Annotated in this window: 51 protein-coding genes and 2 tRNA genes (2 of these 53 cut by a window edge); 26 read left to right on the top strand and 27 right to left on the bottom strand. The window is 68.1% G+C overall.

Going from position 1 to position 56,736, the window contains the following annotated elements:
- From ACR4XW_RS11155 to ilvC, 8 genes are all read left to right on the top strand, one after another.
- On the top strand, positions 1-1,288 hold the 3' portion of the coding sequence (locus ACR4XW_RS11155) for a DEAD/DEAH box helicase (protein ID WP_434760844.1). Its footprint begins 1,541 nt before the window's first position; only the last 1,288 of its 2,829 coding nucleotides appear in the window; the start codon falls outside the window, past its left edge; it ends in the stop codon at positions 1,286-1,288.
- Positions 1,289-1,407: 119 nt separating this feature from the next.
- Positions 1,408-2,595: an MFS transporter gene (locus ACR4XW_RS11150; RefSeq protein ID WP_434760632.1), complete on the top strand. Its 1,188-nt coding sequence runs from the start codon at positions 1,408-1,410 to the stop codon at positions 2,593-2,595.
- A gap of 42 nt (positions 2,596-2,637) precedes the next feature.
- Entirely contained in the window at positions 2,638-3,405 is a 768-nt protein-coding gene (gene hisF, locus ACR4XW_RS11145) for an imidazole glycerol phosphate synthase subunit HisF (RefSeq protein WP_434760631.1), read from the top strand.
- A complete protein-coding gene (locus ACR4XW_RS11140; protein WP_434760630.1) occupies positions 3,402-4,694 on the top strand; it encodes a glycosyltransferase 87 family protein in 1,293 nt (430 codons plus the stop codon). Before hisF ends, ACR4XW_RS11140 begins: the two co-directional genes overlap by 4 nt.
- Positions 4,675-6,369, top strand: coding sequence for a dihydroxy-acid dehydratase (gene ilvD, locus ACR4XW_RS11135; RefSeq protein WP_434760629.1), 1,695 nt, complete (start codon positions 4,675-4,677; stop codon positions 6,367-6,369). The genes ACR4XW_RS11140 and ilvD overlap by 20 nt, the downstream gene beginning before the upstream one ends.
- Before the next feature lie 213 nt (positions 6,370-6,582).
- Positions 6,583-8,337: an acetolactate synthase large subunit gene (locus ACR4XW_RS11130; protein WP_434760628.1), complete on the top strand. Its 1,755-nt coding sequence runs from the start codon at positions 6,583-6,585 to the stop codon at positions 8,335-8,337.
- Entirely contained in the window at positions 8,337-8,882 is a 546-nt protein-coding gene (gene ilvN, locus ACR4XW_RS11125; RefSeq protein ID WP_434760627.1) for an acetolactate synthase small subunit, read from the top strand. Before ACR4XW_RS11130 ends, ilvN begins: the two co-directional genes overlap by 1 nt.
- Before the next feature lie 44 nt (positions 8,883-8,926).
- Positions 8,927-9,946: a ketol-acid reductoisomerase gene (gene ilvC, locus ACR4XW_RS11120; protein WP_434760843.1), complete on the top strand. Its 1,020-nt coding sequence runs from the start codon at positions 8,927-8,929 to the stop codon at positions 9,944-9,946.
- A 58-nt stretch (positions 9,947-10,004) separates the two neighbouring features.
- Here ilvC and ACR4XW_RS11115 read toward each other — a convergent pair whose 3' ends face one another.
- The 3 genes from ACR4XW_RS11115 to ACR4XW_RS11105 all read right to left on the bottom strand — a co-directional run bounded on the left by ACR4XW_RS11115 (position 10,005) and on the right by ACR4XW_RS11105 (position 11,970).
- Positions 10,005-10,727 carry an alpha/beta fold hydrolase gene (locus ACR4XW_RS11115; RefSeq protein ID WP_434760626.1) on the bottom strand — a complete coding sequence of 241 codons (723 nt, stop codon included), beginning with the start codon at positions 10,725-10,727 and terminating at the stop codon, positions 10,005-10,007.
- Between the two features lie 4 nt (positions 10,728-10,731).
- On the bottom strand, positions 10,732-11,283 hold the full coding sequence (locus ACR4XW_RS11110) for a hypothetical protein (protein ID WP_434760625.1): 552 nt from the start codon (positions 11,281-11,283) through the stop codon (positions 10,732-10,734).
- Between the two features lie 123 nt (positions 11,284-11,406).
- Positions 11,407-11,970: an O-methyltransferase gene (locus ACR4XW_RS11105; RefSeq protein ID WP_434760624.1), complete on the bottom strand. Its 564-nt coding sequence runs from the start codon at positions 11,968-11,970 to the stop codon at positions 11,407-11,409.
- Positions 11,971-12,124: 154 nt separating this feature from the next.
- Here ACR4XW_RS11105 and ACR4XW_RS11100 point away from each other — a divergent pair, with 154 nt between their 5' ends.
- Complete coding sequence (locus ACR4XW_RS11100) at positions 12,125-12,274, top strand: hypothetical protein (protein ID WP_434760623.1); 150 nt, start codon at positions 12,125-12,127, stop codon at positions 12,272-12,274.
- Between the two features lie 268 nt (positions 12,275-12,542).
- Here ACR4XW_RS11100 and ACR4XW_RS11095 read toward each other — a convergent pair whose 3' ends face one another.
- Positions 12,543-13,610, bottom strand: a complete 1,068-nt coding sequence (locus ACR4XW_RS11095; protein WP_434760622.1) for a 3-isopropylmalate dehydrogenase — start codon at positions 13,608-13,610, stop codon at positions 12,543-12,545.
- Between the two features lie 123 nt (positions 13,611-13,733).
- Between ACR4XW_RS11095 and ACR4XW_RS11090 the strand changes: the two genes are divergently transcribed.
- Together ACR4XW_RS11090 and cimA are read left to right on the top strand one after the other, a co-directional pair.
- Positions 13,734-14,831, top strand: a complete 1,098-nt coding sequence (locus ACR4XW_RS11090) for a branched-chain amino acid aminotransferase (protein WP_434760621.1) — start codon at positions 13,734-13,736, stop codon at positions 14,829-14,831.
- 227 nt (positions 14,832-15,058) lie between these two features.
- The gene (gene cimA, locus ACR4XW_RS11085; RefSeq protein WP_434760620.1) at positions 15,059-16,678 is read left to right on the top strand and encodes a citramalate synthase; all 1,620 of its coding nucleotides are present in this window, start codon (positions 15,059-15,061) and stop codon (positions 16,676-16,678) included.
- A gap of 20 nt (positions 16,679-16,698) precedes the next feature.
- Here cimA and ACR4XW_RS11080 read toward each other — a convergent pair whose 3' ends face one another.
- From ACR4XW_RS11080 to ACR4XW_RS11070, 3 genes are all read right to left on the bottom strand, one after another.
- Positions 16,699-17,172 (bottom strand): tRNA (cytidine(34)-2'-O)-methyltransferase, encoded by a 474-nt coding sequence (locus ACR4XW_RS11080; RefSeq protein WP_434760619.1) that lies wholly within the window; start codon positions 17,170-17,172, stop codon positions 16,699-16,701.
- Positions 17,173-17,250: 78 nt separating this feature from the next.
- Complete coding sequence (locus ACR4XW_RS11075) at positions 17,251-18,168, bottom strand: pseudouridine synthase (protein ID WP_434760618.1); 918 nt, start codon at positions 18,166-18,168, stop codon at positions 17,251-17,253.
- Between the two features lie 36 nt (positions 18,169-18,204).
- The gene (locus tag ACR4XW_RS11070) at positions 18,205-18,855 is read right to left on the bottom strand and encodes a trimeric intracellular cation channel family protein (protein WP_434760617.1); all 651 of its coding nucleotides are present in this window, start codon (positions 18,853-18,855) and stop codon (positions 18,205-18,207) included.
- A gap of 35 nt (positions 18,856-18,890) precedes the next feature.
- Here ACR4XW_RS11070 and ACR4XW_RS11065 point away from each other — a divergent pair, with 35 nt between their 5' ends.
- The gene (locus ACR4XW_RS11065; RefSeq protein WP_434760616.1) at positions 18,891-21,044 is read left to right on the top strand and encodes an ATP-dependent DNA ligase; all 2,154 of its coding nucleotides are present in this window, start codon (positions 18,891-18,893) and stop codon (positions 21,042-21,044) included.
- Between the two features lie 6 nt (positions 21,045-21,050).
- On the opposite strand, the gene ACR4XW_RS11060 is transcribed toward ACR4XW_RS11065, so the two are convergent.
- Both ACR4XW_RS11060 and ACR4XW_RS11055 read right to left on the bottom strand, forming a co-directional pair.
- Positions 21,051-21,578 carry a gluconokinase gene (locus ACR4XW_RS11060; RefSeq protein ID WP_434760615.1) on the bottom strand — a complete coding sequence of 176 codons (528 nt, stop codon included), beginning with the start codon at positions 21,576-21,578 and terminating at the stop codon, positions 21,051-21,053.
- Position 21,579: 1 nt separating this feature from the next.
- Positions 21,580-22,944, bottom strand: coding sequence for a GntP family permease (locus tag ACR4XW_RS11055; protein WP_434760614.1), 1,365 nt, complete (start codon positions 22,942-22,944; stop codon positions 21,580-21,582).
- Between the two features lie 161 nt (positions 22,945-23,105).
- Between ACR4XW_RS11055 and ACR4XW_RS11050 the strand changes: the two genes are divergently transcribed.
- Positions 23,106-23,813 carry a FadR/GntR family transcriptional regulator gene (locus ACR4XW_RS11050; protein ID WP_434760613.1) on the top strand — a complete coding sequence of 236 codons (708 nt, stop codon included), beginning with the start codon at positions 23,106-23,108 and terminating at the stop codon, positions 23,811-23,813.
- Positions 23,814-23,832: 19 nt separating this feature from the next.
- Here ACR4XW_RS11050 and ACR4XW_RS11045 read toward each other — a convergent pair whose 3' ends face one another.
- Positions 23,833-25,143 (bottom strand): thymidine phosphorylase, encoded by a 1,311-nt coding sequence (locus ACR4XW_RS11045; RefSeq protein ID WP_434760612.1) that lies wholly within the window; start codon positions 25,141-25,143, stop codon positions 23,833-23,835.
- Between the two features lie 15 nt (positions 25,144-25,158).
- Positions 25,159-26,067, bottom strand: coding sequence for a pyridoxal 5'-phosphate synthase lyase subunit PdxS (gene pdxS / locus ACR4XW_RS11040; protein WP_434760611.1), 909 nt, complete (start codon positions 26,065-26,067; stop codon positions 25,159-25,161).
- Positions 26,068-26,256: 189 nt separating this feature from the next.
- On the opposite strand from pdxS, the gene ACR4XW_RS11035 reads away from it, so the two are divergent.
- Genes ACR4XW_RS11035 through ACR4XW_RS11025 form a run of 3 tightly spaced genes read left to right on the top strand, consistent with a single transcriptional unit; the run spans position 26,257 to position 29,680 of the window.
- On the top strand, positions 26,257-27,072 hold the full coding sequence (locus tag ACR4XW_RS11035) for a fumarylacetoacetate hydrolase family protein (protein WP_434760610.1): 816 nt from the start codon (positions 26,257-26,259) through the stop codon (positions 27,070-27,072).
- Positions 27,069-28,592, top strand: a complete 1,524-nt coding sequence (gltX, locus tag ACR4XW_RS11030; RefSeq protein WP_434760609.1) for a glutamate--tRNA ligase — start codon at positions 27,069-27,071, stop codon at positions 28,590-28,592. The genes ACR4XW_RS11035 and gltX overlap by 4 nt, the downstream gene beginning before the upstream one ends.
- Positions 28,592-29,680, top strand: a complete 1,089-nt coding sequence (locus tag ACR4XW_RS11025; protein WP_434760608.1) for a CPBP family intramembrane glutamic endopeptidase — start codon at positions 28,592-28,594, stop codon at positions 29,678-29,680. The genes gltX and ACR4XW_RS11025 overlap by 1 nt, the downstream gene beginning before the upstream one ends.
- A 21-nt stretch (positions 29,681-29,701) precedes the next feature.
- On the opposite strand, the gene ACR4XW_RS11020 is transcribed toward ACR4XW_RS11025, so the two are convergent.
- On the bottom strand, positions 29,702-30,565 hold the full coding sequence (locus ACR4XW_RS11020) for an aggregation-promoting factor C-terminal-like domain-containing protein (protein WP_434760607.1): 864 nt from the start codon (positions 30,563-30,565) through the stop codon (positions 29,702-29,704).
- A 318-nt stretch (positions 30,566-30,883) separates the two neighbouring features.
- On the opposite strand from ACR4XW_RS11020, the gene ACR4XW_RS11015 reads away from it, so the two are divergent.
- The 3 genes from ACR4XW_RS11015 to ACR4XW_RS11005 all read left to right on the top strand — a co-directional run bounded on the left by ACR4XW_RS11015 (position 30,884) and on the right by ACR4XW_RS11005 (position 31,947).
- Positions 30,884-30,955: transfer RNA gene (locus ACR4XW_RS11015), tRNA-Gln, on the top strand.
- A 74-nt stretch (positions 30,956-31,029) separates the two neighbouring features.
- A tRNA-Glu gene (locus ACR4XW_RS11010) sits at positions 31,030-31,105 on the top strand.
- Positions 31,106-31,248: 143 nt separating this feature from the next.
- Entirely contained in the window at positions 31,249-31,947 is a 699-nt protein-coding gene (locus tag ACR4XW_RS11005) for an AMIN-like domain-containing (lipo)protein (protein WP_434760606.1), read from the top strand.
- Positions 31,948-31,981: 34 nt separating this feature from the next.
- Here ACR4XW_RS11005 and ACR4XW_RS11000 read toward each other — a convergent pair whose 3' ends face one another.
- Complete coding sequence (locus ACR4XW_RS11000; protein ID WP_434760605.1) at positions 31,982-32,461, bottom strand: DUF2505 domain-containing protein; 480 nt, start codon at positions 32,459-32,461, stop codon at positions 31,982-31,984.
- A gap of 52 nt (positions 32,462-32,513) precedes the next feature.
- On the opposite strand from ACR4XW_RS11000, the gene ACR4XW_RS10995 reads away from it, so the two are divergent.
- Positions 32,514-33,344, top strand: coding sequence for a PHP domain-containing protein (locus tag ACR4XW_RS10995; RefSeq protein ID WP_434760604.1), 831 nt, complete (start codon positions 32,514-32,516; stop codon positions 33,342-33,344).
- A gap of 14 nt (positions 33,345-33,358) precedes the next feature.
- On the opposite strand, the gene ACR4XW_RS10990 is transcribed toward ACR4XW_RS10995, so the two are convergent.
- The 9 genes from ACR4XW_RS10990 to ACR4XW_RS10950 form a co-directional block, all read right to left on the bottom strand.
- Positions 33,359-34,000, bottom strand: coding sequence for a class I SAM-dependent methyltransferase (locus ACR4XW_RS10990; protein WP_434760603.1), 642 nt, complete (start codon positions 33,998-34,000; stop codon positions 33,359-33,361).
- Positions 33,985-35,052 carry a prenyltransferase/squalene oxidase repeat-containing protein gene (locus tag ACR4XW_RS10985; RefSeq protein WP_434760602.1) on the bottom strand — a complete coding sequence of 356 codons (1,068 nt, stop codon included), beginning with the start codon at positions 35,050-35,052 and terminating at the stop codon, positions 33,985-33,987. The genes ACR4XW_RS10990 and ACR4XW_RS10985 overlap by 16 nt, the downstream gene beginning before the upstream one ends.
- Complete coding sequence (locus ACR4XW_RS10980; protein WP_434760601.1) at positions 35,052-35,765, bottom strand: class I SAM-dependent methyltransferase; 714 nt, start codon at positions 35,763-35,765, stop codon at positions 35,052-35,054. The genes ACR4XW_RS10985 and ACR4XW_RS10980 overlap by 1 nt, the downstream gene beginning before the upstream one ends.
- Positions 35,752-37,080 (bottom strand): glycosyltransferase family 4 protein, encoded by a 1,329-nt coding sequence (locus ACR4XW_RS10975; protein ID WP_434760600.1) that lies wholly within the window; start codon positions 37,078-37,080, stop codon positions 35,752-35,754. Before ACR4XW_RS10975 ends, ACR4XW_RS10980 begins: the two co-directional genes overlap by 14 nt.
- 115 nt (positions 37,081-37,195) lie before the next feature.
- A complete protein-coding gene (locus ACR4XW_RS10970; protein WP_434760599.1) occupies positions 37,196-38,014 on the bottom strand; it encodes an alpha/beta fold hydrolase in 819 nt (272 codons plus the stop codon).
- Positions 38,015-38,052: 38 nt separating this feature from the next.
- Positions 38,053-39,603, bottom strand: coding sequence for a DEAD/DEAH box helicase (locus tag ACR4XW_RS10965; RefSeq protein WP_434760598.1), 1,551 nt, complete (start codon positions 39,601-39,603; stop codon positions 38,053-38,055).
- 119 nt (positions 39,604-39,722) lie between these two features.
- Positions 39,723-39,986, bottom strand: a complete 264-nt coding sequence (locus ACR4XW_RS10960) for a DUF3107 domain-containing protein (RefSeq protein WP_434760597.1) — start codon at positions 39,984-39,986, stop codon at positions 39,723-39,725.
- A 169-nt stretch (positions 39,987-40,155) separates the two neighbouring features.
- On the bottom strand, positions 40,156-41,025 hold the full coding sequence (locus ACR4XW_RS10955) for a PP2C family protein-serine/threonine phosphatase (protein WP_434760596.1): 870 nt from the start codon (positions 41,023-41,025) through the stop codon (positions 40,156-40,158).
- A complete protein-coding gene (locus tag ACR4XW_RS10950; RefSeq protein WP_434760595.1) occupies positions 41,022-41,630 on the bottom strand; it encodes a TetR/AcrR family transcriptional regulator in 609 nt (202 codons plus the stop codon). The genes ACR4XW_RS10955 and ACR4XW_RS10950 overlap by 4 nt, the downstream gene beginning before the upstream one ends.
- Before the next feature lie 112 nt (positions 41,631-41,742).
- Here ACR4XW_RS10950 and moeB point away from each other — a divergent pair, with 112 nt between their 5' ends.
- Positions 41,743-42,855, top strand: coding sequence for a molybdopterin-synthase adenylyltransferase MoeB (gene moeB, locus ACR4XW_RS10945; RefSeq protein ID WP_434760594.1), 1,113 nt, complete (start codon positions 41,743-41,745; stop codon positions 42,853-42,855).
- Positions 42,856-42,975: 120 nt separating this feature from the next.
- On the opposite strand, the gene ACR4XW_RS10940 is transcribed toward moeB, so the two are convergent.
- Complete coding sequence (locus tag ACR4XW_RS10940) at positions 42,976-43,179, bottom strand: cold-shock protein (RefSeq protein ID WP_434760593.1); 204 nt, start codon at positions 43,177-43,179, stop codon at positions 42,976-42,978.
- Positions 43,180-43,420: 241 nt separating this feature from the next.
- Between ACR4XW_RS10940 and ACR4XW_RS10935 the strand changes: the two genes are divergently transcribed.
- Positions 43,421-43,687, top strand: coding sequence for a metal-sensitive transcriptional regulator (locus ACR4XW_RS10935; protein ID WP_434760592.1), 267 nt, complete (start codon positions 43,421-43,423; stop codon positions 43,685-43,687).
- Positions 43,688-43,747: 60 nt separating this feature from the next.
- Here the strand turns inward: ACR4XW_RS10935 and ACR4XW_RS10930 are convergent, their stop codons facing one another.
- A complete protein-coding gene (locus ACR4XW_RS10930; protein WP_434760591.1) occupies positions 43,748-45,370 on the bottom strand; it encodes an FAD-dependent oxidoreductase in 1,623 nt (540 codons plus the stop codon).
- 34 nt (positions 45,371-45,404) lie between these two features.
- Complete coding sequence (locus ACR4XW_RS10925) at positions 45,405-45,569, bottom strand: DUF8730 family Cys-rich protein (RefSeq protein ID WP_434760590.1); 165 nt, start codon at positions 45,567-45,569, stop codon at positions 45,405-45,407.
- A gap of 105 nt (positions 45,570-45,674) precedes the next feature.
- Between ACR4XW_RS10925 and ACR4XW_RS10920 the strand changes: the two genes are divergently transcribed.
- The 4 genes from ACR4XW_RS10920 to ACR4XW_RS10905 are packed head-to-tail and all read left to right on the top strand — an operon-like array spanning position 45,675 to position 53,674.
- Entirely contained in the window at positions 45,675-48,884 is a 3,210-nt protein-coding gene (locus ACR4XW_RS10920; RefSeq protein ID WP_434760589.1) for an ATP-dependent helicase, read from the top strand.
- Entirely contained in the window at positions 48,881-52,156 is a 3,276-nt protein-coding gene (locus tag ACR4XW_RS10915) for an ATP-dependent helicase (RefSeq protein ID WP_434760588.1), read from the top strand. Before ACR4XW_RS10920 ends, ACR4XW_RS10915 begins: the two co-directional genes overlap by 4 nt.
- A gap of 24 nt (positions 52,157-52,180) precedes the next feature.
- A complete protein-coding gene (gene nudC / locus ACR4XW_RS10910) occupies positions 52,181-53,047 on the top strand; it encodes an NAD(+) diphosphatase (protein WP_434760587.1) in 867 nt (288 codons plus the stop codon).
- Between the two features lie 27 nt (positions 53,048-53,074).
- Positions 53,075-53,674 (top strand): hypothetical protein, encoded by a 600-nt coding sequence (locus ACR4XW_RS10905; protein ID WP_434760586.1) that lies wholly within the window; start codon positions 53,075-53,077, stop codon positions 53,672-53,674.
- A 296-nt stretch (positions 53,675-53,970) separates the two neighbouring features.
- Here ACR4XW_RS10905 and recD read toward each other — a convergent pair whose 3' ends face one another.
- Entirely contained in the window at positions 53,971-55,863 is a 1,893-nt protein-coding gene (recD, locus tag ACR4XW_RS10900; protein ID WP_434760585.1) for an exodeoxyribonuclease V subunit alpha, read from the bottom strand.
- Positions 55,851-56,736, bottom strand: partial view of a UvrD-helicase domain-containing protein gene (locus ACR4XW_RS10895; RefSeq protein ID WP_434760584.1) — the 3' portion only. 2,447 nt of this gene lie beyond the right edge of the window; 886 of the gene's 3,333 nt are visible here — the last part of the coding sequence; its start codon lies off the right edge, out of view; its stop codon occupies positions 55,851-55,853. The genes recD and ACR4XW_RS10895 overlap by 13 nt, the downstream gene beginning before the upstream one ends.

Below are 56,736 nucleotides of genomic sequence, written 5' to 3'. Positions count from 1 at the left end.
CTTCGCCCAGTTCCAGACCGACGGTTCGGTGGTCGGCCTGGCCCGGCAGGTGGCCCGCAATCAGCAGGCGATCGGCGATCATCTGGCCGCCCTGGAATGCGACCGTGGCGACTTCATGAGCTACGCCCGGTTGCGCGAAGCGATCTCCGAGGCCGAGACCGAGGCGGCCCGGGCCCGCCGCAGTGACTCCCGCGCGGTGGCCCTGGACACCCTCGCCGGCCTGCAGGTCGGCGACATCATCGGGGTGCCGTCGGGCAAACACGCCGGCTGGGCGCTGGTGGTCGACACCTCCGCCGACAACCGCGAGGGCCCCCGACCCCAGGTGCTCACCGCCGCCCATCACATCCGCCGGCTGTCCCCGGCCGACTTCCCGACCGCGCCGGTGATCCTGGGCCGGATGAAGGTGCCGAAGCGGTTCAACCCCCGCGAGCGCACCAGTCGCCGGGCGATGGCCGCGGCCTTCGACGCCAAGCTCAAGGATCTGGACACCGCCAAGCCGATTCGTCGTCGGGCCGGTGAGATGGACGAGGAGACCCGGCAGCGGATTGCCGAACTGCGCGCCGAACTGGCCAGCCACCCGTGCCACACCTGCCCCGACCGGGAGGCCCATGCCCGCCGGGCCGAGAAGGTGCTGCGCCTGGAGTCGGAGAACGCCGCCATCGAACAGAAGGTGAAACGGCGCACCAGCACGATCGCGGCTCAGTTCGATCGGATCTGCCTGGTGCTGCAATCGCTCGGCTACCTGGCCGAGGGCGAGACCGAGCAGGAACTCGTGGTCACCGATGCCGGCCGGCTGCTGTCGCGGATCTATGCCGAACTCGACCTGGTCGCCGCCGAGGCGATCCGGGACGGGATCTTCGACGGCCTGAGCCACCCGCAACTGGCTGCGGTGTTGTCGACGCTGATCTTCGAATCCCGCCGCGACGACGGTGACCGCTATGCCCGCATGCCCGACCGGGAAACCAACCGGGTGGTCGACGATCTGCGCCGGATCCGGCACCGGATCGACCTGCTGGAACGTGATGCCCGGATCGAACGCGGCCGAGATCTCGACATCGGCTTCGCCGCCACGGTGTTCGCCTGGGCCGCCGGTGAATCCCTGGCCCAGGTGCTGGTGGAATCGAAGATGACCGCCGGCGACTTCGTCCGGTGGGTGCGGCAGGTGATCGACTTCGCCGACCAGGTCGCCGATGCCGCCGGCCCCGGCGACCTGCGCCGCACCGCCCGCGAAGCGGTACATGCGATGCGACGCGGCATCGTCGACCTGGAACAGGACCCCGGCGCCTGAATACACAGCTCGGCCACGGTCGAGCGCCCAAATCCACAGCTCGGCCATGACCGAGCGACCGAGAACACAGCGCGGCTAAGGTCGAGCCGCACGAGAATGTCTCCCAAGCGAGGACGAGTTTGTCGCAGCTTCGACGCGCCCGGTGGGCGGTGGCCGCCACCTTCTTCACCAATGGTTTCGCGATCGCGAACCTGGTGCCGCGCTACCCCGAGATCAAGGCCGCCCTGGAACTGACCAACACCGGCTTCGGTACCGCGATCGCTTTTCTGCCGATCGGGTCGATCGTCGCCGGACTGGCCGCGGGGCATCTGGTGGCCCGCTTCACCTCCGCCCGGGTGGCCACCATCGGGATGGTGCTGCTCAGTGCCGCCGTGTTGGGTGCCGGGATCGCCGGCCACGGCGTGTTGTTGGCCGCGATGTTGTTTCTGGTCGGGGCCTGCGATGCGATCGCCGATGTCGCCCAGAACGCCCACGGGCTGCGGGTGGAACGGGCGATGGGCCGGGCGATCCTGAACTCCCTGCACGCTTCCTGGAGTGCCGGGGCGGTGACCGGTGGGCTGTTCGGTGCGGCCGCGGCCGGGTTCGCGATTCCGCTGCCGGTGCATCTGGTGGCGGCGACCGTGCTCGTCGCGGTGGCGATGTTCTGGGCGCTGCGGTTCATGCTCGCCGGGGCCGACACCAAGCCCGAGGAGGCCGGTGCCGGCGGACGCGAGCGGCCGGGTAGGGGCGGCACGATGCGGTTGGTGGTGGCCCTCGGGCTGGTGGCCGGTGCCTCGCTGTTGATCGAGGACGTCTCGGCGGCCTGGAGCACGATCTGGCTGGCCGACTGGCTCGGTGCGGCTCCGGGTCTGGCCGGGATGGGCTTCGTGGCCGGGGCCGGGATGCAGTTCGTCGGCCGCTTGGTGGCCGACCGGGCGGTGGACCGTTTCGGTGACCGCGCCGTGGCCCGGGCCGGGGGCGCGCTGGTGCTGGCCGGCGGTGTGTTGGTGCTGGGGGTGGCCACGGTTCCGGCGAGCATCATCGGGTTCGGGCTGGCCGGCTTCGGAGTTGCCTCCCTGGTGCCGGCGGCCTACCGGGAGGCCGACCTGATCCCCGGACTGCCTCCCGGTCGGGGCCTGACCATGGTCAGTTGGTTGCTGCGTTTCGCCTCGATGGTTGCCCCACCGGTGATCGGGATGGTCGCCGACCTGTGGAGCCTGCGGGCCGGTCTGCTGGTGATCGTGCTGGCCGGGGTGCTGGCGGTGCTGTTCTCCCGGGCGTTGCCCGGCCGCGCCGGCGCTGCCGGACCAACGGGCACCGCCGGGTGATCGTGGCCCGTCCGATGCCCGGTGCCGACTACAGTGATGCCCATGACTCTTGCTGTCCGGGTGATTCCCTGCCTCGACGTCCACGACGGACGCGTGGTCAAGGGAGTCAACTTCACCAACCTGCGCGACGCCGGTGATCCGGTCGAACTGGCTGCGGCCTACGGTGCCGCGGGGGCCGACGAACTCACCTTCCTGGACATCTCGGCCTCCAAGGACGGCCGGGCCACGACCCGCGACATGGTCAGCCGCACCGCCGAGACGGTCTTCATTCCGTTGACCGTGGGCGGGGGAGTGAGCAGCGTCGAGGACGTGGACGCGCTGTTGCGCTGCGGCGCCGACAAGGTCGGGGTGAACACCGCGGCGCTGCGCCGTCCGGAACTGATCAGCGAGATCACCCAACGCTTCGGCAGCCAGGTACTGGTGCTGTCGGTGGACGCCCGCCGCGAGGAATCGATGCCCTCGGGGTATGGCGTCACCACCCACGGTGGCACCACCTCGGCCGGGGTGGACGCGGTCGAATGGGCCCGCCGGGCGGCCGAACTCGGGGTCGGGGAGATTCTGTTGAACTCGATGGACGCCGACGGCACCACCAACGGTTTCGACCTGGAGATGCTCCGTGACGTCCGGGCCGCGGTCAATGTGCCGCTGATCGCCTCCGGTGGGGCCGGTACCGTCCAGCACTTCGTCGAGGCCGTCGAAGCCGGTGCCGACGCGGTACTGGCCGCCAGCGTGTTCCACTACGGCACCCTGAGCATCGAGCAGGTCAAGGACGGGTTGCGGGCCGCCGGCCACCCGGTTCGCTCCGCATGAGTGACCAGATGACCGAGGAGTCCGGCCCGAGCCCCGGCTCGAACGCACAGTCCGGTACCCGCAGCCTGCCGGTGCGCCTGGGCCTGTGGACCCTCGAAGTACTGCCGGCCACGATCCTGGCCTGCCTGTTGCTGCCCTGGATCATCTCCGGCGGCACCACCGACCCGTGGAACCCGGCCACCACCGACCTGGAGGTCTACCGGCTGGCCGCCCAAGACCTGTTGGCCGGCAAGGACTTCTACGCCACCCGCACCCCCTTCTGGGGCCTGTACTACATCTACCCACCGATCGCCCTGCTGCTGATGCTCCCGGTGGCCTTCGGGCCGTATGCGATGTGGCAGGTGCTGTGGACCTTCGGGCTGGTCGTCGCCCAACAATCGGTGCTGCGCCGGGTCGGCGTGCCACGCGGTTGGCGGCTGGCCCTGGTCGGGCTGCTGATCGTGGTGGCGGTCGAACCGATCCGCACCACCCTGGGCTACGGCCAGGTGAACACCTTCCTGATGGCCTTCGTGGTGTTCGCGCTGCTGCCCGACCCACCCGGCTCGGTACCGCGCTGGCTGCGGCCTCGCGGCCTGCTGATCGGCCTGGCCACCGCGATCAAACTGACCCCCGCCTATCTGGCGGTGCTGGCCTTCTTCAGCCGCCGGATGGCCGTGGCCTGGTGGGCCTTCGCCGGATTCCTGTTCTGCACCGGCATCGGCTTCGCCCTGCAACCCGGCCAGAGCATGCGCTTTTGGCGCAACGACCTGCCGGCCGAAACCTCCGGGGCGATGTACGTCGGCAACCAGGCGATCAGCGGCATGGTCACCCGCTGGTTGCCGATGTCGGTCTGGACCATCACCGGCGTGATCATCGCCGGGATCGTGGCGGTCGCCGGCCTCTACGCCGCCCGGCACTGGTGGCTGCGCGGCCAGGCCGGGTTCGCGATCGGCCTGGCCGGTCTGGTCACCTGCCTGGTCAGCCCACTGTCGTGGACCCACCATTACGTCTGGGTGCTGCCCTTCGGTGCCGCCCTGGCCCTCGGCAGTGCGCTGCCGCTGTGGATCCGGGCCGCCGGCGGTGCCTGGGCACTGTGGATCGCGGTGCAGGCCCCACTGGCGGTGCTGCCCTACCGCCACAACGCCGCCGGTACCTACACCTTCGCCCAAGACCTGGTCGCGAACCTCGGGCCGCTGCTCGGCACCCTGTTCGTGCTGGCCCTGGCCGGGTTCGCTGTCCGCGAGCGACGCCGCGTCCCGGCAACCCGGGCCCGGGGGTTAGATTTGCCCCATGGCCGAGCAGAATCCTGATATCAAGCCCCGCTCCCGCGCCGTCACCGACGGCCTCGAAGCCAGTGCCGCGCGCGGCATGCTGCGGGCGGTCGGGATGGGCGACGACGACTTCGCCAAACCGCAGATCGGCGTAGCGTCCAGTTGGAACGAGATCACGCCCTGCAACCTGAGCCTGGACCGGCTTGCCAAGGCCGCGAAGAACGGCGTCCACGCCGGTGGTGGCTACCCGCTGGAGTTCGGCACCATCTCGGTCTCCGACGGCATCTCGATGGGCCACGAGGGCATGCACTACTCGCTGGTGTCGCGCGAGGTGATCGCCGACTCGGTCGAGGTCGTGATGAGCGCCGAACGTCTGGACGGTGCGGTGCTGCTGGCCGGCTGTGACAAGTCGCTGCCCGGCATGCTGATGGCCGCCGCCCGACTCGATCTGGCCTCGGTCTTCCTCTACGCCGGCTCGACCATGCCCGGCTCGGTCGACGGCCGCAATGTCACCATCATCGACGCCTTCGAAGCGGTCGGCGCCTGCGCCCGCGGCCTGATGTCGGAGGCCGAGGTGAAGGAGATCGAGCGCAATATCTGCCCCGGTGAGGGCGCCTGCGGTGGCATGTACACCGCCAACACGATGGCCTCGATCGCCGAAGCTCTCGGCCTGTCCCTGCCCGGCTCGGCCGCCCCGCCCGCGGTCGACAGCCGCCGCGACGGCTTCGCCCGACGCAGCGGTGAGGCCGTGGTGACCATGCTGAAGCAGGGCATCACCGCCCGGCAGATCCTCACCAAGACCGCCTTCGAGAACGCCATCGCCCTGCTGATGTCGCTCGGCGGCTCCACCAACGCGGTACTGCACCTGCTCGCGATCGCCCACGAGGCCGAGGTCGACCTGACCCTGGGCGACTTCGAGCGGATCGGCCGCAAGGTGCCGCACCTGGCCGATGTGAAGCCCTTCGGCCGCTACGTGATGACCGACGTCGACAAGGTCGGCGGTATCCCGGTGGTGATGCGCGCCCTGTTGGAGGCCGGCTTCATCGACCCCGACGCGATGACCGTCACCGGACGCACCATGGGCGAGAACCTGCAGGACCTCGCCCCGAAGGATCTCGACGGCGACGTCCTGCGCGCCCTCAGCGCACCGCTGCACCCCACCGGTGGGCTCACCATCCTGAGCGGCTCGCTCGCCCCCGACGGCGCGGTGGTCAAGTCGGCCGGTTTCGAGAAGGCCGTCTACGAGGGCACCGCCCGGGTCTTCGACGGCGAACGCGCCGCGATGGACGCCCTGGAGGACGGGACGATCACCTCGGGTGATGTCGTGGTGATCCGCTACGAGGGCCCCCGCGGTGGACCCGGGATGCGCGAGATGCTCGCGATCACCGGCGCGATCAAGGGCGCCGGACTGGGCAAGGACGTCATGCTGATCACCGACGGACGATTCTCCGGTGGCACCACCGGTCTGTGTGTCGGCCACATCGCCCCAGAGGCCACCGAGGGTGGCCCGATCGCCCTGGTGCGCGATGGGGACCCGATCACCCTGAACGTCTCCGAGGGCACCCTCGACCTGGGCGTGGACGAGGCCGAACTGGAACGTCGCCGTGCCGAATGGACCAAGCCGGCCCCGCCGGAACGGGCCACCCGAGGGGTGCTGAAGAAGTACGCCGCTCTGGTCGGCTCGGCCAGCAAGGGAGCGATTCTCGACGCATGATCTCGCGATCCGATACCCCGGGCGGTCCGGTTGACACGCCCGGGGTGGGGGAGAGAAGGTGAGCAGGTGTTCCGCAGCGTCGTAGTAATCACACAGCGTGTCGCCTGAGTCGAAAACTCACCGACACGCTCCCTCGCCTGCCGCCGGCAGCGGGGGTTTTTCGTTTCAGCGGCAAGCCGTGTAACACCGCCACACACAACAGGAGGAATGGCGATGAGCGACACCGACGCGTCGACGACCATGACGGGGGCCCAGGCCCTGGTCACGTCCTTGGAGAAGTTGGGCGTTGAGGTCGTATTCGGCATTCCCGGTGGCGCGGTCCTTCCGGCCTACGATCCGCTCTACGACTCCGAGGTGCGCCACATCCTGGTGCGCCACGAGCAGGGCGCCGGCCACGCCGCCGAAGGCTATGCGATGGCCACCGGCAAGGTCGGGGTGTGCATGGCCACCTCCGGCCCCGGCGCCACCAACCTGGTCACCCCGATCATGGACGCCTACATGGACTCCGTCCCGATCGTGGCGATCACCGGCCAGGTCGGCAGCTCCTCGATCGGTACCGACGCCTTCCAGGAAGCCGACATCTCCGGCATCACGATGCCGATCACCAAGCACAACTTCCTGATCAAGCGTGCCGAGGACATCCCCGGTGCGATCAAGGAGGCCTTCCACATCGCCGCCACGGGGCGTCCCGGCCCGGTGCTGGTCGACATCACCAAGGATGCGCTGCAGTCCAGCGTCCCCTTCGAATGGCCCAAGAAGCTGAACCTGCCCGGCTACAACCCGGTCACCCGTCCGCATCTGAAGCAGATCCGCGAAGCCGCCCGCCTGATCGGTGAGGCGATCCGTCCGGTGCTGTACGTCGGCGGTGGCGTGATCAAGGCCCGGGCCTGGGACAAACTGCGCGAGTTGGTCGACCTGACCGGCATCCCGGTGGTCACCACCTTGATGGCCCGCGGCGCGATCCCCGACTCCCACCCGCTGAACTACGGAATGCCGGGCATGCACGGCACCGTCGCCGCGGTCGGCGCCCTGCAGCGCTCCGACCTGCTGATCTCGCTCGGCGCCCGCTTCGACGACCGGGTCACCGGCCAGCTCGACAGCTTCGCCCCCGACGCCAAGATCGTCCACGCCGACATCGACCCGGCCGAGATCTCGAAGAACCGGCTCGCCGATGTGCCGATCGTCGGTGACCTGGCCGAAGTGCTCAACGAACTCACCGAGGTGCTGCGCGGTCAGGAGGTGAACCCGCCGACGGCCTGGATCACCTATCTGGACACCCTGCAGGAGCGGTACCCGACCGACCGGGGTGAACCGCTCAGCGAGGAGGGGCTGCTGTCGCCGTCCTATGTGATCCGCCGACTCGGTGAGGTCGCCGGACCCGACGCGATCTACGCCGCCGGTGTCGGCCAGCACCAGATGTGGGCCGCCCACCTGCTGCCCTTCGAGACCCCGGCCACCTGGCTGAACTCCGGTGGCGCCGGCACGATGGGCTACTGCGTTCCCGCGGCGATGGGTGCCAAGGTCGCCCAGCCCGACACCGTGGTCTGGGGCATCGATGGTGACGGCTGCTTCCAGATGACCAACCAGGAACTGGTCACCTGCGCCCTGGAGGGCATCCCGGTCAAGATCGCGGTGATCAACAACGAGTCCCTGGGCATGGTGCGTCAGTGGCAGACCCTGTTCTACGACCAGCGTTACTCCAACACCGATCTGCGCTCCACCTCGTGGCCCGATGTGCCGAAACTGGCTGAGGCGATGGGCTGTGTCGGCCTGCGCGCCACCACCCCCGAGGACGTCGACCGGGTGCTGGCCGAGGCGATGGCGATCAACGACCGGCCGGTCGTGGTCGAGTTCCGGGTGTCGAAGGACGCCATGGTGTTCCCGATGGTGCCGGCCGGCACCAGCAACGACGCGATCCAAGTCGCGCGTGACCTCGCACCGGACTGGACAGACGAGGAGACCCTGTGATGACGACCCTGCGAGCCACCTCCAACGAGCGCACCCTGAGCGTGCTGGTGAACGACAAGCCGGGCGTCCTGACCCGGGTAGCCGCACTGTTCTCGCGGCGAGGATTCAACATCAGGTCCCTGGCCGTCGGGCCCACCGAACACCGGGGCATCTCCCGGATCACCCTGGTCGCCGATGTCGACGACGGGGTGCTGGAGCAGTTGACCAAGCAGCTCAACAAGCTGCTCGACGTGCTCAAGATCGTCGAGTTGGAATCCCACGCCGTGCGCCGAGAACTGATCCTGGTCAAGGTGCGCGCCGATCAGAGCACCCGCGGACAGCTCACCGAGATCGTCGAACTGTTCCGGGCCAAGGCCGTCGATGTCACCCCCGACTCGATGACCATCGAGGCCACCGGCAGCGAATCCAAACTGGATGCGCTGCTGACCATGCTCGAACCGTATGGTGTTCGAGAACTCGTCCAGTCGGGCCTGGTCGCGCTGGGGCGCGGCTCGCGCTCGCTCACGGACCGCCCAGGACGCGAGCGCTCCCGCTCGAGCCGTTGAACCGCCACCACAACAACAAGGAGTTACCCGCCGTGGCAGCACAGATGTTTTACGACGACGACGCAGACCTGTCGATCATCCAGGGTCGCAATGTGGCCATCATCGGCTACGGCAGCCAGGGGCACGCCCATGCCCTGTCGCTGCGCGATTCCGGTGTCGACGTGCGCGTCGGCCTGCAAGAGGGCAGCTCCTCGCGAGCCAAGGCCGAGGCCGAGGGCCTGCGGGTCGTCACCCCGGCGGAGGCCTGTGAGGAAGCCGACCTGATCATGGTGCTGGTTCCCGACCAGCACCAGCGCAAGCTGTACAAGGAAGAGATCGAGCCGAACCTGGTGCCCGGCGATGCGCTGTTCTTCGCCCACGGCTTCAACATCCGCTTCGGCTACATCACCCCGCCCGAGGGCGTCGATGTGGCCATGGTCGCCCCGAAGGGCCCCGGCCACCTGGTGCGTCGTGAGTACGCCGAGGGCCGTGGCGTCCCGGTGCTGGTCGCGGTGGAGAAGGACGCCAGCGGCAACGCCTGGCCGTTGGCCCTGTCGTACGCCAAGGCGATCGGTGGCCTGCGCGCCGGTGGCATCAAGACCACCTTCCCCGAAGAGACCGAGACCGACCTGTTCGGTGAGCAGGCCGTGCTCTGCGGCGGCATGAGCGCCCTGGTGATGGCCGGCTTCGAAACCCTCACCGAGGCCGGATACCAGCCCGAGGTCGCCTACTTCGAGTGCCTGCACGAGCTGAAGCTGATCGTCGACCTGATGTACGAGGGCGGCATCGCCAAGCAGCGCTGGAGCGTCTCGGACACCGCCGAGTACGGCGACTACGTTTCCGGCCCCCGGGTGGTCAACGATGCGGTGAAGACCGAGATGAAGGCCATTCTGGACGACATCACCTCCGGTGCCTTCGCCAAGCGCTTCGTCGACGACCAGGACGCCGGCCGTCCGGAGTTCCTCGAGCTGCGCAAGCAGGGTGAACAGCACCCGATCGAGGAGACCGGCCGCCAGTTGCGCGGGCTGATGGCCTGGGTCAAGGGCCACGACGACGACTACGTCGAGGGCACCGCGGCTCGCTGAGCGCGCTGACCTGAGTCGAGGGCGGCATCTCCCGGGTGGAGGTGCCGCCCTCGGTGTATTACCGGGCCGGTTGTTCCGCGGCCGAATCGAGCGCGGCACGCAGGATCATGGCCATCGTGCCCGGGTGGGTGTTGGGAAGCAGGTGGGTGGCTCCGGGCACGGTCACCACCTGCACGTCATGGGCCGCGGCGGCGAACCGGCCGACATGGGCCCGCATCTGATCGAACCGACCGTTGACCAGCACCACCGGGCAGGTCACCGCACGCAGCGTTTCGGGGCCGACCTCGTCGAGTACGTACTGCCAGGCGGCCGGCAGGGCGGCATAGCCGGTACTGTCCGGGAGCGGCCCGCGGGCGCCGAGCCACCGCATCAACCGGCTCGTCCACAGGGCCAACCGTTCGGGGTCGGCACCGGTGCTGAATCGTTCGAAGGCCCGGTAGGTCCACGCGAGGCGGCTGCCCGGGTCACCGGTCGCACTGATCGGCACCAGCCCCGACAACGCGTGCGGGTGTCGGGCGGCCCAAGCCATCGCCAGGTAGCCACCCAGGCTGTGTCCGGCCAGTACCGGCCGCGGGCCGGCTTCGGCCACCGCCTCGGAGATCACCGCCAGGGCGGCCTCGCCGGTGAAGGGCTCCCCGGCGCGCCGGCCATGGCCGGGCAGATCGGGGGTGATGATGCGGACGCCGGGCAACAGTGCGTGGTAGGCGTCCCATTGGGAGGCAGCCCAACGGGTGCCGGGCAGCAGCACCAGGGCCGGGTAGAACTCGGGAGGGGCGCTCATCGGGTCAGCGCCACAGGAAATCCATCCCCAGGACGGGATCCTGCTCACCCTCCCGAACCCCGAGCACCAGGACATACCGGATGCTCATCGACTCGGAAGCGAACCGATCGTTGCCCATCACGCAGGGCTTCTGCATACCCTCGGCCATTGCCGGGGGAGGGAGGTCGTTGCGGCAGTGACCGTACTTCTCGGCCAGGGCGGCCTGGAACTTGCCGGCATCGGCCTGGGGGAACCGGATCTTGGCCCGCAAGGTGGTGTTGGAACCCTCCTCCAGCGTGCTTTCGAGCACTTCGGTCTGCTCGGGGAAGGGCACCTCCAACCGGGCGCCGAGTTCCTCGCGGGTCAGTTCGGTGCAGGTGTTGGTGACGAACCCGTTCTCACAGGTGCTGCCGTATTCATTGGTGTAGGTGAAGCCCGGCACACCCCATTCCCCGGCCTTGGACAGCACGAACCACAACGCGGCCCCGGTGATCAGGATCATCAGGGTGAGTCCGATCAGCACTTCGCGCAGCTTGCGTCGGGCGCGCTGCTTGCTGTGAGTGGTCGTGGTGGCCATGGCCTCAAGAATGCCATGCCGCAGGAAGAGTCGACATCGTTCACCGGTAGCCGGTGGGGTCATCCTCCGGGTGGATATTGGCTGCCCCCGTCCACCGGCGTCAACGCCGGGAGCGTCCGAAGGTCAACTGCGCACGCAGATGAGTACGGCCGCGTCGTCGGCCACCCGCACCTCGGTACTGGTCAGGCGGTCATCGCCCAGCCAGGCCTGTCGCAGGGTGTCGACCCGGCCGTCCACCATCGGCGGCCAGGACCCGGCCGGCACGAAGTCGTCCAGCACGATGATGCCGCCCCGGTCGACCAGGGCCAGCACATCGTCGATGCCGACCTCGGCGGCGATCTCGCCGTCCATGAACACCAGCGAGAAGGGGCCGTGGGTGCCCAGTCTCGCCCAGTCGGCATTGATCACGTCGATCGCGTCGTCGGCGAAGAGTTCCTGCACGCCCTGGGCCAGGTCGGGGTTCTCCTCGGCGGTGACCACCTTGGTGCTGTCCGGAGCGCCGGTGCGCAACCACGCCGCACCCACCCCGCAACCGGATCCGCACTCGGCGATGGTGCCGGCGCTGGCCGCGGCCAGGGTCGCCAACAGTCGCCCGGTCTCACTGCGGGTGACCTGCAGGTAGCCCTGTTTCAGCGAGTGCTTCAGTGCCCGGGTGACGATCTCGGGCGTGTCCAGCGGGGTGGTCATGGCGGTCAGTCTGGCAGCCGGGCGTGCCGTTCGAGCGCTTGTCCACAGGTCGGCCCGAGCAGGTGGGTGGCTCAGATGCTGGGACAGCCCGTATCACTATTTACTCGGGCGCCCTACTATTTCGTTAGGACATCCTAGTAATTCGGAAGGCGCCATGTACGACATGTACCCGCGAGTGTGGATCGAACGCATCGCCGAGCGCGAGGCCATCGCGCCGAAGCGTCGCGCCCGCAAGCCGCGCGACCTGACCCCGCCGTCGCTGCGCCGGGCCAAGGCCGCCGCGGTGGCCCACGATGCTGCCTGAACTGCGCCGCCCGAAACAACGCCGCCTGAACAAGGCCGACTGAGCGCAGTACCACCGAGCCCGCCCTCCGGGGCGGGTTTTTTGGTGCCCCCGTCTTTGGTGCCTCTCGTGGATACAAACGCACCCGAACCGGCCCGAATCGGCCGTTTCGTGCCGGATGCCCCCCGTAAGGGTGCGTTTTCAGCCACGCCCAACGGCAACGGCCCCCGCATCCGGTTCCCGAGGAAGCCGGATGCGGGGGCCGCAGGTGGTGCTGTCAGCCAGGTGGTCAGCTCAGCGCGGAGGCAATCGCGTCGCCGATCTCGCCGGTACGACGCTCGCCTTGACGCCGGGCGAGGTCTTCCTCGACCACGGTGTTGATCCGCTCGGCATCCTCGCTGCGGCCCAGGTGGTCCAGCAGCAGGCCCATCGACAGGATCGCCGCGGTCGGGTCGGCCTTCTGCTGACCGGCGATATCGGGCGCCGAGCCGTGTACCGGCTCGAACATCGACGGGAAGGCACCCGAGGGGTTGATATTGCCCGAGGCGGCCAGGCCGATGCCACCGGTGACCGCGGCAGCCAGGTCCGTGATGATGTCGCCGAACAGGTTGTCGGTGACGATCACGTCGAAGCGGTCGGGGTTGGTGGCGAAGAAGATCGTCGCCGCGTCGATGTGCAGGTAGTCGGTCTCGACCTGCGGGTACTCCTCGGCGACGGCCTCGAAGATCCGGCGCCACAGGCCACCGGCGTTCACCAACACATTGTGTTTGTGCACCAGGGTGAGGTGGTTGCGGCGGCGGGTGGCCCGCTCGAAGGCATCACGCACCACCCGCTCGACACCGAAGGCGGTGTTCACGCTGACCTCGGTGGCCACCTCGTGCTCGGTTCCGGCGCGCAGCACGCCACCGTTGCCGGCGTACAGGCCCTCGGTGCCCTCACGCACCACCACGAAGTCGATGTTCTTGCCCTCGGTGACGTGCGGGGCGAGCGGGGTGGGCACCCCGGGGAACAACTTGCCCGGGCGCAGGTTGACGTGGTGGTCGAACAGGAACCGCAGCTTCAGCAACAACCCGCGCTCCAGGATGCCCGACGGCACCCGGGTGTCACCGGGGGCGGCGCCGACCGCGCCCAGCACGATCGCGTCGGCCTTGGCGAGTTCGTCGGTGACCGACTCCGGCAACAGCTCGCCGGTGCGCAACCAGCGCTCGGCGCCCAGGTCGTAATGCACCAGCTCGAAAGCGTTCGGGGCGACCGCATCGAGAACCTTGAGGCCCTCGGCGACCACCTCGGGGCCGATGCCGTCGCCACCGATGATGGCGAGGGTCTTGCGTTCGTTGGCAGAAGTATCAGTGCTCACCCGGCCGACTGTAGTCAGCACCGACCGCTACCGGGATCCGATCTCACCAATGCGGCGGCCGACACCGACGTTCGCAGGGTGTTCGACTGCCGCGACGAGGTGTCGGCACGCTAATCTGCGCGCATGAGTTTGCACTTCGACGTGATCCCCACCGCTACGCCGGTGACTGCCGAGGATCGGGCGAAGATGCTGGCCGACCCCGGGTTCGGGCAGTACTTCACCGACCACATGGCCCGGGCAACCTGGACGGTTGCCGACGGGTGGCATGACGGGGCCGTCGTAGGGCTGGAGCCGGTGAAGATGCACCCGGCCACGGCCGTCCTGCACTACGGACAGGAGATCTTCGAGGGCCTCAAGGCCTACCGTCACGCCGACGGTTCGGTCTGGTTGTTCCGTCCGGAGATCAATGCCGCCCGCTTCGCCCAGTCGGCGCACCGGTTGTCGCTGCCCGAAATGTCGGTGGACGACTTCATCACCAGCCTGGAGCAACTCATCGAGGCCGACCGCGACTGGGTTCCCGAACCCAGCGGTGAGGGGGGAGAGGAGTCGCTCTACCTGCGGCCGTTCATGTTCGCCGACGAGGTCTTCCTCGGGGTGCGGGCCGCCCAGCGGGTGACCTATCTCTGTCTGGCCAGCCCGGCCGGCTCCTACTTCGCCTCCGGCCTGGAGCCGGTGTCGATCTGGATCAGCCGCACCTACGCCCGGTCTGGCCCGGGTGGTACCGGTGACGCCAAGTGCGGCGGCAACTATGCCGCCAGCCTGCTGGCCCAGACCGAGGCCGGTCAACGGGGTTGCTCGCAGGTGTTGTTCCTGGACGCCGCCGAGCACGCCTACATCGAAGAACTCGGCGGCATGAACGTCTTCTTCGTGACCTCCGACGGCGAACTGCTCACCCCACCGCTGACCGGCACGATCCTGGAAGGGGTCACCCGCTCGTCGCTGCTGCAACTGGCCGAAGACCACGGGCTGACCGCCGTGGAACGTCAGTTGCCCCTGGTCGAGATCCTCGAGGGTATCGCCGCCGGCACCATCGTCGAGGGCTTCGCCTGTGGCACCGCCGCGGTGATCACCCCGATCAAGTCGCTCGCCGACGAAACCGGTACCTGGACGATCGGTGACGGCGGGCCGGGCCGGCTGACCGGCGAATTGCGCCAGCAGATCCTGGACATCCAGTTCGGCCGGGCCGAGGACGTGCACGGCTGGCTGCGTCGCGCCGGCTGATCCCGACCACCCACGCGACCGTCGCCACCACGGTTACGGTCGCGTAGGTATTTTTTGTTTGAACAGTGAGACGGGGTAGCCAAATGGCGGTCGGTCGGGGCACGATGGTTTTCATGCACGCTGTGGAGATTATTCGCTAGCGCGCCGACCAGATATCGGCGCGCTGACCTCTCGTCCCCGACGGGAGGTTTTTTCGTTGCCGATACCCCCAACCGGAAGAGTTCACGATGTTGCCTGTGGCACCCGAACAGATGCACCTGTACGACACCACGCTGCGTGATGGATCGCAGCAGGAAGGCCTGCGCCTGACCGTCGCCGACAAGCTGCGGATTGCCGGGTACCTGGACGACCTGGGGATGACCCACATCGAGGGCGGCTGGCCGGGGGCCAACCCGAACGACACCACTTTCTTCGCCCGAGCGGCGAAGGAACTCAACCTGCGTAACGCCCAGCTGGTGGCCTTCGGGGCCACCCGCAAGGCGGACAAGAAGGTTGAGGACGATCCGCAGGTACGGGGGCTGCTCGACGCCGGAACATCGGTCGTCACCCTGGTGGCCAAAAGCCACGATGCCCACGTACAGCACGCCCTGCGCACCTCGCTGACCGAGAATCTGGACATGGTGCGTGACACCGTCCGGTTCCTGGTCGCCGAGGGACGCGAGGTGATCCTGGACTGCGAGCACTTCTTCGACGGATATCGGGCCAACCCCGGTTATTCCCTCGAGGTGGTGCACACCGCCGCCGAAGCCGGCGCGTCGGTGGTGGTGTTGTGTGACACCAACGGCGGCATGTTGCCCAGTTGGATGGGTGAGGTGGTCAGCGCTGCCGGCGAGATCGGGGTGAATCTCGGGATTCACTGCCACAACGACTCCGGCTGCGCGGTGGCGAACTCCATCGCCGCGGTGGAGGCCGGAGCGATGCATGTGCAGGGAACGGTGAACGGCTACGGTGAGCGAACCGGCAATGCCGACCTGCTCACCGTGGCCGCCAACCTGCAACTCAAGTTCGGCTGGGACCTGGTCAGCCCCGAGTCGATGGCCGAATACACCCGCCTCAGCCACGCGATCGCCGAGGTCACCAATGTCGGTGCCGGGCCGCGCCAGCCCTACGTCGGGGTCTCGGCCTTCGCCCACAAGGCCGGCCTGCACGCCAGCGCGATCAAGGTCGACCCGAACCTGTACCAACACATCGACCCGGCCCTGGTCGGCAATGACATGCGGATCCTGGTCTCCGACATGGCCGGACGCGCCAGCATCCAGATCAAGGGCGAGCAGATGGGCTTCGACCTGTCGGACATGGAACTGGCCGGACGGGTGATGGACCGGGTCAAACAGCGCGAGGCCGAGGGCTACACCTACGAGGCCGCCGATGCGAGCTTCGAACTGTTGCTGCGCGACGAACTCGGCGCGCTCACCAACGACCCCTTCACCGTCATCCAGTGGCGCACCGGCAGCACCGGTGACACCAACGGCAACAGCATTGCCGAGGCCACCGTGAAGCTGGTCGCCGACGATCAACAGCAGTACGAGGTCGGTGACGGCAACGGCCCGGTGAACGCCCTGGACCACGCCCTGCGCCGGGCACTCACCCCGGTCTACCCGGTGGTGGCCGATTACCGGTTGACCGACTACCGGGTGCGCATCCTGGATCAGGGCCGCGGCACCGACGCGGTGGTGCGGGTGTTGATCGACACCTCCGACGGTGAGCGGCAGTGGACCACCGTCGGGGTCGGTACCGACGTGATCGAGGCCTCCTGGGAGGCCCTCACCGACGCCTACCGCTACGGCCTGCTGCACGCCCTGACCCCGGTCGAACCGGTGCCGACCGTCGAGGCCGCGCTGAGCTGAAAACTACTCGGCGCCGAGAATCAACCGGCGCCGACGAAGTCCAACTGCCGCCAGGCCTCGTACAACACGATCGCGGTGGCATTGGACAGATTCAACGACCGCCGATCGGCCAGCATCGGAATCCGCACCCGGTCGTTGAGCCGCTCGTCGGCCAACACGGCCGGGTCCAGCCCGGTCGGTTCGGGGCCGAACAACAGGACGTCGCCGGCCCGGTAGTCGATCTCGGTGTGGATGGTGGTGGCCTGGGCGGTGAACGCGAACACCCGGGCCGGCAGGAGTGCGGCGAAGGCGGCGTCCAGATCGTCGTGGACGTAGCACTTGGCCATGTCGTGGTAATCCAGCCCGGCCCGTTTCAGCTTGGTGTCCGACATGTCGAAACCCAGCGGCCCGGCCAGATGCAACTCGGCCCCGGTGACCGCCGACAGGCGCATGGTGGCGCCGGTGTTGTGCGGGATGCGGGGGGTGTGAAACAGAATTCGGACCGGGCAGGACATGGGAATCAGTGTCGCACGGGTTCGCCGAATGCCCGGGCTCGGGAAGGCCCGGGCCGGTGCGACTCGGGCCGGAGTAACTCAGGTTGGCAGCGACTCCGGCCACTGCAAATCGCGCCGACTGACGAACCTGTGTGCGGTGCCGTCCACAGGGTCGATGAAGGTGAGCTCGCGGGCCACCAACTGCAGCGGCTCGTCGGGTTGTTCCCCGTCGGCAAGCACCTCGGGATAGAGCGGGTCATGCAGAATCGGTGCCCCCAGCCGGTTGAGGTGAACCCGCAACTGGTGGGTGCGTCCGGTGGTCGGGGTGAGCCGGTAGCGAGCCAGCTCACCTCGTACCTCGAGGATCTCGATGCGGGTTTCGGCATTCGGGTCGCGACCCGGTAGCTCCCGGGCCTGCAGGCTGCCGCGTTCCTTGACCATGTGGCTGCGCACGGTGAGCGGAAACTCGGCGCCGGGCAGTGCCCGGGCCAGGGCCTCGTAGACCCGACTCACCTGCCTGGAGGCGAAGAGCTCCTGGTAGAGCTTTCGCCACCGCGCCTCGACGGTGAACACCAGCACCCCGGCGGTGAGCCGGTCGAGCCGGTGCGCCGGCGCGACATCGGGCCACCCGGCGGTGCGCAACTGCACCAGGGTGGTGTTGCGGGCGTGCGTGCCTTGCGGGGTGGTGGCCTGAAAATGGGGCTTGTCGACCACCACGATCCGGTCATCGGCGTGCAGCACCCGGACGGGCTCGTCCGGTTTGGGGTCGCGAGGTTCGGGCCCGGGGAACCAGAGCAGGGTGTTGGGCCGGTACGCGGCCCCGGGTTCGACCGGCTCACCGCGCTCGTCGACCACCTCGCCGCGGGCGAAGATGCCCGACACATCGACGTGAGCCGGTAACCGGTGGCGCAGAAACCCACCCATCGTCGTCCACCCGGCCGGACGGTCGGCGTCGGGGGTGCGCACCCAGCGCCAGTCCAACCCGGCACGGCGGGGCATCGGACTGGTGGGGGACACCGATTCAGAGTAGCGGGCGAGCCTCGACCGACGGGCTCAGTCGCGTTTGGGGTGATCGGTGGTGGCGTGCCGGGCCACCGGGGCCGTCCACCCCCGCCGCAGGGCCAGCAGCCGCCAGGTGATCGCCACCATCAGACCGAGAGCAGCAGATGCGAAGGTGTCGAGGCCGGTCTGCACCCCGACCCCGGTCACCACCGCACCGGCCAGCGCCGGAATCGCGTACAACTCGCCGCGGAACACGATCGGCACCCGGTGCGCCAGCAGGTCGCGCACCATGCCGCCGCCGGCTGCGGTGACCACCCCCATCAACACCGCGGGCAACAGGGCCAGGTCATGACCCAATGCCTTGATCGTGCCGACAGCACAGAACAACCCCAGGCCGAGGGCGTCGAAGAACAGCACCCACGGTTCCAACCGATCCACGATCCGATGGAAAACGAAGGTGATCAGCCCCGCGATGATCGGCACCAGCAGGTACCACCAGTCGCTCAGCGCGGCCGGCGGCACCGCACCGATCATCACGTCGCGCAGGATGCCGCCGCCCAGACCGGTCGCCCCGGCCAGGACCAACACCCCGAAGATGTCGAACTCCTTGCGCACCCCCACCAGCGCGCCCGACAGGGCGAACGCGAACACACCCAACAGGTCCAGAATCAGCACCACCAGCTGTGCCTGCGAGCCAAACATGGCCGTCAGGCTACCGCTGCGCTTAGGGTGACCTCATGGCGAAGGCCAATCTGCTGGAGATCTCCGGGCCGGACGGTACGCGTCAGGTCAAGCTCAGCAACCCCGACAAAGAGCTGTGGCCGGGTATCACCAAGGGTGATCTGGTCGATTATCTGTTGGCGGTGGCCGAACCTTTCCTGGCGATCAACGGCGATCGTCCGATGACCCTGCAGCGCTTTCCCGAGGGCATCGACGGGGAGGAGTTCTTCGCCAAACGTCCCCCGGCCGGGGCCCCGGAGTGGATGCGCCGGGTGATGTGCACCTACCCGTCCCGGCGCCGGCACGAACAACTCACCTTCGACGAACCGGCCGCCCTGGCCTGGGCCGCGCAAATGGCCACGATCACCTTCCACCCCTGGCCGGTGCGCACCGCGAACCCCGACCATCCCGACGAACTGCGCATCGACCTCGACCCCCAGCCGGGCCGCGATTTCGCCGACGCGGTCACCGCGGCGGTGGCGCTGCGCGAGTTGATGGCCGAGGTCGGGCTCACCGGATACGCCAAAACCTCCGGCAACCGTGGGGTGCACGTCTATGCCCCGATTCACCCCGACCACGAGTTCCAGGACGTGCGCCACGGCGTGATCGGCCTGGCCCGCGAACTGGAACGCCGGATGCCCGAGCTGGTCACCTCCTCGTGGTGGAAGGAAGAACGCGGGGAGCGGGTCTTCGTCGACTTCAACCAGGCCAACCGCGACCGCACCATCGCCGCGGCCTACAGCCCGCGCCCGCTGCCGGGTGCGCCGGTGTCCACCCCACTCACCTGGGACGAACTGCTCGAGGCCGACCCCGAGAAGCTGACCATCGCCACGGTGCCCGACCTGCTCGCGCAGCGGGAATGCCCCTGGGCCGACCGGGCCGCCCACGTCGCCGACATCAGCGGCGCCCTGGACCTGTGGCAGGCCGACCTGGACCGGGGGCTGGGCGAACTGAACTTTCCACCCGACTACCCGAAGATGCCGGGCGAACCACCGCGGGTGCCGCCGTCCAAGCGTCGCGCCGACCGCGAGGACGAGGACTATCTGGCCCCGAAGGCCGAGCGGGACGCGGTCTGGGGCACCGCGATCGTGCCCCCGTTCGGGCCGATGCTGGCCAAACCGGTGAAGAAGTTCCCCACCGGTGAGGTGCTCTTCGAGCCGAAGTGGGACGGGTTCCGCTCCATCATCTGGCGCAGCGGCGACGAGGTCGAGATCGGCAGCCGCAACAGTCGGCCGATGACCCGCTACTTTCCCGAACTGGTCGAAGCGGTGCGGAAGTGCTTTCCTGATCCGATCGTGATCGACGGCGAGATCATCATGATCGACCCCGAACACGGCGACCGGTTGAACTTCGACCTGCTGCAACAACGCATCCACCCAGCGGCCTCCCGGATCACCAAGCTCGCCGCCGAAACCCCGGCGAGCTTCGTCGCCTTCGATCTGCTCGCCGACGGGAAGACCAACTGGACCGAGCGTCCCTTCGCCGAACGCCGCGAGGCCCTGGTGCAGGCTTTGGCCGACGCCGTCCCGCCGATCTTCCTGACTCCTGCGACCACCGACCGTGAGCTGGCCGCCGAATGGTTCACCAGCTTCGAGGGTGCCGGACTGGACGGGGTGATGGCCAAGCGGCTCGACGAGCCGTATCAGGAGGACAAGCGCGTCCAGTACAAGATCAAGCACGAACGCACCGCCGACGTGGTGGTGGCCGGCTACCGGCTGTACAAGAACACCGACGACGCGATCGGCTCGCTACTGCTCGGGCTCTATACCGATCAGGGTGTGCTGAACAGTGTCGGGGTGGTCGGCGCCCTGCCGATGGAACGCCGCCGGGAGCTGTTCACCGAACTACAGGAGCTCGTCATCGATCTCGACGACCACCCCTGGGCCGGCGCCGATGAGGCCGGTCGCACGCCGACGTCGGGGGCGCATTCGCGCTGGAACGCGAACAAGGACCTGTCGTTCACCCCGCTGCGTCCCGAACGGGTGCTCGAGGTGCGCTACGACCACATGGAGGGGGACAGGTTTCGCCACACCGCCCAGTTCGGCAGGTGGCGACCCGACCGTGATCCGCGGAGCTGTACCTACGAGCAATTGGACGAGCCGGTCAGCTACGACCTGGCCGAGGTTCTCGGGCTCGACGCCACCGGGGCCGGACGGCAACCGACCCGGTGAGCCGGGTCACCGGCGGGTGACCCCGCCACCGTCGGGGCTGAAGATCCAGGCGATCCCGGCCTCGGTCAACTCCTCGGGAGTCCGGCCCAGATCGAGTTGGACGCCCCGCTCGTGGGGCCCCAACGGCTCGAGGGTGGCCAGTTGGCTCTGCAGCAGCTCGGGTGGCATGAAATGCGACCGGGCGGCCATCCGCTGAGCGATCAGGGACGCTTCCCCGTGCAGATGGAGGTACAGGCAGCCGCCCTCGACGCCGGAGTTCAACACCTCGCGGTACGAACGCTTGAGTGCCGAACACGCCAGTACGGTCGACTGTCCGGCGGCTGCCCGGCTGCGCATCCACTCGGCGAGGTCGGCCAGCCAGGGCCAGCGGTCGTCGTCGGTGAGCGGATGTCCGGCGGCCATCTTGTCCACGTTGGCCTGCGGGTGAAAGGTGTCCGCTTCGCCGAAGGTGTAGCCCAGCCGGGTGGCCAACATCGCGGCCACGGTGGTCTTGCCGCTGCCGGACACCCCCATCGCGACGATGTGGACGGTCATCTCAGGCCACCAGGCTCAGGGCCAGGGTGAGGATGAAGCCGATCCCGCCGAGCAGGGTCTCCATCACCGTCCAGGTCTTCAGCGTGGTTTTCACGTCCATGCCGAGGAAGCGGCCGACCAGCCAGAAGCCCGAGTCGTTGACATGCGAGAGCACCGTCGAACCGCAGGCGATCGCGATCACGATCAGCGCCAGGTGCAACTGTGACAGGTCACCGGTGGCGGCCACGGTCGGGGCGATCAGACCCGCGGTGGTGGTGAGGGCGACGGTGGCCGACCCCTGCGCGACCCGCAGTGCGGTCGCGACCACGAAGGCGGCGACGATGATCGGCAGGCCGGTGGCCTCGAGCGAGGAAGCCAGTGCGGTGCCGATTCCGGAAGCCCGCAGCACCCCACCGAACATGCCGCCGGCACCGGTGATCAGGATGATCGCGGCGACCGGGCCGATGGCGTCGTTGGCGATCTTCTCGACATCGGCTGCCGACCGGCGTCCGGTGCCCAGCACGATCATCGCGACGATGGTGGTGATCAGCAGCGCGATCGGGGTCTGGCCGATCAGGATCAGCGCGGTGACCCAGCCCGCCTCCTTGTCCACGGTGCCGGCCGTGGCAAGGGTGTTCAGGCCGGTGTTGAGGAAGATCAGCACCAGCGGTAGCAGCAGGATGCCGACCACGGTGACGAACTTCGGCGGGTTGTCGACCTTCTCGGCCTCACCGAGCAGGTTCGGCACCGGCAGGTCGAAGCGCTTGCCGATGAACTTCGAGTACAGGTACGCGCCGATGAACCAGGTGGGCAGGGCGAGCGCCAGGCCGACGATGGTCACCAGGCCGAGGTCGGCGCCGAGCAGAGCACCGGCCGCGACCGGGCCGGGGTGCGGTGGCACGAAGGCATGCATCACGGCGAAGGCGCCGGCGGCGGGGAAGGCGTAGAGCAGCACCGAGCCGCCGAGGCGGCGGGCAACCGAGAAGATGATCGGCAACATCACCATCAGGCCGGCATCGAAGAAGATCGGAAAGCCGAACAGCAGCGAGGCGACACCGAGCGCGAGGGGTGCGCGTTTCTCGCCGAACCACCCGATCAGGGTGTCGGCCAGGGTCTGGGCGCCGCCGGTGACCTCCAGCAATCTGCCGATCATCGCGCCGAGGCCGACCAGCAGGGCGACGCTGGCCAGCGTGGCCCCGAAGCCGTCGGTCATCGTTTCGACCACATCGCCCAGGGGGACGCGGGTCGCGATGGCGGTGAGGAAACTGACCAGGATCAGCGCGACGAAGGCGTGCAACTTCACCTTCATGATCAGGAAAAGAAGCAGCAGAACCGCGCCGAGCGCGATCAGCAGCAGGGGAACCGTCCCCAGGGCCGGTGTGGGCATGACCTGTCTCCTTTGACATTGGAGCTCACATAACGTTCCGAGTTCACCATAAAGACTCCTATTGGTCAATGGTTTCATTACAAGGAATCTGAATGGCTGGCTTGATCCCCGCCACAACCACGGTCGGTGATAAATTCAGTGCCGAGTGAGGAGGCGCACACATGAACGCAGGTCTGCACGGCCGCGTCCTCAACCAGATCGGGGCGGAGCTGACCGGCGGTGAGTTGACCCCGGGCGCGGTGTTTTCCACCGAGTGGTTGATGCAGCGCTACGGCGTCTCGCGCACGATCGCGCGCGGAGTGATCAAGGTGCTCGAACAACACGGTGTGTTGACCTCGCGCCGCCGCGTCGGGTTGACCGTGCAACCTTCGAGCAATTGGGACGCGCTCAGCCCGCTGATCGTCGGATGGCGGCTGGACAGTGCGGAGATCTCGGTGCAGATCCGGGAACTGTCCGAACTGCGCTCGGGAATCGAGCCGGTCGCCGCGCGGCTCGCCGCCACCCGGGCCACCCCCGAGCAGCGCGCCCGACTGCTGTCCGCCGTGGGAGGCATGGCCGCCACCGGACGCGAGGGTGACCTCGAGGCCTACCTCGACCACGACATCACCTTCCACACCACCCTGCTCGAATCGTCGGGCAACGCGGCGCTGGCCTCTCTGGCGCCACTGGTCTCGACCGTGCTCGACTTCCGCACGCACCGCTATCTGATGCCGGCCACCCCCGATCCGGACGCCGTGCGCTGGCATTTCGCGGTTGCCGAGGCCATTTCCATCGGTGACGGCGAGGCGGCGGCCGAGAACATGCAACTCATCGTGCAGGAGGCCCAGCACGCCATGCAGGAGGCCGTCGAGGGCACCCGGGCCGACTGACCCGGCGACCGGGTGGGTTTCAGCCGACCCGGTCGATCAGCACCGACCTCGGTGTGGGCGCGGGCAAGCCGTCCGGTGCGGCATCGATCGTCCAGCCATCGGCGAGGGCCTCCAGCGCCGACTCGAAGCGTTCCGGGGTGTCGGTGTGCAGGGTCAGCATCGGCTCCCCGGCTTGCACCTGCTCGCCGAGTGTCCGGTGCAGTTCGATACCGGCCCCGGCCTGGACGCTGTCGCCGTGCCGGGTGCGTCCGGCTCCCAAACGCCAGGACGCCACCCCCACCGCGCGGGCGTCCAATCGGGTCAGGGTTCCGGTCTGCGGCGCGGACACCACGTGCTGTTCGCTCGCCCGGGGGAGCGGGGCGTCCGGATCACCTCCCTGGGCGGTGATCATCCGTCGCCAACGATCCATCGCCCGACCATCGGCCAGGGCATCGGCGGGGTCGATGTCGTCGCGCCCCACCGCGGCCAGCATCTCGCGGGCCAGGGTGAGGGTCAGCTCCACCAGGTCGGCCGGGCCACCGCCGGCGAGCACCTCGACCGATTCGGTCACCTCCAAGCCGTTGCCGACCATCCGGCCCAGGGGAGTGCTCATGTCGGTCAGCAGAGCCGTGGTCGCAACCCCGGCCTCGGCACCGAGGCGCACCATCGTCTCGGCCAACTCCCGGGCCCGTTCGGGGGTGGCCATGAACGCCCCCGAACCGACCTTGACATCCAGGACCAGCGCCGAAGTGCCCTCGGCGATCTTCTTGCTCATGATCGACGAGGCGATCAGCGGAATCGACTCCACCGTGCCGGTGACATCGCGCAGGGCGTAAAGCCTCTTGTCGGCCGGGGCGAGTCCGGCCCCGGCAGCGCAGACCACCGCGCCGACATCGCGGAGCTGGGCGAACAGCGCATCGTTGTCCACCTCGGCCCGCCAGCCGGGAATCGCCTCCAGCTTGTCCAGAGTGCCGCCGGTGTGGCCGAGTCCGCGTCCGGAAAGCTGGGGCACGGCCACGCCGCAGGCGGCCACCAAGGGGGCCAACGGCAGGGTGACCTTGTCACCGACCCCGCCGGTGGAGTGTTTGTCCACCGTCGGGATCGGCCGGCCGTCCGGGGTGCGCAGGGTGCCGAAGTCGAGCCGCTCACCCGAAGCGATCATCGCGGTGGTCCACCGGCTCAACTCGGCGGAGTCCAAACCCCGGAAGTAGATCGCCATGGCCATCGCGGCCATCTGCTCCTCGGGCAGGTCACCGCGGGCGAAGTGGTCGATCAGCCAGTCGATCTGGGCATCGGACAGCCGCTGCCCATCGCGTTTGGCGGTGATCAGTTCGACCGCATGAAAACCCATGGGTGAGCCCGGTCGTCACCAGCCGCGTTCGGCCAGCCGGTGCGGCTGGGGCAACTCGTCGACGTTGATGCCGACCATCGCCTCGCCGAGCTTGCGCGAGACATCGGCGATCACGTCCGGATTGTCGTAGTTGCGGGTGGCCTTGACGATCGCGGCGGCCCGCTGGGCCGGGTTGCCCGACTTGAAGATGCCCGAGCCGACGAAAACCCCCTCGGCGCCCAGTTGCATCATCATCGCAGCGTCGGCCGGGGTGGCGATACCGCCGGCGGTGAACAGGGTGACCGGCAGCTTGCCGGTCCCGGCCACCTCGCGCACCAACTCGTACGGCGCCTGCAGTTCCTTGGCCGCGACATACAACTCGTCGGGCGCCATCGAGCGCAGCACGTTGATCTCGGCGCGGATCGTGCGCATGTGGGTGACCGCGTTGGAGACGTCGCCGGTACCGGCCTCACCCTTGGAGCGGATCATCGCCGCGCCCTCGTTGATCCGGCGCAGGGCCTCACCGAGATTGGTCGCACCACACACGAAGGGCGTGTCGAAATCCCACTTGTCGATGTGGTTGGCGTAATCGGCCGGGGTCAGCACCTCCGACTCGTCGATGAAATCCACCCCGAGGCTCTGCAACACCTGGGCCTCGACGAAGTGGCCGATCCGGGCCTTGGCCATCACCGGCACCGACACCGCTGCGATGATCCCGTCGATCATGTCGGGGTCACTCATCCGCGACACCCCACCCTCGGCGCGGATATCGGCCGGCACCCGCTCCAGGGCCATCACCGCCACGGCCCCGGCGTCCTCGGCGATCCTGGCCTGCTCGGGAGTGACGACGTCCATGATGACGCCGCCCTTCATCGAGTCGGCCAGGCCGCGCTTCACCCGGGCGGCGGACGATGGGGTGGGGGAGGTGTTCTCGGTGCTGGTCACGTGGCTTCCTTGTGCTCGGAGCGGCCGTGGGATCGGCGCGCAACGCACCGAGTCTAGGCTCCCGTCCCCGGGCATCGCCATCGCCTTCCGCTGGTTCGGCACGCCGGCTCGAGCATCGGTGGACGGGGCCGGGTTGTCGAGCCATCCCGGCGGGCCGGTGGCCGGTGCGATTCGCGATAGGCTGCGGTAATGCGCATCGCTCGTTTCAGTGCCGGCTCGGACCCGCAATACGGTGTGGTGGAACTACCCGAGGACGGCCAGGACCATCCGAACACGATCGCCGTGCTGACCGGCGATCCACTGTCCATGCCGGTGCAGTTGACCGGTGAACGCCACGACCTCGAGGCGGTGCGGCTGCTGGCGCCGGTGCTGCCCCGGTCGAAGGTGATCGCGGTGGGCCGCAACTATGTCGCCCACGCCGAGGAGATGGGCAGCGACATCCCCGAGGTGCCGCTGACCTTCTTCAAGCCGAATACCGCGATCATCGGCCCCGGTGACCCGGTGATCTTCCCGCCCGGCTGCACCGAACTGAGCTACGAGGGTGAACTGGCCGTGGTGATCGGACGGATCTGCAAGGACGTCCCGATCGAGCGGGTGCCCGAGGTGATCTTCGGCTACACCATCGCCAACGACATGACCGCACGCGACTTCCAGCGCTCGGACGGCCAATGGGCCCGGGCGAAGGGCTTCGACACCTCGTTGCCGCTCGGCCCCTGGATCATCACCCACCTGAGCCTGGAAGAGGCCGGGGACGTGTACATCCGCACCACCGTCGACGGTGAGGAGCGGCAGAGCGACTCGACCAAGCTGATGGTGCGCTCGATCTCCGACCTGGTCTCGTGGATCTCGGAATGGACCACCCTGCTGCCCGGTGACCTGATTCTGACCGGCACCCCGGCCGGTGTGGGCCCGGTGGAGGCGGGGCAGGAAGTGAGCGTGACGATCGAGGGGATGGGGACCCTCACCAATCCTGTGCTGGCCGACGACCAAGAAGGAAAGCAGTGACCGAAGCGATTGTTGACGACGTTCTGGGTGATGTGGCCCCCGCCGATGTGCGGGTGCGGTTTCCACCGTCCCCGACCGGCAACCTGCACGTGGGCAATGTGCGCAGTGCGCTGTTCAACTACGCCTTCGCCCGTCACTACGGGGGCACCTTCGTGCTGCGGATCGAGGACACCGACGCCACCCGCAGCACCGAGGAGTCGATGCGTGGGGTGATCGAATCGCTGGACTGGCTCGGCCTGCACTGGGACGAGGGCCCGCAGCTCGACGGCAGCCAGGTCGGTGACCACGGCCCCTACATCCAGTCCCAGCGCTCGGAGATCTACGCCAAGGTCGTCGCCGAGTTGTTGGCCGGTGGATTCGCCTACCGCTGCTACTGCACCCGCGAGGAACAGGAGGAGCGGCAGGCCGCCCGCCCGAAGGGCGCCCCGTCCGGCTATGACGGTTTCTGCCGCGACCTGAGCGAGGAGCAACTCGCCGAGTTCGCCGGCCGGCCCGCGGTGATCCGGATGCGGATGCCCGACGGAGAGATCACCTTCACCGACCTGGTGCGCGGTGAGGTCGCCTTCGACACCGCCAATGTGCCCGACTACGTGATCGTGCGCGCCAACGGCGACCCGCTCTACACCCTGGTGAACCCGGTCGACGACGCCTTGATGAACATCACCCATGTGTTGCGCGGTGAAGACCTGCTGTCGTCCACCCCGCGTCAGATCGTGCTCTACGAGGCGCTGCGCGAACTCGGCATCGGCTCGGGCCGGGTGCCCCGGTTCGGCCACCTGCCGATCGTGATGGGGGAGGGCAACCGCCGCCTGTCCAAGCGCGATGCCGGCTCGGGGCTGGCCGAATACCGCGAGAACGGATACCTGCCCGAGGGGTTGCTGAACTACCTGGCACTGCTGGGCTGGGCGATCGCCGAAGACCGCGATGTCTTCACCCTCGCCGAGATGGTCGAGGCCTTCGACATTCGCCGGGTGAACGCCAACCCCGCCCGCTTCGACCCCAAGAAGTGCGCCGCGATCAACGGCTCGCACATCCGGCTGCTGAGCGTCGACGAACTCGTCGAGGCGATCATTCCCTTCCTGGCCGAGGCCGGGCTGGTCGACAACCCGCCCTTCCCCGAACAGCGCGCGCTGATCGAGGGCTTCGCCCCGCTGGTGCACGAACGGATCGGCAACCTGTCCGAGGTCGTCGACCTCACCCGTTTCCTGTTCCTGACCGACGAACAGATCGAGATCGAGGACGGGGCCGCGCTGAAGAGCGGTGACGGGCCCACCCTGGCCGCGGCCCGTGACGCCCTGGCCGGGCTGGAGGAGTGGAACCATGCCGAGATCGAGGCCACTTTGCGCGCGGCGCTGATCGACGGGCTGGGCCTGAAACCCCGGCACGCCTTCGGCCCGGTGCGCACCGCGATCACCGGACGACGGGTCTCCCCGCCGCTGTTCGAATCGATGGAGCTGCTGGGCAAGGAATCCTCCCTGACCCGGATCCATCGGGCGATCGCCGGCCTGCCGGTCGACTGATGGCCGCCAAGGGCCGCAAGCGCACCGGAAACCCCGCCCGCCGGAACCGTCCCGCAGCGAACCAGCCCGCGACGCCCCGTCCGGCGGGGAACAAACCAGCGGCGAAGAAGAAGCCCGCGGCATCGGTGCGTGCCCCCGGAAGGACGAGCCGGTGGAGCGACCGGTTGCGCGATCCCGAGGTGGGCACCGGCTACCCCTTGCTGCTGCGAGTACTGCCCACCGCGGCCGAGCCCGCCGCCTGGTTGCGCGGGGTGCTCGGGGTGTTCGGTGCCTTGCTGGGCTATGCCATGTTGGTTCCTTCGGTGGGCATGTTGATCTGGGTGCTGGGCTGGTCCATCTCCGGGCGGGGGGACGGGACCACCCTGGCGGAGTTCTTGGAACTGGCGAGGGCCTACGAAACACCGTGGGGGCCGGCCGGGGGTCACGTGGGCATCGCGATGTTGATTCCGGTGAGCCTGGCTGTGGTGGCCATGGTGCACCGGACGAAACCGGGCTGGCTGTGGTCGGTGGTGCGCGGTATCCGGTGGCGGTTGCTGGGTTGGTCGCTGTTGGTCTCGGCGGTGATCGTGGCAGCCGTACTGGCGGTGACCACCTGGCTGGAGAAGCTCGATTACTCCTGGCAACCACAGGACGGGTTCTGGGGCTTCCTGATCGTGATCGTGCTGGTCACGCCCTTTCAGGCCGCTGCCGAAGAGGTGTTCTTCCGCGGTTATCTGATGCAGGCCCTGGGATCCTTCGCACGCAGCCCGTGGGTGGGCGTGGTGCTGTCGGCGCTGGTCTTCGCCGCCTTCCACGGGGTGCAGAACCCGGCCCTGTTCGCCGACCGGTTGGCCTTCGGACTGTTGGCCGGAGTACTGGTCTGGCGCACCGGGGGGCTGGAGACAGCCATCGCCGCGCACGTGATCAACAACGTCTTCGCCTTCGGGCTGGCCACGCTGACCAGCTCGGTGGCCGCGGCGCGGGCACTGCAGGAGATCACCTGGGCTGCTGCGGCGGCCGATATCGCCGGCTGGACGGTGCTGGCCCTCGGCCTGTGGTTGCTGGCAAAGCGACGCGGCGAGCACACCGAGGTGCCCGCCGCGTCCTGAGTCGTTACCGGACTGCCCGGCTCAGTACCACTTGTTGCGCTGCCAGAAGGCGTGGGCGGCGCGGTAGCTGCCGTAGCGACCCTTCACGTAGCTGTGCTGCCAGCGCAGCGACACCACCGGGTCGGCCCACTGCGAGCCCACCTTCGAGCAGGGGTTGGCCTGGGCCAGACCGCACGCTCCCGACCACGGATTGACCGCGTAGCGGTTCCAGCCCGATTCGCGCTGCACGATCGAGTCGACGTAAGCCCAATCGGAGGTCGGAATGCCTGCCGCGCGCATCCAGTCCTGCTTGGTGCCGGTGGTGCGGGTCAGGGTGAACGGAGCACTGGTGGTGATGGTGCCGTCGGCGTGGCGGCCGCGCACCCGGAAGACATGGTTGCCCGGAACAGTGGCGCCGTAGGTCAACGGAATGACGTAGTTGCCCGACTTGGCCGTGGTCACCTTCTGGGAGGTGCGCCACTTACCGTTCACCCGAACTTCGGTCCAGGCGGTGATCGGACGCCGGGTGTCGAAGCGTCCCCAGGTGCTGGTGGGGGTGTTGACCAGCTTGCGGCCGGCCGACTTCGCCGTGGGCTTGCCGATCCGGGTCAGGGTGAAGCTCTTGCCGGTGACGATGGTGCCGTCGGGGTAGCGCCCGCGCACCCGGAAGGTGTGCTTGCCCGGGGTGGTGGCGCCGTAGGTCAGCGGGATCGTGAAGTTGCCGGCCGAGGTGGTGGTCACCATCTGGGAGGTGCGCCACTGGCCGTTGACCAGAACCTCGGTCCACGCGGTGATCGGACGGTTGGTGACGAAGCGGCCCCAGGTGGAGGTCCGTTGGCCGACAACCTTGGTGCCGGCGGATTTCACGATCGGCGCCGGCTTCGTGGTGTCGGTTCGGGGGGACACCGGCCCCTGAGGCATCGGCTCCGCTCCCGCCGGAACTGCGGCGAGCATCGTGGCCAGACTGATGCTGGCGACTGCCAGCACTGAGGTGGCAACGGACCCGAAGAGTCGCTTGGAGGTGGGCAAGAGGTCTCCGATCAGTAGGGAATGCGTCCACAGATTAAGAAAATCTCAGGGAAGGAGCAACTTGCGGTATGAACCGGCCGTCGAAAACCGGGCAAACGCAGGGTCATGAAGCGGCCTCGTCCGGTTTGCTCGCGGGCGCGATGGTGGCGTAGAGTATCTCCTCGTTGCCCAGCCGAGCGGCCGGGCGCGACCTGATGGGGTATGGGGTAATTGGCAGCCCGACTGATTCTGGTTCAGTTAGTCTAGGTTCGAGTCCTAGTACCCCAGCGACGAAGATCGATTCGCTGGAGCGCAGACTTCCTGCTAATCTTCTTCGGTCCCCAGACCTCTGGAGACGCTAGGGCCCCGTTGTGTAGCGGCCTAGCACGCCGCCCTCTCAAGGCGGTAGCGCGGGTTCGAATCCCGTCGGGGCTACCACGCCGGAATCCTCGTATTCGTACGGATTCCGGCATTTTGCGTTTTCCGGCCGGAAGATTCGGCGGGTAGAAGCGCCACGGCGATCTCCGTCAGGGCCGAGCACCTTGACCGTCGGCGGCAGTACCACCTGCGACACTGAAGCCATGACGATTCGACGAGCAGTTCCCGCGGTCGTGTTGATGCTGGTGCTGGGCTTGGCCGCCTGTGGTCCGAACGATCCGGGCCGGGCGCCGAGCACCGATGCGACCTCCGAACGGGCGACGGAACCAAGTTCCGAGAGGCCCACGGAATCGGCCGGTGAGCCCGGCCGGGAGGACAGCCCCCCGCCGGGGCGGGAAACCTCGTCCGAGCCGCGCGGTGACGAATCGTCCGAACCCTCCGGCCGCGACCCGGGCCAGGGCTTCAGCAACGAGAAGAAACAGACCAAGGACTTCCCCGATCTGCCGGACACGACCCTGCTTCCCGTCGCGGTACGGGTTGCCCACCAGGAGGGGTTCGACCGGGTGGTGGTCGAGTTCTCCGGTGAGGGGCAGCCGGGGTATCGCGTCCAGTACGTCGAACAGGCCGCCGCACCCGGGTCGGGCGAACCGGTCGACCTGCCCGGCAGCGACACCCTCGAGGTGATCATCACCGGCACCCGTTACCCCGAGGAGGGCGAGAAGTTCGCCGGCCGGGACGACGAATACCCGGTCAACGACGCGAAGCTCGTGCGCGGCGTCGAGTTCTTCCCGCCCTACGAGGGGCAGTCGCAACTGGTGATCGGGGTGAGTGGTCAGGCGCCCTTCCGGGTGCAGGTGTTGGACGGCCCGCCCCGATTGGTGATCGACATCGATGTGAACTGACCGAAACCCGGTCGAGCCGGGCTCGCGAGGGCGGTCAGGCCCGTTCGCCGGTGAGCCAGCGGATGCCGACGTCCTGCTGCACCTTGATGCCGTCGTAGATGGCCGGTGCGGCCGACTTCTCCAGCTTCTTGCCCACCAACGGGATGCTCACCTTCAGATCACCGTTGACCGTGATCGTGCTGCCGCCACCGTTCGGGGCCAGCGTCACCGTCCCGGTCATCCTGGCCGGCTGACCGTCCACGGTCAGCACCAGGTCGCCCACCCGTCCACCGTCGGCCTTGGCCTCGCCCCAGGTGATGTCCTCGGTGATCGAGATGGTCGGCCCGGTGAAGGTCTTGGCCATGTCGGGGGCCGGCAGGGTGCGTTGGCTGATGGTGCGCTGTCCCTCGACACGTACGTCGTGGGCGGTGGCACCCCCGGCCCGGCACACATCGATCAAGAAGTCGCGGTTCACCAACAGGGCGAACACATCGGCGGGGGCGGCGGGGAACTCCAAGCGGGAGGTGATGTCCATGAGCCCCATCATGCCCGATTCCACGGGTTGACCGAGCGCTAAGGTCGAAGGTGTGCGGATCGACCTACACAGCCACAGCACCTGCTCCGACGGCACCGACACCCCGACCGAGGTGGTGCGACGTGCCGCGCGATTGAAGCTGGACGTGTTGGCGCTGACCGATCACGACACCACCATCGGCTGGGCGGAAGCCGCCATCGCCGCCGACGAGGTGGGCGTGGAGTTCGTGCCGGGTCTGGAGATCTCCACCAGTCATCGCGGCAACAGTGTGCACCTGCTGGCCTACGGGGTCGATCCGGAACACCCCGAGCTCGAGGCGATGCTGCAGCGGATCCGCAGTGGCCGGGCGGGCCGGCTCGAAGCAACCCTGGCCAAGTTGGATGACATCGGCGTGCACATCACCGCCGAGAGTGTCCGCCGGATGCAGGGCGGGGCCCCGTCGCTGGGACGTCCGCATGTGGCCGACGCCCTGGTCGAGGCCGGTTATGTCGCGACCCGTCAGGAAGCCTTCGACCGGTACCTGTCCGATCAGGGCCCGGCCTACGTGAGGCGCTGGGCACCGGCGGTCGCCGAGGCGATCGCGGTGGTGCGTGATGCCGGCGGGCTGTCGTTGATCGCCCATCCCTGGGGACGGGGCTCGCGCGAGGTTCTGGACTCCGAAACCCTCACCGATTTCGTCGCCGCCGGTCTGGCCGGGTGGGAGGTCGACCACAATGACCACGACGAGGCCCAGCGCTCCCGGCTGCGTGGGTTGGCCGCCGAGGCCGGGGTGCTCGCCACCGGGGCGAGTGACTACCACGGTCTGGGCAAGTACGACCACGAACTCGGCTGCAACCTCACCCATCCGGCGGTGTGGGAGGAGATTCGCGACCGGATCGGCTGAGATCGGGGTAGTTTTCAGCCGGCCTTGATCCGTTCCAGCACCCGCAGCGACCCGGTCGCGTCGGTTTCGGTGAACTCGCCCGATTCCAGGGCTGCTCGGTAGATCCGGTGCGGGGCCTGGCCGCCCTCGGCCTCGGTGAGGTAGACATCGTGGATGATCAGCGCGCCACCGACCCGCACCCAGGGTGCCCAACCGGCGTAATCGGTGCGGGCCGCCTCGTCGGTGTGACTGCCGTCGATGAAGACCAGGTCGAGTTCGGTATTCCACCATCGCGCGACACTGGCCGAGCGGGCGATGATCGGTGTCACCACGTCCTCCAACCCGGCGTCGGCCAGGGTGCGGCGCAGTTCACCGACGGTGTCGAAACGTCCGTCGGCACCGACCAGGGACGGGTCGTGGTATTCCCAACCCACCTGATGCTCCTCCGACCCGCGGTGGTGGTCGATGGTGATCAGGGTCGAGGACCGCAGCCGGGCCGCATGACCCAGGTATACCGATGACTTGCCACAGTAGGTGCCGATCTCGACGCCCAGCCCGCCGGTGAAGTAAGACTGTGCGGCCCGGTGCAGGGCGGCTCCCTCGGACTCGGGCATGAAGCCCTTCACCCGGGCGACCAGGTCGGCCAACCCCTCGGGCAGGGTCACGATGCTTGACATTCACATGCTCCTTCGAAGGTGCCCGCGGGCAGTCCGGCACCCCGGAACATCTCCGAGGCGGCTGTGGTTCGGGTGATCGCATCGGCGGCCAGCAGCACGGTGGCCGAGGTCCAGGTGGAGACCTCGACCGGCCACCGTTTGCCGTCGCTGAACACCAGACCGGTCCAGTAATGCCCGGTGTCGGCATCGCGCAGATGCTGCATATCGGCGAACAACTGCCGGGCCGCATCGGGACGGTCGAGCACGGTCAGGGCCAGTACCAGTTCGCAGGTCTCGGCGCCGGTCACCCAGGGGTGGTCGTCGACGCACCGGATTCCCAAATCGGGTACCACGAAATCGTCCCACCGGGCATCGATCCGGGCAGCGGCCTCGTCGTGGGGCAGTGACCCACCCAACACCGGGTAGTACCAGTCCATCGAGTAGCGGGATTTGTGGGTGTACAGCTCGGGGTGGTCGTCCAGGGCATGTCGCAGCCGGGCGGCCGCGTCCAACCAGTGGCCGGCATCCACCCCCTGGGCGGCGGCCAATGCGGCGGCCGACCGCAGACTCAGGTGAATGCTGGCATTGCCGGTCACCAGGTAATCGTCGGCGATATTGCCGGCCGTGTCGCGGGCCCAGGCGATCGGTCCCTGGTCCGATTGCAGTGCCAACACCGCCTCGATGGCGCGGCGCACCACCGGCCACATGCGGACGCGGAAGCGGTCATCGCCGGTGATCGTCCAGTGATGCCACACCCCGGTGGCCAGGTAGGCGCAGAAGTTGGCATCGGTGTGGTGTTCCACCGGCCGGTTGCCGACGTACTTCGCCGGCCAGGTGCCATCGGGACGCTGCTGCAACCGCAACCACTCGTAGGCCAGCGCGGCTTCGGCGTAGCGTCCGGCCACCGACAGGCCCATCGCGGCCTGGACGTGATCCCACGGATCGACGTGCCCACCGGGAAACCAGGGAATCGCCCCCGAGGGCAACTGGGAACGCACGATCGAGTTCGCGGTGCGGCGCAGTTGCTCGGCGGAGATGATCCCCGGCACCACCGGAAGGTGGTTGGCAACCATCACAGGGGCTTTCGCAGGTACAACACCACCGACTTGCCGATCAGCGGGTTCAACACCTTTTCGGCCGTGCGGGTCAGGGCCGGAGCCTCCAGCATGTCCCACACCAACAGCCGGTGATACTGCTTCACCCAGGGATGATCCTCGTCGCGCACCCCGACCGCACACTTCAACCACCAGTACGGCGAATGCAGGGCATGGGCGTGGGTGGTTCCGGTGTGCACCAGCCCGGCCGCCTCCAGCTTGGCCCGAAGTTCGCCGGGTTTGTAGATCCGGATGTGCCCGCCCTCGTTGCTGTGATACTCCTCCGACAGCGCCCAGCAGATCCGTTCCGGCAGCCAGGTCGGCACCGTCACCGCCACGGTGGCACCGGGTGCGGCCACCCGCACGATCTCGGCGATCGCGCCGTCGTCGTCCGGCACGTGCTCGAGCATCTCGGCGGCGAGCACCACCTCGAAGGAGCCGTCATCGAAGGGCATCTGCAAGGCATCGCCCTGCTGCACCCGGGCACTGCTGCCCTCGGGTGCCTCACCGGCCTCGGTCATCGCGGTGAACATCTCGTCGATCCCGGCGAGGTCGTCACCGTTGAGGTCGAAGGACACCACTTGGGCGCCCCGGCGCAGGGCCTCGAAGGAGTGTCGGCCCTGACCGGCGCCGACATCGAGGAACGTGGTGCCGGGACGTACCCCGAGCCGGTCGAAATCAACGGTCAGCATGGGCACCCTTCCGGTGGTTGTCGGCGGCTCGCAGAGCAGAGCGGTGACGTGCGGCGGCTTCCTGGGCGTCGGCGTAGGCCTCCACGGTGCGGGCGGCCACGGCGGTCCAACTGAAGGTCCGCACCGCTCGCTCCCGGGCCGCGGCACCCATCCGGGCGCGGCGCTGGGGGTCGTCCAGCAGGGCTCCGATGCCCTGGACCAGGGCCTCGGCATCGCCGGGGGGTACCAGCAGTCCCTGGGTGCCGTCGGTGCCGAGCACCTCGGGCAGGGCGCCGGCGTTGCTGGCCACCACCGGGGTGCCGCAGGCCAGGGCTTCGACCGTCGGCAGCGAAAAGCCTTCGTACAGCGACGGGACGGCGACCACCTCGGCCGAGGCCAACAAGGAGGCGAGTTCGGCATCGCTCAGCCCGTTGCTGGCGTGCACGATGTCGGCGATGCCGAGTTCGTCGATTCGGCGTTGGGTGGCGCCCTGGGGGTTCAGCTTGCAAACCAGTTGCAGCTCCACGTCACGCTCGACGCGCAGTTTCGCCACCGCGTCCAGCAGGTGATCGACACCCTTGAGCGGGTTGTCGGCGCTGGCCACGCAGACGATCCGTCCCGACACGCGGCGCGGTGCGGCATCGGGGTGGAAGACCGAGATGTCCGCGCCCAGCGGTACCACCCGGAACTGTTCGGGGCGCAACCCGAAGTCGTTGATCGTGTCATCGACCGACACCCGGGACACCCCGATCAGGATCGGGATCCGGCGGGCCACCTTGGCCTGCATCGACACGAAGGAATACCAGCGCGCCACCGACGGCTTCTTCCACCAGGGAGCTGCAGCCAGCTCGACCCGGCGGTCGCGGGTGATCGGGTGATGAATCGTTGCTGCCAGCGGCACCCCGTGGTCGACCAACTCCAGCAGCCCGGTACCCAGGCTCTGGTTGTCGTGCACGATGTCGAACTCCGAGGCCCGGCGACGCATGATCCGCGCGATGCGCTTGGAGAAGGTCAGGGGCTCGGCGAAGGCCCCGGTGAGCCCGGTCAGGGCGTATTCCTGAACGTCGATCAGGTCGCGGTATTCGCTGAGCTTCGGGATCCGGAAGGGGTCGGGTTCGCGGTAGAGGTCGAGGCTGGGCACCCGGGTGACGGTGACCCGTTCATCGAGATTCTCCGGATAGGGCTGACCCGAGAAGACCTCCACCCGGTGACCGAGTTCCACCAGCCCGGTGCTGAGCTGGCGAATGTAGACGCCCTGCCCACCGCTGTGTTCCTTCGTTCGATAGGACAACAGGGCTATCCGCATGCCTCGTTCCTTGTTCCTCGGTCCGGTCATTTCTGCACACAGTGAAGCATGCCGGGGCGACACTGTAAGCACCCGATCTTACCGGCAAGTAATTTCGAGGTGATCCCTTTCGGACGAAGTGGGTGCCGTCGGTCGAAAGCTGCCCTCAGTCCAGATAGCCACAGTGTCGGACGATGGCCTTGGCCGTGGCTTTGGGCTGGTCAACCCCCGGTTGGTGTCCGGCCTCGCGAATCACCACCGGTTCGGTGCCGAAGGCCTCGGCGGCGGCGCGCTGCACCTCCAGCGGCCACATGTCGTCGTCCTCGCCGAAAACCACGAAGCACTGGACGTCGCTGTCGACCAACTGCTGGGTGCGGTCGGGGGCATTCAGCAGGATCCGGGCCATCTCGTCGAGGGCTTCGGGGTCGCTGGCCAAGAACCGCTGCCGCAACAACTCGGCCCGGTCCTCGGGCAGGGGAGTGGGGTCGGCGGCCCGCCGGGCCCGGAAGATTTCCGCCATCGACTTGCCCTCGGCGACCAGGGCACGCAGGCCCTCCACCCAGGGGTTGCCGGGCAAACCGACCGGCCCCGAACACAGCAGGGTCATCGTGGTCCAGGTGTGCGGGTCGGCCAGTACGGCCTCGGTGGCCACCACGCCGCCGAAGCTGTGCCCCACCAGATGCACGATCGCGTCCAGATCGGTGGTGAAGGCCTGAGCGACAGTGGTCGCGTCCTGGGCCAGTTGGGGCAGCGAGAACCCACCCTCGGCCTGGGTCTCGTGGTGGCCGCGCTGGTCGTAGGCCACCGCGGTGTATCCGGCCTCGGCCAGATGGGGCAGCACCCGGGTGAAGTCTTCCTTGCTGCCGGTCAATCCGTGGATCAACACCACCAAGCCGCGCGGGTCGTCCGGTGCTGACACGAGCATGGCCAACGTGGTGCCGTCCTCGAGGTCCAACTCCATCGGCGTTGGTTGCAGAGCGGTCATGGGATCACAGTAAACCCGGGTGTGGTCCGGACTGGCAATCAGTCCGTATCGCCGCTGCTGCGCCGGCCGCCGTCCGAGCCGGAACCGCTGCGGCTGCGGCGGCGCCGCCGACGACGCGGGGCGTCACCTTCGGCCCGGGTCGCGGAGCCGGATTCGTCCCCGGCCTTCTCGCCCGCCTTGTCGGCCGACGCAGTGCGCGGTTCGTCGCCGACCACGCCGTGCCGGGTGCGGCGCCGGGAGCGGTTCGACTTCGGACGCGGGGTGCGGGGCCGCTCGCGGCCCTCCTCACGGGCGGGCTGCTTGGCGCTGACCAGCCGGCTGCGGGCATCGGTGGGAATGTTCAGGTCGCTGAACAGGTGCGGCGAGGTGGAGTAGGTCTCCACCGGCTCGTCGAAGTCCAGATGCAGGGTCTTGTTGATCACCTTCCACCGGGTGGTGTCGGCCCAGTCGACGAAGGTGATCGCCACCCCGGTTTTCCCGGCGCGACCGGTACGGCCGATCCGGTGTACGTAGGTCTTGTCGTCGTCGGGGCATTCGTAGTTGATCACGTGGGTCACCCCGCCGACGTCGATACCGCGGGCGGCGACATCGGTGGCGACCAGACAGTCGACCGAGCCCTCGCGGAACTTCTTCAGCGCCCGCTCCCGGGCGGCCTGGTTCAGATCGCCGTGAATCGCGGCCGCGGCGAAACCGCGATCGGCCAGGTCGTCGGCGAGCCGTTGGGCCGACCGCTTGGTGCGGCAGAAGATCATCATCCGGTCGCGGCCCTCGGCCTGCAGCACCCGGGCGACGATCTCGGGCTTGTCCAGGTCATGGGCCTGGTACACGAACTGCGTGGTCAGCGGGACGGTGGTCTGCTCGCCCTGGGACTCGGCGCGGATGTTCACCGGCTGGGTCAGATGCGCCCGGGCCAGCGCGACGATCTGGCTCGGCATGGTGGCCGAGAACAACAGGGTCTGCCGGCCGGCCGGAGTGGCCGCCAGCAGCCGTTCGACATCGGGCAGGAAGCCCAGGTCGAGCATCTCGTCGGCCTCGTCGAGCACCACCACCCGGCAGTGCTTGAGGTTCAGGGCGCGGCGCTGCAGCAGGTCGAGCAGCCGGCCCGGGGTGCCGACGACGATTTCGACGCCACGTTCCAGGGCTTCGAGTTGGGGTTCGTAGGCCACCCCGCCGTAGACGGTGATCAGCCGGGCTTCCCGCTTGTTCGAGGCCACCGCCAGATCTCGGCTGACCTGGCTGGCGAGTTCCCGGGTGGGGGTCACCACCAGGGCCTGCGGGGCGCCGGCGTGTTCGAGATCGGCGAACTCCTCGTCCTGAGGGGTGACCAGACTCTGGATGATCGGGATCCCGAACGCGAGGGTTTTACCCGTGCCGGTGCGCGCCTGACCGATCATGTCGGTGCCGCGCAGGGCGATCGGAATCGCCATCGACTGGATCGGGAAGGGGCTGACGATGCCGACCTCGGTGAGGGCTTCGACGATCCGGGGATCGACCCCCAGATCGGTGAAGGTGCTGACGGCTTCGGTCTGGGTGTTGTGTTGTTCGGACAGGATTTCGCCTTCGACTCTGGGCGGCGGGGTGTGCCGCACGGATTCCCGCGCGCGGCCGGCACATCACAGATGTGGTGCCAGGGACGGCGCAGCAGTACGCGCAGCAGTCTAGCCCACCGAGCGCACTTCTCCCGCCCACCGGCCCGAGCCGGGGGAACTCAGGCCATGCCGAAGCCGACCCGGCGGGCGTGCTCCTGACCGATTTCCAGGTAGCCGATCGCCTCGGCCGGAACCAGCACCACGCGTCCGTGAGTGTCGGTGAGGGTGAGTACCCCGGAATCGCTGACCGCCTTGGCGAAGGCGGACTGAACGGTCTCGGAGCTCTCGTCGGTCTCCAAAACGACCTCACGAGCGACCTGACGAATGCCGACCTTGATCTCCACCGGGGTAACTCCCTTGTTGTTGGAATCTGTTGGAGGCACCAGTGTGCCAGCTTCGGCCCAATCGGCACTCGCTGGTGAGGGTGCGGGTACCAAAACCGGCAACTCAGGAAGCCGAAACCACCGAAATCGTCCCGATGCGGGCAGTGAGTTGGGGATTTTTGGTACACCCGAGACCGACCCGCGGTCGTGGACGGGACGCGATCGGAACTCAGGCCGGGCTGGCGGCCGAGTGCTCGGATTCGGGGTTGATCAGTTCACCGAGCCGGGCCACCGCCACGGTGATGTTGTCCTCGCCACCCTGCCGGTTCGCCCAGGCGACCAGTTCTCGGGCCACGTCCACCGGCAGCCGCATGTCGGGGGCATCGACGAACAGCCCGCGCAGCACCTCACCGAGGGCTTCGGGTTCGGAGGCGTAATTCCACAACCCGTCCGAGCAGACCACCACCCAACCCCGGGTGTCGACCTCGTGCACCACGGTGTGGGCCGGGTCGGTGGGGGCATCGCGGCCCAGCCACCGGGTGATCGTGTGGGCACCGGGGCCCTGTTCGGCCTGTTCGCGCTCCACACCCCATTCGATCCGCAACTGGGCCATCGAATCGTCGGTGGTCAGCAGCACGCCGTCGCCCTCGTCGGGGAACCAATACACCCGTGAGTCACCGGCCCAGCCGGCCACGATCGCCTGGTTTGACACGACCGCTGCGGCCACCGTGCAACTGGGGGCGTGCTCATGGCCCTCACCCAGATCGACCACCGTCCGGTTGGCGTCGGCGATCGCTTCGATCAGCCGCTCGGCGTACTTCCGGGAACGGACGGCCGGATCCGGGTCGTCCTCGGCCAGAGTCAAGGCATCGGACACCTGCTGGCTGGCCGCGGCGGCGGCCTCGGCCGAGTTCGGGGCGCTCGACACCCCGTCACAGACCACGAGCACCGCATGCACCCCGGGTTCGGGGGTCGCCACCACCACGGAGGCGTCCTCGTTGCCCGCATGTCGTTGGCCACGATCGCAGACCACGCCGACCCAGCTTGCCGGCATCTGTTCGAGGTGCTCGGCGCCGGCGAGCTCGTCCGGATCGTTCACTTGTTCTCCTGTACCGGGAAGCCACTGATGCCACGCCAGGCCAGGGTCGACATCACCTGTTCGGCCCGTTGCCGGTCCAGGTCGGTCGCGCGCCAGGCGCGGGCACTGGATTCTGCCATGCCGACCAGACTGCTCGCGGCCAAGGTGGCATCGGGCAGGGACATCCCGGTTTGGTCCATGAACAGGGCGGCCACCGCGGAGGCCAGTTCGGTGTGCAGCTTGGCCGAACGCTCGGCCACCCGCGGGTCACCGATCAGGTCGGATTCGAAGACGAACCGGAAGCCGGGGTCGTCGCTCTCGACGAACCCGTAGAAGGCCTCGAAGGTGGCCAGTACCCGGCCCTCGTTCTCGGTGGTGCTGCGCAGGGCCTGCATGATCACGTTGACGATGCGTTCGGAGTGCACATCGAAAAGACCCAGATACAACTCCAGTTTGGAATCGAAGTGCTGGTACAGCACGGGTTTGGACACCCCTCCGGCCTCGGCGATGTCGTCCATCGAGGCCGCGTGGTACCCCTTGGCCGCAAAGACTTGGCTGGCGGCTTCGAGCAACTGGGCGCGCCGCTCACGCCGCGGCAATCGGGACCGCACCACGGGTTCTTCCATTGCCTCAGGCTATCGAATGGTTGGTAAGGATCGAGAACAAGTTCTACTGTCCAGCCACAATTTCTTCCTTCGGTGCTGGGGCACCCCGGGGGTGAGTCCTACACTCGGGCCCATGGCCCACCAACCGCTGGTACCGCTCGGTCCCGCCCTGACACCGGAGGAACAGCGCCGTTATGCCCGTCATTTGACCCTTCCCGAGGTCGGCAGCGACGGGCAACGTCGGTTGCGTGGAGCTTCGGTACTGGTACTGGGTGCCGGGGGGCTGGGCAGCCCGGTGCTGACCTATCTGGCGGCGGCCGGGGTCGGCCGTGTCGCGGTGGTCGACGACGACGTGGTGAGTGAATCGAATCTGCAGCGCCAGGTGGTGCATCGCAGTGCCGACCTGGGCCGTCCCAAGGTTGAATCCGCGGCCGAAACCCTCACCGCGCTGAACCCGGGAGTGCAGATCGTCACCCATCGGGTTCCGCTGAGTTCGGCCAATGCCGACTCCCTGCTGGCCGGTCACCATCTGGTGATCGACGGTTCGGACAACTTCACCGCTCGCTACGACCTCGCCGACGCGGCGGTGCGCGCCGGGATTCCGCACATCTGGGCGTCGGTGAACCGTTTCGAGGGCCAGGTGAGCGTGCTGTGGGCCGGACGGGGCCCGTGTTATCGATGCCTGTTTCCGCAGCCGCCGGCTCCGGGGGCGGTGCCCAGTTGCGCCGAGGCGGGGGTGCTCGGGGCGGTACCCGGCGTGCTCGGGTCGATCCAGGCGGTCGAGGCGGTGAAGCTGGTCTGCGGGGTGGGGGAGCCACTGGTGGGCCGGATCCAGTTGTTGGATCTGCTGCGCGGCACCGTGTCGCAGATTCGGGTGGCGCCCGACCCGACCTGCGTGTCCTGCGGCGAGGGCGCGTCCCGGGTTCCGGCTGCCGAGGGCTGGACGCCCACGGCGCTGCGGCAACGGCTGGAACGTGGTGACGTGGTGGTGGTCGATGTGCGCGAGGCCGAGGAACGAGCCGTCGGTGAGATCGCCGGCTCAATCTGGATGCCGAAGGATGATCTGTTGGCCGGCCGCTGGCAGGAGTTGCCCACCGACCGCGATGTGGTGCTGTACTGCCGCAGCGGCGTCCGGTCGGGGGAGTGCCTGGCCAAGCTGCGCGCCGAGGGTTACCCCCGGGCCGACCATCTGGCCGGGGGAATCCGGGCATGGATCGTCGAGATCGATCCGACGTTGCGGGCCTGAAGCACCAACAAACCCTGAAACGCCAACGGACGCGGTGGGTGCAATACCCGGACCGCGTCCGTTGGGGTGAAACCACCGATCAGAAAGCCGTGGGCACCTGGTCGGCGGGGTGATGAAAACTCAGATGGGGCGAACCTGGTCGGCCTGGGGGCCCTTCGGTCCTTCGGTGGTGTCGAATTCGACCCGCTGACCCTCTTCGAGGGTCCGGAAACCGGACGAGTCGATCGCACTGTAATGAACGAAAACATCCGGGCCGCCGCCGTCAACGGCGATGAACCCGTAACCCTTTTCGGCATTGAACCACTTGACGGTTCCCTGCGCCATGTACTTCTCCTAGCTTTGCTGGGTGCCGCAACTCACGACAACCCTGCTGTTGGGTCTTGACCCTCACCTTCGACCGGACGCAGCCTTTCCACGCCGACCGCCTGTGACAGCGCCTCAACCTTTGCACACCCGAAGGGTCAGACACCACCGGATCCCGGAAAGAGTCGACTTTAGGGCAGGTTTCACCCCTTGGGGTGTGCGTAATACCCTGGGGGGTACGACTAGATGAGGGTGGTGTGAGATGCAGTTGACGAGCGAGCAGATGATTCCGGTGCTCAATCGGCTCAAGCGGGCCCGTGGTCAGCTCACCGGAGTGATCACGATGATCGAGGAAGGCCGCGAGTGCGAGGATATCGTCACGCAACTCGCTGCTGTGGGCAAGGCCCTGGACCGGGCCGGCTATTCCATCATCGCCGAGGGGCTGCGCACCTGCTTGGCCGAATCCGACGGGGAGACCGACTCGCTGGATGCGAAGAAGTTGGAACGGGTCTTTTTGAGCATGGCCTGACGGACGGACGAACCCCCGCACCTGCCATCGGGCAAGGGCGGGGGTTCGACGGTTGCCGGCTCAGCGGCAGCCTGCCGCCCAGGTCTTGTAGCCGCCGTCGAGGTTGCGTGCGGGGCGTCCGAGCCCTTCCAGCAGCCGGGCCGCGGTATGCCCGCGCAGGCCCACCTGGCAGTGCACGATCAGCTCGCCGGACGGGATCTCGTCGAAACGCTCCCGCAGGGCGTCCACCTCGATGTTGATCGCGCCGGGAATCGCGCCCCGGGCGAACTCGCCGGGAGTGCGCACGTCGATCACGACTGCGCCGGCCTGCTGGGCCTCGGCCAACTCGTGCCACTGAATCGAGTCGGCATATCCATGAGCAAGGTTGTCGGCAATCATGCCCAGCATGTTGATCGGATCCTTGGCCGACCCGAAGGGTGGGGCATAGGCCAACTCGAGGTCGGCCAAGCCCGAGGCGGTGATGCCGCCCCGGATCGCGGTGGCGATCACATCGATGCGCTTGTCGACCCCGGACGGGCCGACGCCCTGGGCGCCCAGGATCAGGTCGGTGTCGGCACCGATCAGCAATTTCAGCGACATCTGTTGGGCGCCGGGGTAGTACCCGGCGTGATCGCTCGGATGGGTGTGGATCGCCCGGTAGTTGCGGCCGGCCTCGCGGAGTCGTTTCTCGTTCCAGCCGGTGCTGGCCGCGGTCAGGTCGAAGACCTTCACGATCGCGGTACCCAGTACCGGCATGCTCGCGGTGTCGCGGCCGGTGAGCACATCGGCAACGAGCCGTCCGTGCCGGTTCGCCGTCTGCGCCAGCGGCACCAGCACCTGGGAATCGTCGATCGCGTCGCGCTTGGTCGCGGCATCGCCGACCGCGAAGATCAGCGGGTCGCTGGTGCGCTGCTGCTCGTCGACGATGATGCCGCCGCGATCATTGAGTTCGAGGCCGGCCTCGGCGGCCAGGTGGCTGTCCGGGCGCACCCCGATCGATGCGACGACCAGTTCGGCCGGCAGGCGCCGGCCATCGTCCAGGACCACTTCGGTGTCGGTGATCTCACTCACGCCGGCACCGGTGAGAACCTCGATGCCGTGGCGGCGCAGTTCATCGGCCACCGGGGCGGCCATCTCGGGGTCGAGTGGGGTGAGCACTTGGTCGGCCATCTCGACCACCGTGGTCGGGATGTCGCGGAAGGACAGGTTCTCGGCGACCTCCAGGCCGATGAAGCCGGCCCCGATCACCACCGCCGAGGACGGCACGGCATTCGCGGCAGCGGCCATCTTGTCGACATCGGCGATGTCGCGAAGTCGAAGGGCACGTTCGATGCCCGGAATCGGCGGTGTCACCGGGGCCGCTCCGGTGGACAGCACCAGAGCGTCGTAGGACTCGTCGAACTCCTCGCCGGTGGCCAACTCGCGCACCCGCACCGATTGGGCGGCCCGGTCGATGGCAACCACCTCGTGGCCCACCCGCACATCGAGTCCGAACCGGCGATTCAGGCTCTCGGGAGTCTGCAGCAGCAGGGCGTCCCGTTCGGTGATCACGCCGCCGACGTAATAAGGCAACCCGCAGTTGGCGAACGAGACGTAGTCGGTGCGCTCGAAAACGATGATGTTGGCCTGCTCGTCCAGCCGGCGCAGCCGGGTGGCGGCGGACATGCCACCGGCCACCCCGCCGACGATCACATAGTTCTTCATGTGCCCCAGAATCTCAGGTGGATCCGGCGGGCGGTCAGCGGCCCATCAGTCTGGCGAAGAAGCCTCCCTCGCTGCCCGCATTGCGATCGCAGGTGCAGCGGTTGGACGCAGGCACGCCGCGCATCACCTGATCGACATGCTGGCCGCAACCGGCCCAGGTGGTCTTACCGCACTTCTTGCAGGAAACAGCTCGGCACATGGGGGTTCCTTTCGTAGGGGATAACGGAAATATACCCCCAGGGGTATAGGCCTGGCAAGTTTTGTCGGAGGCGTCTGCTTGCATGGACGTGTGGCACTTCCAACGTTGACTCTCGGCCCCCCACCGGCACCCCCGGCGCCGGTGGAACTCGACGCCGACCAGCAGCGCGTGCTGGCGCACCCCGGGGGGCCGTTACTGGTGCTCGGGGCCGCCGGCAGCGGCCGCACCACCACCATGATCGAAACCGCGGTGGCCCGGATCCGGGCCGGAGCGCCGGCCGATTCGGTCTTGGTGTTGACGTTCTCGCGTCGATCGGCCAACGAGGTGCGCAATCGCATCGCCACCCGCCTGGGGGAGGTCGCGGTGCCTCCGCCGGTGATGACGGTGCACGGCCTGAGTCACAGCTTGGTGCGGCGTTTCACCGACCCCGAAGATCCGCGCGAACTGCGCCTGCTGACCGCCCCGGAACAGGAGTTTCGGCTCCGCGAGGTGCTGGCCGGGATGCGTCCCGAAGTGGCCCGCTGGCCCGAGGAACTCACCGCTGCGGTGGGTACCCGCGGTTTCGCCGCAGAGCTGCGCGCGGTCTTCGCCCGGGCCCGGCAGTTGGCGATGGACCCCGAGGATCTGATCGAGGCCGGACGCCGGGCCGAACGGCCCGAATGGGTGACCGCCGGCGAGTTCTTCGCCGAATACCTCGACGTGCTCGACGGCGAGGGAGTGCTCGACTACGACGAACTGGTACACCGCACCCGGCTGCTGTTGGCCGATCCGGTGATCGGGGAGCAGGTGCGCGCAGAGATCGGCTGTGTCCTGATCGACGACCTGCACGACCTCGACCCGGCCCAGATCGCGCTGTTGCGGTCGCTGTCCAAACCCGGTGCCAGTCGGCTCGCCGGGGCCGAGGTCATCGCCTTCGCCGACCCCGACCAATCCGTCTACGCCTTCCGGGGGGCGAATGCCCGTGCGGCGCTCGACTTTCCCGACACCTTCACCGACGTGCACGGACAACCCGCTCCGGTGGTGGTGCTCGGCACGAACCACCGTCAGGCCGAACGCTTGGTGAGTGTTCAGCGGCTCACCGGCAGCCGGATTCCGCTGCCGCGGCCACTGCCCCAGGAGATCGTGGCCGGCTGGCGAAACCCCGCCATCGGTCGCAGCGGGGTGAACGGCAAGGTCGAAGTACTCACCTTCGACTCACCCGGTGCCGAGGCCGATCACATCGCCGACCTGCTGCGGCACGCTCACCTGCAGGAGGGGCTGGGTTGGTCGCAGATGGCGGTACTGGTGCGCAACGGACGGGCCGCCCTGCCCGGCTTGGCACGTGCCCTGGTCGCGGCCGGGGTGCCGGTGGAGATCGCCGGGGACGAGATCCCCCTGGCCCAGGAACCGGCCGTCCAACCGCTGCTGTTGGGGTTGACGGTGGCCGCCGGACAAGGTGGGCCCGACCCGGATCAGGCGCGGCGACTGCTCACCTCCCCCCTGGGTGGGTTGGACGCCATGGGTGTGCGCCGGCTGGGCCGGATGTTGCGCGAGGCCGAACGGATCGAGCTCGCCGGTGCGCGCTTGCCCCGGCCGTCGGACGAGCTGCTGGCCGAGTGTCTGGTCGACACGACCTTGTTGCAGTCCTGCCCGGATGGCCAGGATCGTCGCCGAGCACTGGCCCTGGCGGCGTTGCTGGGCAAGGCTCGGGAGCGGATCGCGGCCGGAGCCGGGGCCGAGGAAGTGCTGTGGTTGCTGTGGAACGGCACCGCGTGGCCCAAACGACTGGCCGAGGCAGCGCTGCGCCGGGACGACCCCGCCCGCGCCGCCGACAGGGATCTGGATGCGGTGGTGGCGCTGTTCGACCTGGCCCGACGGTCCCAGGAACGATCCGGTGACCGGGGGGTGGCGAACTTCGAGGAGGAGGTCGCCGGGCAACAGATTCCGGCCGACACACAACGCGAGGGTGACCTGCGCGGCGGGGCAGTGCGGCTGTTGACCGCCCACCGGGCCAAGGGCTGGCAATGGCCACTGGTGGTGGTGGCCGGGGTGCAGGAAGGGGTGTGGCCCAACCTGCGTCGGCGCGGAACGCTGCTGGAAGCCGACCGGCTGAGTCCCGAAGGGCTCGGCCCGGGCACCGATCCGGTTTCCCTGCTGTCGGAGGAACGAAGGCTCTTCCACCTCGCTTGCTCACGGGCCGAAGACCGGTTGGTTGTCACCGCGGTCACCGGCACCGAGGGGGAAGGTGATCAGCCCTCCCGGTTCCTGACCGATCTGCGAACCGGTCCGGAACACCGCGGCGGTCGGCCCCGCCGTCCGCTGAACCTCACCGGGATGGTCGGCGAGTTGCGCCGGGCGGTGCTCGACCCCGGCCTCTCGCCGGGGCTGCGCAGTGCCGCCGCGGCCCGACTTGCCACCCTGACCGATCACGTTCCTGCCGCCGACCCGAGCCGCTGGTGGGGCATGGCCCCGCGTACCGAAGCCGACGATCCGATCACCGCCCCCGACGCCGAGGTGCGGCTGTCGGGCAGCGCCCTGGAAATGCTGCTCAGTTGTCCCCGGCGATGGTTCCTGGCACGCAAGGCCCGTGGCGACAAGCCGGTGGGGTCGGCGGCCACGATCGGGTCGGTGGTGCACGCGGTGCTGGACGAAGCCGCGCACAGCGATCTTGCTCTCGACGACCTGGCCGGTTTGATCGAACGGGTCTGGCAACAGATTCCGATGCAGGCGATCTGGTTCGGTCGGGCCGAACTGGAACGGATTCACGAGGCTCTCGAGCGCTATGTCAACTGGCATCCGTCCCGTGGTCGCGAGGTCGTCGGCACCGAGGTGGCCTTCGACGTCGTGGTGCCGGTGAGTGATGACCGGGTCAGGCTCACCGGATCGATCGACCGGATCGAACGCGATGGTGACGGAAACCTGTACGTGATCGACTTCAAGACCGGCAAGAAGGCGCCCAAAAAGGAAGCGATGCTCGAACACAGCCAACTGGGGGTGTATCAGCTCGCCCTGCTGTCGGGTGCCGCTGCCGACCTGGTCGGACCCGATCCGGTGCTGGCGGGGGCCGAACTGGTCTATCTGCGTGATGCGAAGGGTAGGAGAGATCCGCTGAGCCCGAAGGTGATGTGGCAGGCCTCGATCACCGAGGTGCCCTGGCCCAATGAGCACAGCGCTGAGACAGCCACCGAACAGACCTGGATCCACCAGCAACTCACCGAGGCCGCCCGCCGGCTGAGGTCGGAGGAGTTTCCGGCGATTCGCAACGGTGCCTGCCGAATCTGCGCCTTCCTCGCCGATTGCCCGGCACAGAGCACCCGGACGGCGGTGGTGAAATGACGACCCGACAGTTGCTCACCGACCCGGAACAGTTGTGCCGGGCCCTGGAGATCCCGTTCTCCGACCAGCAATTGGAAGCGATCACCGCACCCATCGAACCGGGGGTGATCATCGCCGGGGCCGGTTCGGGCAAGACCACGGTGATGGCCGCCCGGGTGGTGTGGTTGGTCGGTACCGGCCAAGTCCGGCCCGAAGATGTGCTCGGTCTGACCTTCACCCGCAAGGCCGCCGCGGAACTGGCGCACCGGGTGCGCACCGCGCTGCTCAAGGCCGGGGTGATCGACCCGGACGGCATCGACGATGCCGGCGAACAGGTGGTGATGACCTATGACGCCTTCGCCGGGCGGTTGGTGGCCGAACACGGGGTGCGACTCGGGGTGGATTCCGACCCGGTGATCGTGACCGGGGCCACCCGGTACCGGCTGGCCGAACAGGTGGTCTCCAAGGCGGCGGGCCCCTTCGAACAGTTGTCCCGGCTGACCCCCGGCACGGTGGTCGAGCGTGTGTTGAGCCTCGACGGGGCGTTGACCTCGCACCTGGTCACCACCGAGCAACTGCGCGAGGACTCCATCGCATGGATCCGGGAGTTGGATGCGGTGCCGCTGCGCCAGGGCAAGGTCAAGAACGCCGTGGCCGAAGCGCGGGCACGAGCGATGGAACGGCTGGAACTGGCCGGCCTGGTCGATCAATACCAGGAGCTCAAACAGCGACTGGGATTTGTGGAGTTCAGCGATCAACTGGTGATTGCCGCTCGGCTTGCAGAGGAAGTTCCGGCGGTGTCCGCAGCGGTACGGGAGCAATGGCCGGTGGTGCTGCTCGACGAATACCAAGATACTTCCTCGGCCCAGGCCGCGCTGCTGCAGGCTCTGTTCTCGGGCGAGACGATCGAGGAGGGTCGCGGCCATGCGGTGACCGCAGTGGGTGACCCCTGCCAGGCGATCTACGGGTGGCGTGGGGCGGCTGCCAGCAATATCAGCCGTTTCGCCCGCGACTTTCCCCGCGCAGACGGCTCCGGGGCTCGCGGCTACGAGTTGAGCGTCAACCGACGCAGCGGGCAACGCATCCTCGATGTGGCCAACGAACTGGCCAAGCCGCTGCACGAAGACCCGTACATCATCCAGAAGATCACCGACCTCGTTGCCCCCGAGGGCACCCCGCCCGGTGAGGTGCACGCCGCAACCTTCCAGACCCAGCCGGAGGAGAATGCCTGGATCGCGGAACAGGTTGTTGCCGCTCATCCGTCCAATGGCGGTGATCTGGTCACCTGTTGGTCCGACATCGCGGTGCTGTGCCGGCGGAACGATGACATCGGTCCGGTGTACTCGGAGTTGTCCGATCGTGATGTGCCGGTCGAGATCGTGGGTCTCGGTGGCTTGCTGAAACTGCCCGAGATCGCCGATGTGGTGGGCACTCTGCGGCTGTTGGACGATGTCACCGCCAACCCGGCGGTGACCCGGTTGCTCAGCGGACCACGGTGGGCGATCGGGGCGCGGGATCTGGCGTTGCTCGGTAAACGAGCCCAGGACTTGGCGATGGCGCGGCGCAGCGAGGTGGAACGCGACAGCATCGACGACCGGCTGGACGAGACCGTCGCCGAGGTTGACCCGACCGATCTGGTGGCCCTGCTCGATGCCGTGGGCGACCCCGGCCCGCTGCCGTACAGCCCGCAGGCCAGGGACCGATTCAAGCAATTCCACGACGAACTGACCGAGTTGCGTTCGCACTGCGATGAACCCTTGCCCGACCTGCTGCGTCGGGTGGTCGACGCCCTGGGATTGGGCATCGAGCTGGCCGTGGCAAACCTGTCCGAGCCGAACCGGGCCGATCACCTCGCGGCCTTCGCCGACGCGGCCGGTACCTACCTGTCATTGGAACGCGACGGTTCGTTGACCGGTTTCCTTGCCTGGTTGGATGCCGAACTCGAACACGGCACCGGCTTGGACCAGGCCGTCCCCAGCAACCGGGACTCGGTGAAACTGCTCACCATCCACAAGGCCAAAGGCCTGGAATGGGAACTGGTCTTCCTGCCCTCGCTGGTCGACGGCACCTTTCCGTCCACCCGGGTCACCAACGATTTCGCCCGGTCGTCCGCGGTCCTCCCGCCCACACTGCGCGGTGACGCCGACTCGATTCCACAGGTGATCGATGCCGACAAGAAGGATCTCGATGCCTATCACGAGGATCTGAAGGACCAGGCGCTGCGAGCCGAACATCGGCTGGCCTATGTGGCGGTCACCCGAGCCCGACAGCGCGTGGTGGCCACCGGACACTACTGGCGTGACGTTCGCGACAAGGTGTGCGAACTCTCGCGATACCTGGAGCCGTTGATGGATGCCGCCCGGGAGCAGGGACACCTGTACCCGGTGGCCGAAGCTCCCGAGCCCAACAGCCCGAACCCGATGGATGCCGACCTGCGTCCGCACCCCTGGCCGGTGCCGGTCGACCCGGAATGGGGTGCTCGGCGCGCCGCGGCGGCCGAACTGGTCCGTGCTGCCCATGACCGCCTGGCGGGCGGCGGCCCGGTCGACGACCCGGATGCCGACCCGCTCAAGCTGGATGAGGAGGAAATCGTCGCGGCCTGGGACAGCGACATCGAGTTGTTGCTGCGGGAGGCTTCGGACCAACACGAACCTCGGGTGGTGCCGATGCCGGCGGCGGTCTCGGCATCGCGGTTGATCGCCGCCCAGCGCGACCCCGAGCGGATGGCCCGACAACTGGTGCGTCCGATGCCCACCGCCCCGTCCCCGGCGGCCGACCTCGGCACCCGTTTCCACGGTTGGGTACAACGTCACCTGGAGATGCCGGCCCTGGTCGATACCGAAGACCTCTTCGCCGACGAGGACGACCTGATGGAACCGGCATCCACCGGCTCGGCAGGTGAGCCCGACGAGTTCGCCGAACTGTGCCGGGCCTTCCGGCAGAGCCCCTTCGCCGACCGGCAGCCCTATGCGATCGAGCAGGCGGTCACCTTCACCATCGGCACCCAAGTGGTGCGCTCCCGGATCGATGCGGTGTACCGCGAGCCGGACGGCAGCTGGCTGGTGGTGGATTGGAAGACGCACCATCGCGAGAACGCCGACCCGCACCAGCTCGCGCTGTACCGGCTGGCCTGGGCCCAGGTGCAGGGTGTGGATGTCGACCGGGTGCACGCCGGTTTCTTCTACGTACGGAGTAACACGCTGAAGCTGCATGAGGACGACCTGCCCAGCCGGGACGAACTGGTTTCCTGGGTGACCGATGCCGACGCCACTGAAACGCACACTTCGCAGTGAGCATGCGATGGCTAGGCTGAACCGGTGAGCAACTGGGGATCCGGAAGCCTGCTGGAACGGGCCGACGAAGAACGGGAGCAGCCCGGGTGGGTCGAGCAGCAATGGCACGACGACGCCTTGTTGCTGCAGGTCGGTGAGCGCGGAATGTTGCCGATCACCGACGATGCGCTGCGCTTCCAGCCGGTGCGCGGTGACTACGACCCGCACCGGCACTTCCTGCTGGGCATCCGCGATCAGGTGCCGATCTTCGCCGAGGAAGTCGCCGTCGATGGTGCTGCCGAGCCGCTGATCCTGATCGGCAAGAATCTTTCCGAGGTCGACCTGGAAGTGGCCACGGTCGCCACCGCCTTGCTGACCTGGCACCGGGCCGAACAACACTGCGGACGATGTGGCGCGAGCACCGAGGCCCAACGCGGCGGATTCAGCCGCTACTGCGCCGCCTGCCACAGTGATCACTTCCCCCGCCACGATCCGGCCGTGATCGTGGCCGTGGTGGACGACGACGACCGGCTGCTGCTGGGCCATCACGTCGACTGGGACGAGTACCGGATGTCGCTGCTGGCCGGCTTCGTCGCGGTGGGGGAAACCTTCGAAGACGCCGTGCACCGAGAACTGGCCGAGGAGGCCAAACTCACCTTGGATGCGATGCGCTATGTCGGTAGCCAGCCCTGGCCCTTCCCACGATCGTTGATGGTCGGTTTCGTCGCCCATGCGGTGACCCCGGACTTTCAGGTCGACGGGCGCGAGATCATCCATGCCGAATGGTTCTCCCGTGAGGAGATGAATGCCCGGTTGGCCGAGGGCACGCTGAAGATGCCCGGTAGTTGGTCGATCTCCAATCGGATCATCGAGGACTGGCGGGCCGGGCGTTTGCCCGATCCACGCAGTTGAGGCTTGCTCGAGGAGTAGCCTGGGAGGGTGTCCGATCAACGTCCGCGTCGCCCCAGCTTCCAGGAACCGGCTGCGCTCGAAGCGCTGGCCGAAAGATCCGATCCCTTCGCCGAGATGCACGCCGCCCACGAGTCGGCCGCGGTGTTGTTGCGGGCCGGGCAGTCGGCCGATGACCCGGAGGTGACCGAACGGCTGCTGGTGTTGGCCGAGGAGGTGGGCCTGCCGACGTTGGCCGACTTCTGGGCCCGGCGTCCCGCACATTCGCTGCCGGGTGCGATGTACCGGCTTTACCTGCTGCGCGAATGGATGCGGTCCGACCCCTATGCGGTGGCCCGCGAGTACGGCGCCGGAGTGCCCTTCACCGAACCGAACCACGCGGTGGCAGGAATCGAACCGCCGGGCCCGGACGAGGTCCGCCGGGTGGCCGACGAAATCCTGCGGGGAGCCTTCACCGGTGACTTCGCGATAGCCCTGGAACGGGCCGCGGCCTTCTGCCATGTGGTCGTTTCGGGACGCTCCGAACTGGCCCGGAATTCCGACGACCTCGGCAATGCCGGACGGCTGCAGCGCCTGGCCAATGACTTGACGGTGTGCGCGAAACTGTGGCGGGCCGGCTCGCTGGAGTAACGGCCACTGGTCCGGCGAGAGCTACCGGTGGGCATCACCACAACCAACGAAGCGATAAGCCCGGAGAGTATTTGGGTCCGGCCCTGCCGAGCGACTATTGTCGAGCATGCGTCGGGTTGCGGTAGCCCCGGGCTCCAACTTTAGCCGCCACGAGCGGCCTCGCGCCGACAGGCGCTCCCAGCCCGGCGCCCTACTTTTCTTCATGCCCGCTCATCCGAGCGGGCATTTTGCCTTTGGGCGGTGCTGTGCACCACCCCCGTGTGTTCCTCCAGACGCCGGGCTGTTTCTCCGGATGATCAGTGCTGCTCCTCCAGGCGTCGCCGCAGACCGCTGGCTCGGTTCGCCGGGCGCCCGACCGCGATGCGCACCGCCTCGGCAGTGCCGATCACATCGACGGCCCGGGCCGCCCGGGTCACCGCGGTGTAGAGCAGTTCTTTGGTCAACACGGGCGAATCCGTGGGCGGCAGAATCACCGCGACCCGCCCGAATTGCGACCCCTGAGCCTTGTGAATGGTCATCGCGTGAACCGTTGCCAAGTCGTCGAGCAGAGTCGGGGCCCACCTGGTGCCGTCGGCCTCGAACACCACCCGGGGACCGTCCTCGGTGGCAATCACCACGCCGGTATCACCGTTGAACAAGCCGAAGTCGCGATCATTGCGGGTGACCATCACCGGACGGCCCAGGTACCACTCCCCGTCACCGTGTCGAAGTCCCAGCCAGCTTTCGATCTCGCGCCCCCACCTGCTCACCCCGTGAGGGCCGTGCCGATGGGCGCACAGCACTCGGTACTGCTCCAGGGCCTGCAGTGCACCGGCTGCGTCCCCCGCTTCGGCGGCCAGGTGCAGTGCCTGCCCGGCCGTGACCACGTGATCTCGCACCTCCTCCGGAATGGTGCTGCTCACGTCGGTCTCGATCAGCCGGGCATTATCGGCCACCGGGTCGGCGACCGGCGCGGTCAACAGGTCGATCACCCGGTCGGCGTCCGAGACCCGGATCGCCTCGGCCACCTCCTGCAACCGACCCCGGAACCGCCAGGTGTGGGTCAGCTCGACCACCTGGCCCGACACCGACCCGAGCAGGGCGGCTTCCCTCGGTGCCACGCGTTCGATGAGCGAAGACAACCGCGCGGAGGGGGCTCGTTCGGCGGTACAGATGTCGGCCAGTACTGCGCCGGCTTCCACCGAGGTGAGCTGGTTCGGATCCCCGATCAGCACCAACCGGGTGCCGGTGCCGTCCTCGGCCGGCGGCCGTACCGCCCGCAACAGGGTGTCGGTCAGCGACAGCGACATCATCGAGGTTTCATCGACGATCACGATGTCGTAGGGCAGGGGGTTCAGCTCATCGCGGCGCGCGGAACTGAACGGCCCCCAGATCTGCAGCAGGCTGTGCAGGGTTACCGCCCGCAGCGGCGGCACCAGCCCCCGCCAGGGTTCGGGCAGACCGGCCACCGAATCGGCGACCGCCTCCGACAGCCTGGCCGCGGCCTTGCCGGTGGGCGCTGCCAGGGCAACGCGGGGCGGTTCGGGGGCCTGGGCGTACATCAGCGCCAACAACTTCGCGACGGTACTGGTCTTGCCGGTACCCGGCCCGCCGGCGATCACAGTCAGCCAATCGCTGTTGCTGAGGATCGCCGCCACCTGCTGCCGGTCGACCTCGTCCTCGGCCAAACCCTCCCGGGTGAACAGCGCCGCCAAGCCCTCGGACAGCACGCCCTCGTCCACCGACGGGGGAGCAGCTCGGCGGTACTCGACCAGCCGGCGCCGGATCGCTTCCTCCTGCAGCCAATACCGCTCCAGGTACAGCAAGCCGTCGACCTGCCGCAGCGGACGCGGACCTTCATCGGCGTCCGGCCCCAACGTGGTCAACGGTGAGGCCTCGACCGCGGCCGACCATGCGCCGGGCTCGGGCCAGGGCAGGGCATCGCTGCTGAACCCTTCGTTCAGGTCGAACGGCGTGTCGGCCACGGTCGTCAGATCCAGGCAGACCGAGCCCTGTTGCAGGGCCCGCACCGTCAGCGCCAGGGCCAGCAACACCGGTTCGTTCGTTTCGTCCAGCAGTTGGCCGAATCGCATCGCCACCCGGATGTCGGCATGTCCGAGCACTCCCGCCTCGGCGAACTCCGCCAGTAGGGGCGGGGCTCCCACCGCGGCATCGGCCTCGGAGATCGGGGTGTCGGTCAAGATGCCCATCGCGCACCTCCGGCGATCAGATCGGACAGGTCACATACCAACCCGGCGGGTGGCCGCCAGGAGAACACCCCGTGCGGTACGTCGTCGACCACCGGGGTTTCGGGCCCGGCCATTCCCCGGACGAACAGGTACAGCACCCCGCCGAGGTGTTCCTCGGGTCGATATCTGGGCTGTCGCCAGCGCAGGTACCGGTGTAGGGCCACTTGGTAGAGCAGGGCCTGCAGCGGGTAGTGGCTGCTCATCATGGCCTCGGCCAGCCGCTTCGGGTGGTAGTTGTCGACCAGCAGGTCGACGCCGGGGGCGCCCAGCCGGTTGGTCTTGTAGTCGCTCACCACGTAACGCGCTGCTTCCCGGTCGGTGAACCGGAAGACCGCGTCGATGGATCCGGTCAGGAAACCCCGCAGTGGCTCATCGGCGAGCATCGGGTCGCTCAACATCTCCGGATAGTCGATCAGAGGGTCGTCCGGGGGCAGCCGGTCGGCCATCAAGCTCGCCAGGTCTCCCAATCGCACCCGTCCGGCCGGGCTGTCGCCGCCGGCCAGGGGGTAGTCGAAATCGAGCTCGGGCAGCCGGTCGATCGTCGCGATATCGGCCAGCCGGCGACCACCGGCCAGCGGCCCGAGGGGGGTGAGCAGCGACGGCAGGAGGGCCTCGGTCAAGCCGGTGGCGTCGATCCCGGCCACCGGCAGCCGGGCCAACAGCCGTGCGCTGTGCCGATGCACCTCCGCGGCCAGATCGGGGGCGCGGAAATCGACCTCCTCCAGGACCGCGTGTACCAGTGTCCCGAATCGGGTGCCAGCCGGAAGATGCGACATCGGCGACAGCATGCCCGAGCCCACCGGAGTCGCCTCGTCGACCAACTCGAGGGTCTCG

Origin of the sequence: Pseudenemella bisphenolivorans (assembly GCF_051133435.1) — a bacterium.
Lineage (GTDB): Bacteria > Actinomycetota > Actinomycetes > Propionibacteriales > Propionibacteriaceae > JAAYAO01.
The sequence above is the reverse complement of the archived record's forward strand: the minus strand, read 5'-3'. Positions and strand labels throughout refer to the sequence as shown.

What these genes read in the sequence shown, in the direction of transcription:
- hisF (WP_434760631.1), top strand. Translation starts at nt 2,638, where the DNA reads ATGACTCTTGCTGTCCGGGTGATTCCCTGCCTCGACGTCCACGACGGA.
- ACR4XW_RS11140 (WP_434760630.1), top strand. Translation starts at nt 3,402, where the DNA reads ATGAGTGACCAGATGACCGAGGAGTCCGGCCCGAGCCCCGGCTCGAAC.
- ilvD (WP_434760629.1), top strand. Translation starts at nt 4,675, where the DNA reads ATGGCCGAGCAGAATCCTGATATCAAGCCCCGCTCCCGCGCCGTCACC.
- ACR4XW_RS11130 (WP_434760628.1), top strand. Translation starts at nt 6,583, where the DNA reads ATGAGCGACACCGACGCGTCGACGACCATGACGGGGGCCCAGGCCCTG.
- ilvN (WP_434760627.1), top strand. Translation starts at nt 8,337, where the DNA reads ATGACGACCCTGCGAGCCACCTCCAACGAGCGCACCCTGAGCGTGCTG.
- ilvC (WP_434760843.1), top strand. Translation starts at nt 8,927, where the DNA reads ATGTTTTACGACGACGACGCAGACCTGTCGATCATCCAGGGTCGCAAT.
- ACR4XW_RS11115 (WP_434760626.1), bottom strand. Translation starts at nt 10,727, where the DNA reads ATGAGCGCCCCTCCCGAGTTCTACCCGGCCCTGGTGCTGCTGCCCGGC.
- ACR4XW_RS11110 (WP_434760625.1), bottom strand. Translation starts at nt 11,283, where the DNA reads ATGGCCACCACGACCACTCACAGCAAGCAGCGCGCCCGACGCAAGCTG.
- ACR4XW_RS11105 (WP_434760624.1), bottom strand. Translation starts at nt 11,970, where the DNA reads ATGACCACCCCGCTGGACACGCCCGAGATCGTCACCCGGGCACTGAAG.
- ACR4XW_RS11100 (WP_434760623.1), top strand. Translation starts at nt 12,125, where the DNA reads ATGTACGACATGTACCCGCGAGTGTGGATCGAACGCATCGCCGAGCGC.
- ACR4XW_RS11090 (WP_434760621.1), top strand. Translation starts at nt 13,734, where the DNA reads ATGAGTTTGCACTTCGACGTGATCCCCACCGCTACGCCGGTGACTGCC.
- cimA (WP_434760620.1), top strand. Translation starts at nt 15,059, where the DNA reads ATGTTGCCTGTGGCACCCGAACAGATGCACCTGTACGACACCACGCTG.
- ACR4XW_RS11080 (WP_434760619.1), bottom strand. Translation starts at nt 17,172, where the DNA reads ATGTCCTGCCCGGTCCGAATTCTGTTTCACACCCCCCGCATCCCGCAC.
- ACR4XW_RS11070 (WP_434760617.1), bottom strand. Translation starts at nt 18,855, where the DNA reads ATGTTTGGCTCGCAGGCACAGCTGGTGGTGCTGATTCTGGACCTGTTG.
- ACR4XW_RS11065 (WP_434760616.1), top strand. Translation starts at nt 18,891, where the DNA reads ATGGCGAAGGCCAATCTGCTGGAGATCTCCGGGCCGGACGGTACGCGT.
- ACR4XW_RS11060 (WP_434760615.1), bottom strand. Translation starts at nt 21,578, where the DNA reads ATGACCGTCCACATCGTCGCGATGGGGGTGTCCGGCAGCGGCAAGACC.
- ACR4XW_RS11055 (WP_434760614.1), bottom strand. Translation starts at nt 22,944, where the DNA reads ATGCCCACACCGGCCCTGGGGACGGTTCCCCTGCTGCTGATCGCGCTC.
- ACR4XW_RS11050 (WP_434760613.1), top strand. Translation starts at nt 23,106, where the DNA reads ATGAACGCAGGTCTGCACGGCCGCGTCCTCAACCAGATCGGGGCGGAG.
- ACR4XW_RS11045 (WP_434760612.1), bottom strand. Translation starts at nt 25,143, where the DNA reads ATGGGTTTTCATGCGGTCGAACTGATCACCGCCAAACGCGATGGGCAG.
- ACR4XW_RS11035 (WP_434760610.1), top strand. Translation starts at nt 26,257, where the DNA reads ATGCGCATCGCTCGTTTCAGTGCCGGCTCGGACCCGCAATACGGTGTG.
- ACR4XW_RS11025 (WP_434760608.1), top strand. Translation starts at nt 28,592, where the DNA reads ATGGCCGCCAAGGGCCGCAAGCGCACCGGAAACCCCGCCCGCCGGAAC.
- ACR4XW_RS11005 (WP_434760606.1), top strand. Translation starts at nt 31,249, where the DNA reads ATGACGATTCGACGAGCAGTTCCCGCGGTCGTGTTGATGCTGGTGCTG.
- ACR4XW_RS11000 (WP_434760605.1), bottom strand. Translation starts at nt 32,461, where the DNA reads ATGGACATCACCTCCCGCTTGGAGTTCCCCGCCGCCCCCGCCGATGTG.
- ACR4XW_RS10990 (WP_434760603.1), bottom strand. Translation starts at nt 34,000, where the DNA reads ATGTCAAGCATCGTGACCCTGCCCGAGGGGTTGGCCGACCTGGTCGCC.
- ACR4XW_RS10985 (WP_434760602.1), bottom strand. Translation starts at nt 35,052, where the DNA reads ATGGTTGCCAACCACCTTCCGGTGGTGCCGGGGATCATCTCCGCCGAG.
- ACR4XW_RS10980 (WP_434760601.1), bottom strand. Translation starts at nt 35,765, where the DNA reads ATGCTGACCGTTGATTTCGACCGGCTCGGGGTACGTCCCGGCACCACG.
- ACR4XW_RS10975 (WP_434760600.1), bottom strand. Translation starts at nt 37,080, where the DNA reads ATGACCGGACCGAGGAACAAGGAACGAGGCATGCGGATAGCCCTGTTG.
- ACR4XW_RS10970 (WP_434760599.1), bottom strand. Translation starts at nt 38,014, where the DNA reads ATGACCGCTCTGCAACCAACGCCGATGGAGTTGGACCTCGAGGACGGC.
- ACR4XW_RS10950 (WP_434760595.1), bottom strand. Translation starts at nt 41,630, where the DNA reads ATGGAAGAACCCGTGGTGCGGTCCCGATTGCCGCGGCGTGAGCGGCGC.
- moeB (WP_434760594.1), top strand. Translation starts at nt 41,743, where the DNA reads ATGGCCCACCAACCGCTGGTACCGCTCGGTCCCGCCCTGACACCGGAG.
- ACR4XW_RS10940 (WP_434760593.1), bottom strand. Translation starts at nt 43,179, where the DNA reads ATGGCGCAGGGAACCGTCAAGTGGTTCAATGCCGAAAAGGGTTACGGG.
- ACR4XW_RS10935 (WP_434760592.1), top strand. Translation starts at nt 43,421, where the DNA reads ATGCAGTTGACGAGCGAGCAGATGATTCCGGTGCTCAATCGGCTCAAG.
- ACR4XW_RS10930 (WP_434760591.1), bottom strand. Translation starts at nt 45,370, where the DNA reads ATGAAGAACTATGTGATCGTCGGCGGGGTGGCCGGTGGCATGTCCGCC.
- ACR4XW_RS10925 (WP_434760590.1), bottom strand. Translation starts at nt 45,569, where the DNA reads ATGTGCCGAGCTGTTTCCTGCAAGAAGTGCGGTAAGACCACCTGGGCC.
- ACR4XW_RS10915 (WP_434760588.1), top strand. Translation starts at nt 48,881, where the DNA reads ATGACGACCCGACAGTTGCTCACCGACCCGGAACAGTTGTGCCGGGCC.
- recD (WP_434760585.1), bottom strand. Translation starts at nt 55,863, where the DNA reads ATGGGCATCTTGACCGACACCCCGATCTCCGAGGCCGATGCCGCGGTG.